General features: G+C 36.6%; 36 protein-coding genes, 2 riboswitches and 1 other annotated feature. Of the genes, 22 read left to right on the top strand and 14 right to left on the bottom strand.

Translation table 11 applies throughout. The features are described from left to right. Nucleotides 1-340: citrate/2-methylcitrate synthase (locus HLX49_RS09480; protein WP_296361512.1), on the top strand; the 340-nt coding region annotated here is incomplete at its 5' end. A gap of 106 nt (nt 341-446) precedes the next feature. Then, complete coding sequence (locus HLX49_RS09475) at nt 447-1,208, top strand: sulfite exporter TauE/SafE family protein (RefSeq protein WP_101933493.1); 762 nt, start codon at nt 447-449, stop codon at nt 1,206-1,208. Nucleotides 1,209-1,590: 382 nt separating this feature from the next. Here HLX49_RS09475 and hag read toward each other — a convergent pair whose 3' ends face one another. Next, the gene (hag, locus tag HLX49_RS09470) at nt 1,591-2,412 is read right to left on the bottom strand and encodes a flagellin Hag (RefSeq protein ID WP_101933494.1); all 822 of its coding nucleotides are present in this window, start codon (nt 2,410-2,412) and stop codon (nt 1,591-1,593) included. A 1,243-nt stretch (nt 2,413-3,655) separates the two neighbouring features. Here hag and HLX49_RS09465 point away from each other — a divergent pair. From HLX49_RS09465 to HLX49_RS09450, 4 genes are all read left to right on the top strand, one after another. Continuing rightward, nucleotides 3,656-4,615: a tRNA dihydrouridine synthase gene (locus HLX49_RS09465; protein WP_296361511.1), complete on the top strand. Its 960-nt coding sequence runs from the start codon at nt 3,656-3,658 to the stop codon at nt 4,613-4,615. 200 nt (nt 4,616-4,815) lie between these two features. Next, nucleotides 4,816-4,980 carry a hypothetical protein gene (locus tag HLX49_RS09460; protein ID WP_296361510.1) on the top strand — a complete coding sequence of 55 codons (165 nt, stop codon included), beginning with the start codon at nt 4,816-4,818 and terminating at the stop codon, nt 4,978-4,980. Between the two features lie 194 nt (nt 4,981-5,174). Then, nucleotides 5,175-5,651, top strand: a complete 477-nt coding sequence (locus HLX49_RS09455) for a DUF2975 domain-containing protein (RefSeq protein ID WP_296361509.1) — start codon at nt 5,175-5,177, stop codon at nt 5,649-5,651. A gap of 9 nt (nt 5,652-5,660) precedes the next feature. Further along, nucleotides 5,661-5,909: a helix-turn-helix domain-containing protein gene (locus tag HLX49_RS09450; protein ID WP_296361508.1), complete on the top strand. Its 249-nt coding sequence runs from the start codon at nt 5,661-5,663 to the stop codon at nt 5,907-5,909. Between the two features lie 161 nt (nt 5,910-6,070). Here the strand turns inward: HLX49_RS09450 and HLX49_RS09445 are convergent, their stop codons facing one another. Then, nucleotides 6,071-6,256, bottom strand: a complete 186-nt coding sequence (locus HLX49_RS09445) for a hypothetical protein (RefSeq protein ID WP_296361506.1) — start codon at nt 6,254-6,256, stop codon at nt 6,071-6,073. Nucleotides 6,257-6,270: 14 nt separating this feature from the next. After that, complete coding sequence (locus tag HLX49_RS09440; protein WP_296361504.1) at nt 6,271-6,573, bottom strand: YolC/YozM family protein; 303 nt, start codon at nt 6,571-6,573, stop codon at nt 6,271-6,273. Nucleotides 6,574-6,760: 187 nt separating this feature from the next. On the opposite strand from HLX49_RS09440, the gene HLX49_RS09435 reads away from it, so the two are divergent. The 12 genes from HLX49_RS09435 to HLX49_RS17100 all read left to right on the top strand — a co-directional run bounded on the left by HLX49_RS09435 (nt 6,761) and on the right by HLX49_RS17100 (nt 21,630). After that, nucleotides 6,761-7,420, top strand: a complete 660-nt coding sequence (locus HLX49_RS09435; protein WP_296361502.1) for an SDR family oxidoreductase — start codon at nt 6,761-6,763, stop codon at nt 7,418-7,420. Nucleotides 7,421-8,225: 805 nt separating this feature from the next. Next, nucleotides 8,226-9,659: a tyrosine-tyramine antiporter gene (tyrP, locus tag HLX49_RS09430; protein WP_077702649.1), complete on the top strand. Its 1,434-nt coding sequence runs from the start codon at nt 8,226-8,228 to the stop codon at nt 9,657-9,659. Nucleotides 9,660-9,703: 44 nt separating this feature from the next. Beyond that, nucleotides 9,704-11,566, top strand: a complete 1,863-nt coding sequence (tdc, locus tag HLX49_RS09425) for a tyrosine decarboxylase (RefSeq protein WP_296361499.1) — start codon at nt 9,704-9,706, stop codon at nt 11,564-11,566. A gap of 905 nt (nt 11,567-12,471) precedes the next feature. Further along, nucleotides 12,472-13,290: a pyridoxine/pyridoxal/pyridoxamine kinase gene (pdxK, locus tag HLX49_RS09420; protein ID WP_101933499.1), complete on the top strand. Its 819-nt coding sequence runs from the start codon at nt 12,472-12,474 to the stop codon at nt 13,288-13,290. Between the two features lie 501 nt (nt 13,291-13,791). Next, on the top strand, nt 13,792-15,165 hold the full coding sequence (gene nhaC / locus HLX49_RS09415) for a Na+/H+ antiporter NhaC (protein ID WP_296361497.1): 1,374 nt from the start codon (nt 13,792-13,794) through the stop codon (nt 15,163-15,165). A 634-nt stretch (nt 15,166-15,799) separates the two neighbouring features. Then, complete coding sequence (locus HLX49_RS09410) at nt 15,800-16,102, top strand: YerC/YecD family TrpR-related protein (protein WP_077702653.1); 303 nt, start codon at nt 15,800-15,802, stop codon at nt 16,100-16,102. Between the two features lie 377 nt (nt 16,103-16,479). After that, nucleotides 16,480-16,702: a binding site (T-box leader), on the top strand. A 70-nt stretch (nt 16,703-16,772) separates the two neighbouring features. Then, on the top strand, nt 16,773-18,029 hold the full coding sequence (gene tyrS / locus HLX49_RS09405; protein ID WP_077702654.1) for a tyrosine--tRNA ligase: 1,257 nt from the start codon (nt 16,773-16,775) through the stop codon (nt 18,027-18,029). A 237-nt stretch (nt 18,030-18,266) separates the two neighbouring features. Beyond that, complete coding sequence (locus tag HLX49_RS09400; protein ID WP_296361493.1) at nt 18,267-18,959, top strand: protein rep; 693 nt, start codon at nt 18,267-18,269, stop codon at nt 18,957-18,959. 447 nt (nt 18,960-19,406) lie between these two features. Continuing rightward, nucleotides 19,407-19,769: a PadR family transcriptional regulator gene (locus tag HLX49_RS09395; protein ID WP_077702656.1), complete on the top strand. Its 363-nt coding sequence runs from the start codon at nt 19,407-19,409 to the stop codon at nt 19,767-19,769. Continuing rightward, nucleotides 19,730-20,500, top strand: coding sequence for a VanZ family protein (locus HLX49_RS09390; RefSeq protein WP_296361491.1), 771 nt, complete (start codon nt 19,730-19,732; stop codon nt 20,498-20,500). Before HLX49_RS09395 ends, HLX49_RS09390 begins: the two co-directional genes overlap by 40 nt. 22 nt (nt 20,501-20,522) lie before the next feature. Next, entirely contained in the window at nt 20,523-21,029 is a 507-nt protein-coding gene (locus HLX49_RS09385; protein WP_254843937.1) for a VanZ family protein, read from the top strand. Nucleotides 21,030-21,411: 382 nt separating this feature from the next. Beyond that, nucleotides 21,412-21,630 carry a DUF4177 domain-containing protein gene (locus HLX49_RS17100; protein WP_367112741.1) on the top strand — a complete coding sequence of 73 codons (219 nt, stop codon included), beginning with the start codon at nt 21,412-21,414 and terminating at the stop codon, nt 21,628-21,630. Between the two features lie 133 nt (nt 21,631-21,763). Here the strand turns inward: HLX49_RS17100 and HLX49_RS09380 are convergent, their stop codons facing one another. The 5 genes from HLX49_RS09380 to HLX49_RS09360 all read right to left on the bottom strand — a co-directional run bounded on the left by HLX49_RS09380 (nt 21,764) and on the right by HLX49_RS09360 (nt 27,543). Further along, nucleotides 21,764-22,813 carry a homocysteine S-methyltransferase family protein gene (locus HLX49_RS09380; protein ID WP_077702659.1) on the bottom strand — a complete coding sequence of 350 codons (1,050 nt, stop codon included), beginning with the start codon at nt 22,811-22,813 and terminating at the stop codon, nt 21,764-21,766. Nucleotides 22,814-23,043: 230 nt separating this feature from the next. Further along, a riboswitch (SAM riboswitch) is annotated at nt 23,044-23,145 on the bottom strand. 263 nt (nt 23,146-23,408) lie between these two features. Then, nucleotides 23,409-24,509 (bottom strand): methionine biosynthesis PLP-dependent protein, encoded by a 1,101-nt coding sequence (locus HLX49_RS09375; protein ID WP_296361487.1) that lies wholly within the window; start codon nt 24,507-24,509, stop codon nt 23,409-23,411. 95 nt (nt 24,510-24,604) lie between these two features. Further along, nucleotides 24,605-24,706, bottom strand: a riboswitch (SAM riboswitch). 271 nt (nt 24,707-24,977) lie between these two features. Next, nucleotides 24,978-25,874, bottom strand: coding sequence for a manganese catalase family protein (locus tag HLX49_RS09370; RefSeq protein ID WP_077702661.1), 897 nt, complete (start codon nt 25,872-25,874; stop codon nt 24,978-24,980). Between the two features lie 15 nt (nt 25,875-25,889). Continuing rightward, nucleotides 25,890-26,108 carry a YuzF family protein gene (locus HLX49_RS09365; RefSeq protein WP_073012803.1) on the bottom strand — a complete coding sequence of 73 codons (219 nt, stop codon included), beginning with the start codon at nt 26,106-26,108 and terminating at the stop codon, nt 25,890-25,892. A gap of 550 nt (nt 26,109-26,658) precedes the next feature. Next, nucleotides 26,659-27,543 (bottom strand): LysR family transcriptional regulator, encoded by an 885-nt coding sequence (locus HLX49_RS09360; RefSeq protein ID WP_296361483.1) that lies wholly within the window; start codon nt 27,541-27,543, stop codon nt 26,659-26,661. Nucleotides 27,544-27,697: 154 nt separating this feature from the next. Here HLX49_RS09360 and HLX49_RS09355 point away from each other — a divergent pair, with 154 nt between their 5' ends. Beyond that, nucleotides 27,698-29,878 (top strand): malate synthase G, encoded by a 2,181-nt coding sequence (locus HLX49_RS09355; protein ID WP_101933504.1) that lies wholly within the window; start codon nt 27,698-27,700, stop codon nt 29,876-29,878. Nucleotides 29,879-30,228: 350 nt separating this feature from the next. Here the strand turns inward: HLX49_RS09355 and HLX49_RS09350 are convergent, their stop codons facing one another. The 6 genes from HLX49_RS09350 to HLX49_RS09325 all read right to left on the bottom strand — a co-directional run bounded on the left by HLX49_RS09350 (nt 30,229) and on the right by HLX49_RS09325 (nt 36,652). Next, entirely contained in the window at nt 30,229-30,801 is a 573-nt protein-coding gene (locus HLX49_RS09350) for a CBO0543 family protein (protein WP_296361481.1), read from the bottom strand. A 125-nt stretch (nt 30,802-30,926) separates the two neighbouring features. Beyond that, nucleotides 30,927-32,147, bottom strand: a complete 1,221-nt coding sequence (locus HLX49_RS09345; RefSeq protein ID WP_077702665.1) for an MFS transporter — start codon at nt 32,145-32,147, stop codon at nt 30,927-30,929. Nucleotides 32,148-32,605: 458 nt separating this feature from the next. Then, on the bottom strand, nt 32,606-33,163 hold the full coding sequence (locus tag HLX49_RS09340) for an O-acetyl-ADP-ribose deacetylase (protein WP_296361478.1): 558 nt from the start codon (nt 33,161-33,163) through the stop codon (nt 32,606-32,608). 184 nt (nt 33,164-33,347) lie between these two features. Beyond that, complete coding sequence (locus HLX49_RS09335) at nt 33,348-34,691, bottom strand: gluconate:H+ symporter (RefSeq protein ID WP_077702667.1); 1,344 nt, start codon at nt 34,689-34,691, stop codon at nt 33,348-33,350. 52 nt (nt 34,692-34,743) lie between these two features. Next, entirely contained in the window at nt 34,744-35,427 is a 684-nt protein-coding gene (locus HLX49_RS09330; RefSeq protein ID WP_296361474.1) for a GntR family transcriptional regulator, read from the bottom strand. Nucleotides 35,428-35,782: 355 nt separating this feature from the next. Beyond that, nucleotides 35,783-36,652, bottom strand: a complete 870-nt coding sequence (locus tag HLX49_RS09325) for a LysR family transcriptional regulator (protein WP_296361472.1) — start codon at nt 36,650-36,652, stop codon at nt 35,783-35,785. A gap of 149 nt (nt 36,653-36,801) precedes the next feature. Here HLX49_RS09325 and mmgD point away from each other — a divergent pair, with 149 nt between their 5' ends. From mmgD to prpB, 3 genes are read left to right on the top strand one after another with little or no spacing between them, the layout of a single operon-like run. Next, a complete protein-coding gene (gene mmgD, locus HLX49_RS09320; RefSeq protein ID WP_077702670.1) occupies nt 36,802-37,908 on the top strand; it encodes a citrate synthase in 1,107 nt (368 codons plus the stop codon). A 24-nt stretch (nt 37,909-37,932) separates the two neighbouring features. Next, nucleotides 37,933-39,369, top strand: a complete 1,437-nt coding sequence (locus tag HLX49_RS09315; RefSeq protein WP_077702671.1) for a bifunctional 2-methylcitrate dehydratase/aconitate hydratase — start codon at nt 37,933-37,935, stop codon at nt 39,367-39,369. Between the two features lie 18 nt (nt 39,370-39,387). Next, nucleotides 39,388-40,290 (top strand): methylisocitrate lyase, encoded by a 903-nt coding sequence (gene prpB / locus HLX49_RS09310; protein ID WP_296361467.1) that lies wholly within the window; start codon nt 39,388-39,390, stop codon nt 40,288-40,290. The last annotated feature ends 168 nt before the right edge of the window (nt 40,291-40,458 follow it).

Raw genomic sequence — 40,458 nt, 5'->3', positions numbered from 1 at the left:
TGGTCACCGAGTGTCTAAGTACCGGGATCCGCGAGTTTTACCATTAAAAAATATTGCAATCAAACTATCTGGAAACGACAGCAAGTTGGATTTGGCCACTCATGTTGAGGAAATGACACTACAATTGCTTAAAGAATATAAACCTAATAAACAATTTATAACCAATGTTGAATTTTATGCAGCTGCGTTGCTAAATGCTGTTGGTTTTGATAACAATTTGTTAACAGCAACTTTTGCGGTTAGCAGATCGGTTGGGTGGTGTGCACATTCAATAGAGGCTGCTAATGGTCCCTTGATTTATCCTCAATCGGTTTATTCAGGACCGCGAATTGGTTTATGATCGTAAATGTTTATGTTTTTCATTTGTCTGTCTATTTTGATTAGGCAAACTGAAGTTCTTGTATTGTTGTTTCTATTTTACCAAAGCAAATTAAGGGATGTTTATTATGTCTTTTACAGATATTTTCCTAATCCTAATTACAGGTTTTATAGCAGGTTTTATTAATACAATGGCCGCAGGGGGATCTCTTTTAACCCTACCTGTTTTAATTTTTCTTGGTTTACCATCCGCAGTTGCCAACGGAACTAATCGGGTTGCTATAGTGGTCCAAAGTATTGCTGCGACAACGAATTTTTATCGAAAAGGATACTTTGACAAAAAACTTGGTTTCTTGCTAAGCATTCCAGCTATTATAGGGTCAGTAATAGGAGCCAACCTTGCCGTCTCTATATCTGATCAATTATTTAACCGGATACTTGCTGTTATAATGGTAATTACAGTTATATTTATTATCTGGAGACCGGAAAAGAAAATTTCAGCGATTGGCAATGGAGACTATTCTATCGTTCGTAAAGTGTTGGGTATCACTACTTTCTTTTTTGTGGGGATTTACGGTGGATTTATTCAAGCAGGAGCTGGTTTTTTTATAATTGCTGGTTTAACAGCCATTTTTGGAATTAGTCTTGTTAAATCAAACAGTATTAAGGTTTTTGTCGGTGGAATTTACATTTTGGTTTCTCTTTTTGTATTCATTATTCATGGGCAAATTAATTGGTATCTTGGTTTGTCCTTGGCGGTTGGAAATGCCTTTGGAGCCTGGGCTGGAAGTCATATCGCCATATATAAGGGTGATAAATGGATTCGGGTTTTTCTTATCATCACCGTATTTTTCATGGCAGGGAAGCTTTTGGGTTTTTTTGATTTTTAGAATATTTATAAAAATCCTGGCTGAACTTTTGACGCATTGCCCTTATCTTTCTGCTATCTCGCAGCATCGTTAGTGAATCTGGACGGAGGTTTGGGTTTAATTATACAAAACAAGAACAGCTATTGGGGCAGAATGTAGTTCCAGTAGCTGTTATCTCATCTAATTCTATGATATGGTGTCCTAATAATAATTCCTAAATAATGTCTGCTGAAGCAACTGTGGCACTGAATCATCCGTTTTGGACTACATATATTTAGTTGATTTTTCATGTTTTATATGATTTTTAAAATATGATTCTGCAGTCAAAATATAGACAAGGAAAAAATATAACCCCACTTATAAGAAGTGAGGTTATATCTAAAATATATCTACCATGTACTAATTAACGAAGTAATTGAAGTACGCCTTGTGGTTGTTGGTTAGCTTGTGCAAGCATAGATTGAGCAGCTTGTGTAAGAATGTTGTCCTTCGTAAAGTTCATCATTTCTTTCGCCATATCCACATCACGGATTCGTGATTCAGCGGCTGTTAAGTTTTCAGCAGACGTACCTAGATTGTTAATGGTATGTTGCAAACGATTTTGTACTGCACCAATTTTCGAACGCTCAGCAGATACGTTGTCAATTGCTTCTTGAATAGTAGTAATTGCCTCGTCTGCTGCTTCTTGACTAGAAATATCGATGCCTCCTTCTCCTTCTGCAACACCTAATTCATCAGCACTCATTTTTCCAATTTCTAAAGTAAGGTTTTGCCCTTTATTAGCACCAACATGGAAAGTAGCTTCAAATGATCCATCAAGTAATTTTTGTGTATTAAACTCTGTGTCTTCAGAGATATCATTTAACGCTTGCGCTAACTGATCTACTTCTTTTTGTAATTCCGCACGGTCTTTATCTGTATTCGTGTCGTTAGAAGATTGTACGGCTAATTCACGCATACGTTGAAGGATAGCATGCGTTTCATTCATTGCACCTTCAGCAGTTTGGGCTAAAGAGATACCATCTTGTGCGTTTTTTTGTGCCATTTCCAATCCACGGATTTGACCACGCATTTTTTCAGAGATTGCTAGACCTGCAGCGTCATCTCCTGCTTTGTTAATTTTAAGACCTGAAGAAAGCTTCTCCAATGAGTTTTGTACAGCGCCGTTGTTGTTAGAAAGTTGACGATGAGTGTTCAACGCTGCAATGTTGTGATTAATAATCATAATTTTTCTACCTCCGTGTGTTTGATTTTTATACTAGCGGTCCTTATCCTTTTGAGTTGCTAGTATTTAATTTATAATAATCTCCTAATAGTAGGAGTTATTATCCAAGTACCCTAATAGTTCGTGCCAATTTATATCATCTTTCTTGATGATCTATTATTTATATCGACCATTGTTTTTTAATGTGAAGAGAAAAAATGATTTTTAATAAAAAAATATTAGTTTGAATCATTCTTTTGGAAGTAATTTCATGAAGCAACTGCTCCTATATTACAAATTCATGTGGGGTTATATCTTTTATAAATCTTAAGCTATAGGGAGATAATCAAGAGATTGTATTAATGAACGAAATGTTTTTATTGATGCGTTTTACATTTTGCACGAGTTATTTTGGAGTGAAGGTACTAATCGGTTTTCTGATTTATTGTATAAAGGGTAATTGTGTATTTAATGACATATAAATGCTGACTATGTTTAAAAACAAAATCTGTAAGCAATTACACAAGGATCACGATACTACGCCTCACAAATGGAATGTAAGAATCTAATTTGTGGAACCTTTTTCAACTCATAAATTTATCAACTATAGGAAACTATAAAATTTTTTGATCTAGTCAATTACAAGCTATCCACCATTGTAAGAAATGGTTCAAGAATACACATGTTACATTTTTAAAAAAACGTCTTACACTTTCCATTTATCCCGATAAAAGTGTATAATAGTCGAGGTTTATTATCATTTGATACAACCAATAAAGCATGGTATAAGTGTAACAGAAGCAAGAGTGATTTCCCTGCTGCATACGGATGTTTTACAACGCTTGTAGCAACAAAATGCAGACTTAATCTCTTAATAAGATGCTGTAAGACAGCATTTCATTAATTAGAAACTGCCAGCGCTGGGAAAGTCTAAGTGAGAGAAACAGTCAGTGGTCTTTAAGTCAACCCTTAGATTCCCAACAATCAGTGAATGATGCAGAAAATGCACCTTGTCTACCAAAGCTAGCGGTGGGAGGTAGTACCTAAATGCTCTATAACATGTTGGGCCTTAATTAGGCTATGATATAGCTAGAGCCTCTGCGGGCAAAATTTCTGGATCAATAAAGTAAGGTACAACAAATCTGGTCAGTTATCAAGGCTAGCAGAACCGCTCGCTCAAAAAATACAGGATAAAGCTTTATTTTCTTAAAATAGCAAACGAGAGATTTCTCCGTTTTTTTATAGTGAAAGGATTTGTTTGAATATGACAGATAATTTTTGGCGCAATTTACCAAAGCCGTTTTTTGTATTAGCACCGATGGAAGATGTGACGGATGTTGTATTTCGTCATGTCGTTAGTGAAGCTGGAAGACCCGATGTGTTTTTTACAGAATTTACAAACTCGGAGAGCTATTGCCATCCCGAGGGGAAATTTAGTGTGCGTGGACGCCTAACTTTCACAGAAGATGAACAGCCTATTGTAGCCCATATATGGGGAGATAAACCTGAAAACTTTCGCCAAATGAGTATTGGTATGGCGGAAGAAGGATTTAAAGGGCTTGATATTAATATGGGCTGCCCTGCGCCTAATGTTGCAGCGAACGGGAAGGGATGTGGGCTTATTCGACGTCCAGAAGTTGCTGCAGAGCTGATTCAAGCAGCAAAAGCAGGCGGACTGCCCGTAAGTGTGAAGACAAGGCTTGGCTACACCCAAGTGGAAGAGTGGCGGGATTGGTTACGTCACATCCTACAACAAGACATTGCAAATCTTTCTATTCACTTACGTACAAAAAAAGAAATGAGTAAAGTAGCTGCCCATTGGGAGCTCATTCCAGAAATAAAGAAACTTCGTGATGAGGTAGCACCAAATACTTTATTAACCATTAATGGAGATATTCCTGATCGTCAGACTGGTTTGGAACTTGCCCATCAATATGGTGTAGATGGGATTATGATTGGTCGAGGTATATTTAAGAATCCATTTGCGTTTGAAAAAGAGCCGAAAGAACATAGCAGTGAGGAATTGCTTGACCTCCTAAGATTGCATCTGGATCTTTTCGATAAGTATGCTATGTTGGAGCCTCGTCCGTTTAAGCCGCTTCGTCGCTTTTTTAAGATATACGTCCGTGACTTTCACGGGGCGAGCGAGTTAAGGAATCAATTAATGAGTACAGAAACGACAGATGAAGTACGTACATTGCTGGATAACTTTGAGCATTGCTAACAACCAGATGCCCCAATATTTAGGGGATCTGGTTGTTTGTTACCTATTGGGCAAATTTATATGACGTTTAACGAGCGTTATTTCTCGGGAAAAGCTTAGACACTTCTGCAACAAGGCTTTGTCTATAATAGAATTCTCTGGGCACTCGCAGAACAACTTAAAAAAGCAATACCAAGCCATCCTATAGGAGTTGAATGAAAATGAAATATATAAAATCTGCGAAATACGATAAAGCGCTTGTTAATGAAAACATGACGGGCCCTAATAGTATGAAAATACTCGAGGAACTAATGCAAGATGTTCCATTAAAAAGTGGTATGCGAGTATTAGACTTAGGTTGTGGGAATGGATTAACGTCTATATAGTAAGATTTGATGATAAGCCAAGCGTTTCTAAGATGTGCTACTACTTGTATTTCTAAAAGCTTACATATATTACGTATACTTATTTTTTTCTTTCATTCAAGTAATGCATTATCTATGGTATTTAATAATCATTTATTGATATTCAATAAATGAGGAATTATAATAGAGGTAATGATAATAAGTGAGGTGTTCCTATGAGACGTGTAGCAGTACAAATCTTGAAGGTTGCTATTTTTGTAATTGGCATCGTTGTATTCGGCTTATGTATTTTCGCCTTGCCTCCGTTAGCAAGCAGTTCAGCAGAAATGTTTCCGGAGTTTTCTTATTTACAATATCCTATTTTAATAGGCTTGTATGCGACAACAATCCCTTTTTTCTATGCGTTATATCAAGCGCTTAATTTATTGACTTATATGGAGAAGCAGCTTGCTTTTTCAGCGTTTGCGGTACGGTCATTAGCGCGTATTAAGTACAGCGCGATTGTCATTAGTCTGCTTTATATGATCGGAATGATTTATCTTCTAACGCAAAGTGCGCTTCATCCTAGTATTGCAATTGTAGGATTAGCGATTCTTTTTTCTGCCATCGTTATCATGTTGTTTGCCGCTGTTCTGCAAGGACTGTTGAAAAATGCAATGAAGATCCAATCAGAAAATGAGTTGACCATTTGAGGTGAGTACATGGCAATTATAGTTCATATTGATGTAATGTTAGCAAAAAGGAAAATGAGTGTAACGGAGCTTTCGGAAAAAGTAGGTATCACGATGGCGAACTTATCTATTTTAAAAAATGGCAAGGCGAAAGCAGTTCGTTTTTCTACGTTAGAAGCCATCTGTAAAGCGTTAGATTGTCAGCCAGGGGATATTTTAGAATATCAAGCTGACTTGGAGACAGAAAATAAAGAAGAGAATCATCGGCAAATGCAATAGAAATGACGTTGTACGGAGGTCGTGTTAAAGGCCGCTGCCTCCGCATATCTTATCAACCTATCCATCTCAGTTTTGTAGATGAATTGGTTGCGATGGAAGCATGGTCTTAGCAAAGTTAACGAACCGACATATTTGAAACCAAAACCACCTCATTCGTGATTTTAGTCATGATAGGCTCCATTGAATTGAAATAGTCCAAGCACTTCCTTTTCTAATTCCTCTTTAGAAATATTGGCATCCTCTGCTATGTGGAAAATGAAAGGGGATTCTTTGTTTTTTAAATCAACTTCTACATTCACACGGTCATACTCGTTCTTGTCAAATATATATAAATTTATCAGCTCCATCGCATGCTGTAATCTTAGTTCTTGCTTATTGCTCCGTTTAATGCTAAGGAAAATGTATCGGAAAGGTCATACGCTTCTAGTTTGTTTTCCATTGTTGTTACAAATTCATGTTGATTAATCTGATCATCAATATCAAAGAAAACATCTGCACTATCGATATAAGTAGTGAAAATATTATAATCATCTCGAGCATAGTCCATCAATTTCCCTATTCGCTCCTCTTTACTGATTTCAGGCTCTTTTTCTTTTAGGATGTTTACACTGAACAGCAATCCAATAGATAAAACAATAACCAAAAATAGGACGATTTTTTTCATCTTCCCCCTCTTTTCTCTTTTCCTGCTTTTGTTTACCAGCGTACGCCAATTAACTTTACTATACTATGTCATAAATATTCGTTGCAATTTTTTCAAAATGGTCATAAAGTCACTCCGAATCAGAATGGTGGACAGAGGTAAAAATTCTATTTACGATAGAAATAGAAGAAACAATAAGGATGAAAGGATGGTTATTTTGAAAATTCTTGTTGTAGGAGCAAACGGACAAATTGGTAAACATCTGGTGAAACAAATTCAAGATAGTGGGAAACACACGGCAAGAGCAATGATTCGTAAACAAGAGCAAGCGAGCTATTTTAACGAATTAGGTGCAGAGACAGTCATTGTGGATCTTGAAGATGAGGTAGCAGCGATTACAAAAGCGGCTGATGATGTTGACGCTGTCGTGTTTACAGCTGGTTCAGGACCTAAAACTGGAAAAGACAAAACATTAATGGTGGATTTAGATGGTGCAGTCAAAACGATGGAAGCAACGAAAGCAGCTGGGGTAAAGCGTTTTGTGATGGTAAGCTCATTTGACACAAGCAGGGAAGCTATCCAACGAGCGTCATCTTCTTTTGCACCATATGTTGTTGCTAAGCATTATGCAGATGAGTGGCTCAGAAGCACAAATTTAGATTATACGATTGTCCACCCTGGCTTATTAACAAATGATCCGGGAACGGGGAAAGTGCATGCAGCAACGAAAGTGGAGCGAGGAGAAATACCTCGAGAAGATGTGGCAAGCGTTATTTTCGGTTGTTTAGAAGACGACACAACCATTGGTAAAGATTTTCAAACCGTAACAGGTGAAACGGAAATGAAACAGGCATTACAGAAGTTATAAATAACTCTCCAATCAGTAAGGGAATCTGGGTACCCTTCGCTGATTGGAGTTTTTTTACATTATAGGAAAGTATAGAGTTTTAAAGATTATAGGATTAGAAAAACGACAGCGTTTTTCCGCTAGAAAGATTTGGCGGTAAGCCAAGTCTTTCTAACACTAGATGGTTTATAGTACAAGCAAACTACGGCGACAGCCAACTTTTCCTACAAAAAATACAAATTTTCTCCCTTAAACTTGGCGATAAGCCAAGTTTTTAATCTACTAATATTCCATTTAGACGAGAAAAAAGCCCCCAATGAAGGAGACTACACCATATGTTTTTTAGCAAGAACAATTTAACGCTTTTATCGATAAAAGCATTAATCGATTTATTAATAAACTAAACAATGCGTCACCTCGTTAAATAACAAGATTTTATAAATGTTAAATAAACCCTTTTAAATCAATGTTAAATTATGTATTGACAAAACAAAAAAACAGGCGTAAACTTATGATTGCAAGTTAACTTGTGAGTGCTTTCACTAAACAGCGATAGATGAGATATCTTTTTTACGTACGATAAAAAATACGTATTGGAGAGGTATGATGGATAAACTTTAATTCACGTTTTGAATTATATGTGAAACATCAAACATTTGCTGTTTCCATGTGTAGTTGTTAGTCAGAGATCACGGGGAATGATTTTGTTCATCCGTTCTCTAAGTAGAAATTCTTTCATTTTTATATGAACTTCCTAGGTATACAGTCATATGAAAATGAGATGCATCTTTAAGTAACAAGTTGAAAAAGGAAAGAAGGAAAATTTATGGCTAAAACAAAAAGCCTAACACTTTTTGGGTTGATCGGTATTACGATGGCTTTTTTTGGTACGGTACGTAGTGTGCCAACACTTTCCATAACTGGATGGACACAAATTTTTTATATGTTAATTGCGGCAGTTCTATTTGCATTGCCAATCGCTTTGATGTCTGCTGAACTCTCTACAGGCTGGCCAGAGGAAGGCGGACCTACAGTTTGGGTGAAGAACGCATTAGGTGAGAAATGGGGATTTGTTACCTCATGGTTACTATGGGTTCAAATGTTTTTTGGTATGGTCATGGTTGCGTCTACAGTAGGTGTGTTATTTGGATACGTTGTTAATGCACCAGAGCTATCTTCAAACAATTACTTTATTTTTGCAGTTATTTTAATATCTTACTGGGGCGTGACGATATTAAATCTCAAATTTGATATGGTAAAAGTGGCTGGTAACTGGGGAGCTATTATCGGTGTTTATATTCCATTCGTTATCCTAGTTGTTCTAGGTGTTATCTATATGATTAAGAATGGTATTCAACCAAATAGCTATTTAGGAGATTTTAAACCGAGCGATCTTGTTCCGAATTTTAAAGACTTAGGTAGCTTAACTTACTTATCAGGAATTATCTTTATTTTTGCAGGTGTAGAAATCTCATCTGTGCATGCAAATAATATCGAAAATCCTAAACGTAATTATCCAATTGCTGTTATAGCATCTGTTCTTTTGTTGGTTTTCTTTAATATTGTCGCTGGTTTAACTGTTTCAAACGCAGTACCAGTAGGTGAATTGGAGTTAGCTAATATTACACAACCGTACATGATTTTTTCTGAAAACTTGGGTATCCCATCCATTTTCGTTAATATCATTTCCTTAATGATTTTAATTGGGGTGTTAGTCCAATTAAGTGCATGGGTACTTGGCCCAAGTAAAGCGATGATCAAAGTTGCGGATGAAGGTAACTTGCCTAAATTCTTTCAAAAAAGAACGGAAAAAGACATTCCGATAACCTTTGTACTAATTCAAGCAATTGTTATTTCTCTAGTATCTTTCTTGTACGTAGTTGTTCCTGATGTGAATAGTGCCTTTTTAATTATTACAATTACAACAACCATTTTATATTGTATTGTGTATGCATTGATTGCTATTTCAGCAATCCGCTTACGCTATAAAATGCCAGAAGTTGTACGTCCATTTAGATTAGGAAATAAAGGAAATGGATTAATGTGGTTTGTTTCCATTCTTTCTTTAATTAGTGTAGCAATTACACTTACTGTCAGTATTATACCACCATCTATTTTACAACCTAGTCAGTACACAGGTTATATTATTTATCAAATAGCAGCTACAGTAATAATGGTAGGTATAGCTCTTTTTATTCACAAATGTAAAAAACCAGAATGGAAGAAAGAAACAACAACTAATCATAAAAAATGTAGCTAAAGAGAAAACGATAGATTTCGTGATATTAATTGGAGGATTAGAAAATGAAAACTGAATTACAAGACCACAATTTAAAAGCTTTATTCTTAGGAAGTAAAGGTGAAAATGTAGATTTATTTAAAGAACTATTACTAAAAATGATTGATGAACATGTGGGGTGGCGTCAAAACTATCAGCCGCAAGACTTACCAGTAATTACGCCACAAGATAAAAGTTCAAAAAGTTTCCAAGAAACTGCTGATCATGTACGTAGTGTATTTAATGTTTTATCTTCTAAACTTCGTACGAACTCACTTCCATGGCATACAGCAGGTCGTTTTTGGGGACATATGAATTCTGAAACATTAATGCCATCTATCATTGCTTATACAACTGCCATGTTATGGAATGGGAATAACGTAGCATATGAATCCTCACCAGGCACTTCACAAATGGAAGAAGAGGTTGGTCATGAGTTTGCTGCTCTTATGGGATATAAAAAAGGAGAAAGCTGGGGACATATTTGTGCTGATGGTTCTATTGCCAACCTTGAAGGTCTTTGGTACGCAAGAAATATGAAATCTCTTCCTTTAGCTATTAAAGAAGTTGCTCCTGAATTTGTAGCAGGTAAAACGGAATGGGAATTACTTAACATGTCTACAGAAGAAATTCTAGATATTCTAGATCAAATTCCTGAAAAAATAGACGAAGTGAAAGAGCATTCTGCACGCAGTGGGAAAAACCTGCAAAAACTAGGTAAATGGTTAATTCCTCAAACCAAACATTATTCTTGGTTAAAAGCTGCTGATATTATCGGTGTAGGACTTGACTGTGTTGAAGCTATTGATGTGGATGATCATTATCGAATGGACATTGATAAATTAGAAGCAAAAATCCGCGAATTGGCAGCTGAAGAAGTTCCAGTTCTTGGTGTGGTTGGGGTAATTGGAACAACCGAAGAAGGACAAGTCGATCGTATTGATAAAATGGTAGAATTACGAGACAAATTAGCTAAAGAAGGCATTTATTTCTATATACATGTAGACGCTGCTTACGGTGGCTATGCCCGTGCAATATTCTTGGATGAAAATAATAACTTTATAGATTACGCGAAAATGGAAGAAGTACATGAGAAATTTAACGTTTTCACAGAGAAAAACGAATGGCTTACCGAAGATATTTATCATTCTTTCAAAGCGATGAGTGAAGCGGAAACCATTACAATTGACCCGCATAAAATGGGGTATATTCCTTACTCTGCTGGTGGTATTGTAGTTAAAGATACGAGAATGCGTGACGTGATTTCTTATTTTGCCACATATGTATTTGAAAAAGGTGCAGATATTCCTGCTTTACTTGGTGCTTATATGCTAGAAGGATCGAAAGCAGGTGCTACTGCGGCTGCAGTATGGACAGCCCATCAGGTACTACCATTAAATGTAACAGGATATGGTAAATTAATCGGTGCAAGTATTGAAGGTGCTTATCGTTTCTATCATTTCTTACAAGGAAAACAATTCAAAGTTGGCGATAAAACCATTCATGTTTATCCATTAACAAAACCTGACTTTAATATGGTTGACTATGTATTTAATGAAGAAGGAAATACAGACTTAGAAAAAATGAATAAGCTTAATCATGATTTTTATGAACAAGCTTCTTACGTTAAAGGTGGATTATACAATAACGAGTTCATTACTTCACATACAGATTTTGCGATTCCAGACTATGGAAACAGTCCATTGTCATATGTTAACAGTTTAGGATTCAGTAAAGAAGAGTGGGATCGTGAAGGTAAGGTTACAATACTTCGTGCTTGTGCTTTATCACCGTATGCATATGACAAAGATGTCTTTGATGAATATGCTAGCAAGATAGAGCAAGCAATTCAAGAAAAACTTGAAAAAATTTATGCTGTTGTAAACTAATGAAGTCCTATTAAAGAATCAGTTTATTAATAGCCAATTGGTTGTTAAGGAGGCTAGAGGGGATGATTTTATCACGCTATTACAATCATCCCTCGGCTCCAATTGATTTGGAAATGTCCTTTTCTTACACTATAGGGAAATATAAAGTTATAAGGTTTATAGTATAAGAAAATCGACAGCGTTTTTCCGCCATAAAGATTTGGCGGTAATTCAATTTTTTTAATGATTATTGATGATAGTTAAAATGTAAATGTTTACCTTTAAAGTAAATGACAAGTACTAGACTACCTTCTGTAAACAAGGTAATCTCAATAATAGGAAATAATAATAGTAGTAAAAACAGCTTATGTTCTTTGACAACCAATATATATAATTTTAATACTATATGTTTATAGTATAAGAAAAGATTGGTGAGAAGCCAAGTTTTTTCTTCAAGGAATAAGAAAGTATAAAATTTGTTGCTTTTGGATACCGATTTAACGGAATAGCCACGTCCGGCTCCATCGCCCAGCAACTAGGCGACTTCACTCCATTGCCCTAAGCTAAGTCATCATCGGTTCGTGCTAAATAGGAAGGTGGACTAAAGACGGGCTTGCCGGAGGGCGCCGTTATACTCCTGTTGCAGGAGCATGATTCCTAAAAATTTTGTTGATTCGTTCCACTATACGAAAGTATAAAAGTTTAAAGGTTTATAGTATAAGAAAAACTACAACTTTCGCCATAAGACTTGGCGACAAGCCAAGTTTTTCTAAATAGGTTGTTGAAAAGTATTGTAAATAAGCCTAGTTATGTGAATCTATTTGTGAATTATTTAACAATTACATGTAACGCGTTCTAGCATATAGTAATCTTCCATGAAAAGTTACAAGATACAATATGCAGAAAGCTGTTAAGGAAGTGAAAAAATGACAATTAAAAAAGTATTAACGGTTGCAGGTTCTGATTCAAGTGGTGGTGCAGGTTTGCAAGCCGATCTGAAAACATTTCAAGAATACGGAACTTTTGGCTGTACTGCTATCACGAATCTCGTCACGATGGATCCCAAAAATAATTGGAATCATCGAGTGTATCCCGTTGATGAGACGACAGTTCGGGAACAATTGGAAACAATCTTCTCTGGTAGTCCGCTAAATGCTATGAAAACGGGGATGTTAGGCTCTACAAATATCATAAAGATTGTAAGTGAAATGATTGATCAATATGAAATGAAGAATGTTGTAATTGATCCGGTGATGGTTTGTAAAGGAGAAGATGAGCCTTTGCACCCGGAAAATGGGGTTGCTATCCGCGATTATCTTTTACCGAAAGCAACTATCGTAACGCCTAATTTATTTGAAGCTGCTCAACTATCTAGTATGTCTGCAATCCGTACAGTTGCTGATATGAAAGAAGCAGCGAAAAAGCTGATAAACCTTGGCCCAGAATATGTTGTTATTAAAGGCGGAAAAAGTTTAGATGGCAATAAAGCAATTGATTTACTTTATGATGGGTCTGCTTTCACTTTTTACGAAGTAGAGAAAATCAATACGAATTATAATCACGGTGCTGGATGTACATTTGCAGCTGCTATCACAGCAGGATTGGCAAAAGGTTTCTCTGTAAAAGAATCGGTAGCAAAAGCAAAAACATTTACCACCGAAGGTATTAAGGCTGGATTTGCCTTTAATGCTTTCATTGGACCAGTTTGGCATGGAGCATATAATAGAGCAGTTCTATCTGATTAGTTCTATGATTTTACTGAGGATTTAGAATGGGAAAGAATTTCGTCTTGCTTACTAGACTATCTCTTGCATATATCACCCTGTAGAACTGTTGTCTCTTAAGTTGAGGGTAAACGTTGCTTCCATCGGCTAAATATATGCGGAGTTGGAGGGAAATGTCCATTGACTGACACGTTGCATTATTATCCTCTTTTGTTAGGCCATGTTCTATGAACATGGCATCTATCGTTCCGTATTAGGAAATTGTGAAATTTTAGAATTTACTTAAGTAATACTACAAATTTCGGAAGACGGGACTAGAAGCGCAGTTCTATCCTGCTTATGTGATATGGGCAGCTTCCAATAGTGTAGGGAATTACTCATGGCGTAAATTCAATACTTTTTACTTTAATCAATCAACGTGCCAATGTCTTTAAATGTAAAAGAAAACAGGATTGTGCTAGTACTAATTAAATTATTAAAGTAGTAATTCTCAGATCGTTTAGGTCGTAAGGAGTTTATCATATGAAAAGAGATATAACGTTAAAAGAAAGCATCTTTCTACTAGTATTATTATTATTGATTATAGGTATTAGTATAATAGGTTTGGATTTGCCTCCGCAAATTCCGATTTTATTCGCAGTAGGAATTGTTATCCTTTTTGCTAAGATGAAAGGTGCTTCATGGGAAGTTGTTCATAAGGGAATTGAAAATGGAATTATACCTGGTCTGATCCCCATCATTATCTTTATGCTTATTGGTGTCTTAATAAGTGTTTGGATTTCAGCAGGAACCATTCCAACTATCATGGTTTATGGGTTAGGGATTTTATCAGCGAAATTTTTCTTACCTTCTGTGTTTGTTATTTGTGCACTTGTTGGTATTTTAGTAGGTAGTTCGTTCACAACCATTTCAACTATAGGTATTGCGTTTTTAGGTATGGGACAAATGATGGAATTTAATATTGCGATGACTGCTGGCGCTATAGTGTCAGGAGCTTATGTCGGGAATAATATATCTCCTTTATCCGATACAGCCAATTTGGCTTCTGCTATAGCGGAAGTGGATTTATTTGAACATATTAAAAATATGTTGCGAAAAATTGTTCCTGCTTTTGTTATTTCACTTATCTTTTTTATTATAATTGGACAAACAAAAGCGGGAGCGACGGAAAGTAATATTAATGAATTAGTAGATACATTATATTCTAATTTCAATATTTCTATGGTGTCCCTAATACCAGCACTCATTTTATTTTTTTGTGCGTGGAAGAAGATACCTGCTATTCCAACACTTCTAATGAGTATTGCGGTTACCATTGTTATTCAATATATATATTATCCACATACCAGCTTTTCTAAAATCGCTAGCCTTATGCAAGATGGATTTGTTTCGAATACAGGAACAGAAACGGTAGATGTTTTGCTTACCAGGGGTGGTATGCAAAGTATGATGTGGTCTGTTTCGCTAATTATCCTTGCTTTGACATTAGGAGGACTGTTAGTAGAATTAAAAATTGTTGAAACGTTAATATCAAAAGTTCAAGGTCTTGTTAGTACAAAAGGGAAATTAATTTTAATGGCTGGATTAAGTGCGGTAGGTATAAATATCGTTCTTGGAGAACAGTATTTATCCATTATTTTGCCAGGTAAAGCATTTAAATCGCAAGTGGAGGCAATAAATCTTGATCCCAAAAAACTCTCAGCTATTTTGGCAGATGCTGGGGCAGTAGTTAATTCACTAATTCCATGGGGAGTAAGTGGTGTGTTTATTACTGGAACATTGGGGGTTTCTACATTAGAGTATGCACCATTTGCTATCTTTTGTATAACTGCTCCAATTATAAATGTATTATTTGGTTTTTTTGAAAAAGAGAAGGGATTACCTCCTCTCTCTTAAATAGCTATGGGGCAGATTACTTACAATATTTATATTCTGCTCCATACTTAACCTATGATATCTCAAGCCCACATTTACTTCTCTCTTGTATGATAGAATGGCAAAAATGTTAGGTTTTATAGTAGAAGCAAAACAAAGGCTTTTGCCATGCCAAAAGTATCTTGAGGGGGCAAGGAGAATAAGTTTAATTCGTTAAGGTTAAATGAGAAATAAAATATAGAAAAAATTACCAGTGTGTTTTAATGCTTAAAATAAATCCAAATACCCTAAATGGTGTTATAATTAAATGTCGTTTTCTTTTATTAAATCATCATAATTGACTCTAATCTTACCTAATTAAAATGGGGGAATTTCTTTGGCTTTATTATAGGTAGCCATGATGGGTGATATGTAGTGAACTATTATTCATTTTGAAATGGTATTGTAAGCTGCTAAACTGTTGCTTTTAATCAATAGGCTGAAAGCGTGAAATGGTTTACACCATAGGAAAGAATAAACTGTTAAGCTTTATAAGTGAAACGAAGGTGTTTTTCGCCATAAAGAGTTTGACGATAAGGCAAGTTTTTTTGAAGTCATTCTTTAATCCTTTGATGTGTTAATGATATTGGTAAAGATATAAACGGAGGTAAAAAATATGCTTATAGATGAAATACGTGGAGAAGAATTAGATGATTTTTTTTGCGCGTTTTTAGAACTTCAAACAATAGAAGAATGTTATTGTTTTTTTGATGATTTATGTACAGTCAATGAAATAAAGGCAATGCTTCAACGATTTAGAGTAGCAAAAATGCTTTATAATGATAACACATATTGTCAAATTGAAGATGAAACAGGGGCAAGTACAGCAACCATCTCTCGTACGAAACGTTCATTATATCATGGGAATAATATGTATGATATTCTTTTCAGTCGGATGAAGAAAAGTATAGAGAGTTAATGAAAAGTATCCAGAATTAGCATTAAATGGTTGCCAAATGAAACGAAAATATAAATGATTATGGTATCATATTATAGACAAAGATAATTATTTATATTATGCTTAGAATGAGTTATGATGATATACTTACTTGTGAACGTATGAACAAATGTTTGTTTTTAGTTTGAAGAAGGGTTATATTATTTGTTACTTTTTTAGGAAAGTACAAGCGTTTACACGTAAAAGTATAAGAAAAACGATAATCGGCAAGTCTTGGAGTCAAGTCCAATTTTTCTGATCAAATGTAGACAATAGCGAGGTCTCTTGTACGTATGAAACAAAAACAAAAACGTTGACAAATACATTTTTATTCACTATAATATTTTTAATCTTATACGACGCATACGATGAAGGAGCCTAGTAGCAAGCTTGTCACTGTTATTTAGAAAGCTAGGGGTGATGTGACCTAGTACAAACAATCTTGTGAATTACACTTTGGAGTATCTTAGCTTAACACTAAGCGGATTAGCAAACGATATAATTGCTGAGAGTGGTATCAATAGTTACGATTATTACTATTGATGCAATTTGGGTGGTAACACGGTTAGAATCGTCCCTATGTCTTTATGACATAGGGCGTTTTTTATTTTTTAAGCTTATATAAGAAACTATACTAAAGGAGTGGAAAAGCATGAATCTTATTGATGAGTTAGAATGGCGTGGAGCTATAAATCAACAAACAGATGCTGAAGGATTAAAAGATTTAATTGAAGAGAAAAAGATTTCTTTATATTGCGGTGTTGATCCAACTGGTGATAGTATGCATATTGGTCATTTAATTCCATTCATTATGATGAAACGCTTTCAATTACACGGTCATCAACCGGTTATTTTAATTGGAGGAGCGACAGGGACTATTGGTGATCCTAGTGGACGCCAAACAGAACGGCAATTACAAACATTAGAGAAGGTACAAAATAATGTTGATAAGCTAACGAAGCAAATGAAGAAATTATTCTTCGATGGTGATAGTGAACTTAGGATCGTGAACAACTACGATTGGACACATAACTTAAGTATATTGGATTTCTTACGTGATTACGGTAAAAATTTTAGTGTCAATAATATGTTGGCAAAAGATATTGTCGCTAGCCGATTAGATAGTGGGATTTCGTTCACGGAGTTCTCTTACCAAATTTTACAATCTATGGACTTTCATCACCTATTTAAAGAAGAAAATGTACAATTACAAATTGGTGGTAGCGATCAATGGGGCAATATTACAAGCGGATTAGACCTCATACGTAAAAAAGAGGGTCAGGATGCGAAAGTCTTTGGTCTAACCATTCCACTTTTATTAAAAGCAGATGGAACAAAGTTTGGTAAAACAGCTGGTGGAGCAATTTGGTTAGACGCAGAAAAAACGACACCATACGAATTTTACCAGTTTTGGATTAACGCAGATGATAAAGACGTGATAAAATACCTGAAATTCTTTACGTTCTTAACGAAAGAAGAAATTGATGAATTAGAGAATAAAGTGAAAACAGAACCGCATAAACGTGAAGCGCAAAAAGTGTTAGCAAAAGAAATGACAAAGTTTGTTCATGGTGAAAAAGCATTAACGCAAGCATTGAAAATTACGGAAGCACTTTTTAGTGGAAATGTTAAATCATTAACAGCAGATGAAATTGAACAAGGATTTAAAGACATGCCTACTTTTCAAGCTTCCAAAGAAACAAAAAATATTGTCGACTGGTTAGTTGAGTTAGGTATCGAACCATCTAAACGCCAAGCGAGAGAAGATATTAACAATGGAGCTATTTCCATGAATGGAGAACGAATAACCGATGTTAATACAGATGTAACAGCAGAAAACGCATTCGATGGAAAGTTTATTATTATTCGTAAAGGGAAGAAAAAATACAGCTTGGTAAAATTAGCTTAATGCATTTAGAGCCTACTTCTATTGTAAAGGAAGTTTGTTGGCTAATAAAATCACTGCATATATAGATAAAAGAAGAAACATCTTCCCAAAACTCTAAACAGGTTCTAGGGAAGATGTTTCTATATCATCGCTCAATAAAACGGAACATTTTGAAAGATGACAAACTTAATAGGATGATTTCATTTATTATATTTTGTTAAGTAAAGGAATTCAGATGGATGAAAGGGATGTTTCAGGATGCCTTCTTCTTGGAAAAGATCATTAGAACTAGCATATACAAATCATTACATTATTACGAAGGTGAATGAACAGAAACCAGTTAATTGGTTATTACTAGATGTAGGTTTAGAAAATGTGGCAGAAGAGCATATTAACCAATCCTTAGATAATTTGCTTATTGGATTTAATCGATTGTTTAAGTATAAAAGTGTAAAGCAAGCTACATTAGGTTATTTTCGTATGCTGGATATAGTTAAACAAAATGATAGGTTCCATCCAAAAATTCATGTCTTGCTGCCAACGATGAAAAGCTATTTTCAAGGAAGATACTATATTAAACGTGATAAATGGTTAGAAATGTGGGCTAAAGCTTTAGGGGTTACTAATGATCTATATGTAAATGTAAAAGTGATCCAACCTGAGGATAATAGTCGACGAATGGTAGAAAAAATGGAACAAGGTTTAGCAGTACTTTTGGATGTACCAGAAGCAAACAGACCTAAAAAAGATAAGAAAATTATTGAGACACGAAGGTTAATTGGGTACAGCAGGTTATTAAAAAAGGAAGCAGATCAACTACCTCCTGATTCAGACTTTTACCTAGATATAGCTCATTTACGTACAGACGATAGGATTGCAAATGTTGCTTTTGACAACATGCTCACTTGGCACCCTGGCTTAAGAACAGAAAAAGAAAATCCTTTTATCTGAAGGTAATGTCATAAGGGTAGCAGTTGCCTTCAATCTTGCTTGCGCTATGAAGAAGGCATGAAATTTTACGGTTTATTTTGGATATAAGGTGCTGTAAGACTAGTCACTTTTGGGAGATGCAAACTGTACAAGCCTTAGTGATAGATAACAGCACCTAAAACCTCGATTTGTTAACTTACAATTAGTGAAGAAAGAGTTGAAGTGGGTGAAATGACACCGCACTACCTTCCAACTTACTAAATCATCCTTCCATATTGGAACATAATGTACCCTTGAAAATAATAAATTAGTAAAGTATGAATACAAAGTAATAAAAGATTGGTAGGGCAATTCCCAATGTTTTAATGCCATCACCTAGGGATGGATAACTTTACCTATATACCTTGTATTACGATGTACTATGTGTTACATTATTTTAGAAAATAACAAAAAAGAGAAGGTGCTGAAATGGATAAAGAAATAATGAAAGGAAGTATTGATATTCTGCTATTGTCTCTCCTCCAGAATCGTGATATGTACGGCTATGAGATGGTTAAGGCGTTAAAAAAAAATAGTAATGAACTGTATAACATGAGTGAGGGTACTTTGTATCCTGCTTTAAAGCGACTTGAAAATAAAGGCTGGGTCCAATCTTATTGGGGAGATTCGGAAAGTGGAGGCAGACGGAAATATTATCAAATTACCCAGCAGGGAAAAAACGAGCTAGCTAACAAACTGCAAGAATGGAATCAAATTAGCCATTTAATTAAGGTATGTTCGGAGGGATTAGGTTGGAGTCAACAATCGAAGCCTACATTCACAAAATTGTAAGTGAGCTACACTGTGGGGAAGAAGAAAAAAAAGACATGACAGATGAAATGAAAGATCATTTGTATTTGTTGATACAAGAATATAAGGAAGGTGGGTTTTCAAATGAAGTAGCCGTAAATAAAGCGTTAGAAACGTTTGGCGAACAAAAGCAATTAGCAAGCGGCTTACAAACATCTATTTCTCCTTTTCACAAATTATGCAAAATAACGACAGGCATTTTTTTCGGATTATATGTTCTTATCCTATTTTTTAAGTTCTTTTTGGAGCGCATGATTTTAACAGCGACTATAGTTAAAAGTGGTGACTTTTTTAACCCACATGTGGCTATTCCGGAAAATTTTACAGGTGCATTTGATGTTGAATACATTCATTTAAATGCCAATTTTTTGCCCTTTAAAACGACGCTACAATATATCTTAAATGCAGATTCATATAACGTATCCATTATTATTGAAAACACCATAGGGAATGCCCTTGTATTTTTGCCGCTAGGAATCTTTCTGCCGCTATTATTCCCAAAGTGCCATTCACTATTAAAAGTTTCTATAACTGTAACGATCATTATCTCGGCGATTGAAAGCTTGCAATTGTTGTTATGCGTTGGTCAATTTGATGTGGATGACATTATCTTAGGAACGATTGGCAGTGGCATAGGATTTTTATGTTTCCTATTTTTCCGGCGCTTAAAGAATGAAATAACTGCAATACGACGTATAGAAAAAGAATTATAATATAAAGAATAGTGAGTTGTAGATGATGAAAGCCATTATAAAAATAGGTTTATTTCTAGTGTTATGTGTGTACGTACTCATATTATCAAAACTTGTCTTGTTTAAGTACCTTTCTTTGCATGAAATTTTAGCTCACTTTGCATTTCGTTATGAAGGGCCTACTTGGAATGAGCATAATTTAATTCCTTTTAAAACGATATTTTTCTATCTATTTTCTACAGATATCAATTTTTCTATAAGGGTTGAAAACTTGGTTGGTAATATCATTGGTTTTGCGCCTTTTGGCTTCCTTCTACCATCAATTTGGCGAAAATTTCAAAATCTAACCAACATTGTCCTTGCAACATTATGTTTAAGCTTTATGTTCGAGTTCGTGCAACTGAGTTTTAAATTTGGTAGCTTCGATGTAGATGATCTGCTGTTGAATACACTTGGAGGAGTAATTGGCTATCTACCTTTTTTACTATTTAATACGCTAATCAAGAATAAACAACAGCATAGGCTGGTGAACAGGAGAGGATTTAAATAAGACACTGAGATGCACTTTCAAAAGAGGAAAGTCCACAGTTCTTGTCGAATGATAAAAGTACTCCGTTTCTAAAAGTAATGAAGATGTCGATCTTGCTTCTGGTTAAAAGGAAATAAATAGGATAGATTAATATGCATCTGTACATCCATCATTTTTTCAACTTGTTTAAAAAAGATTATATGTTTATGCTAATGATTTTGGTAATCCTTCTATTTTCCTTCTTTATTTGGGCAGGATTTCCGATTTTTGTTGTGGGAGTAGAAATAGCAAAGATAACGAGCAATGCAATATTCATTCACTTAGCTATCTGCTATCTCTGTATCAGCTGGATTATTAATCTTTTTAGTATATATGAAAAAATAAGGATAATAAAAGCAATCTTATTTATGGAAAGGAGATTCGACGTGGGTGCTGGGAATATGCGGTAGAAACTTGGACATTAGGGATCACTTCAGCTGATCGAGAGGAATTTGAAGATAAATTAAATGAATACGGAAAACAAGGTTGGGAATTAGTAAACGTTATTCCTCAGATTGGTGGGAGTATGGGGGATATTAGTGTGAACTTTAACCAAATCATTTTTAAAAGAAAAGCGATATAAAGAACGTAAAATATAAATAGATGTTCAAATCATATTTAAAGGAACTCCCCGTCACTGCTTTGATGGGGAGTTCCTCTCTAAATCAAAACTTGTCAGCGGATGATATTTTTAAAAATGCTTATCCAGCAACCCTCTAAGCCTTAGTTCGGTATTCTAAATTATGTTTTTTCAACGTTTTGTCAGTACCAAATAAAAAGTGTTTTTCCATATTTGGCGAGTATTTGGAATTAATCGTTTCTTTACCGACAGCTTCTGCAACAGCACGTAACATTGCAGGCGACGCGCCACAGCATAAGCCAATATAGTTCACACCGATGTCTTTTGCTTCTTTCGCCCAAGCGGCTAATTCGTAGCGGTTGTGATAAAGCGGATCAAGTGCCGTTGGGAATGTCGTTTCTGTAGGTAAATGGCAACTGCAACCTCCATCCGGCAAGTTGAAAAAGGTTGGGTGCGCCTCTGTTGTTCGATAAGGTATTGGTAATGCCCCAACATAACCTTTGACTGTATCTCTTATTTTAGCTACAAAGGGCTGGATGGTATCAGGGCCACGGAAGCAATTCATTCCGACGACGAGCGCTCCTTTTTCAGATAATAATTGGCAAGCTTCCTCTACGGTATACCCGTCCCTTAGAATGTTTTCTCCCATAAGACCAAAAGTGATAACGGCTGGGAGTTCTTGTTTCGTAATTTCTTCTAAAGCGATTAGAGCTTCTTCATAATAATAAAATGTTTCTCCATTTACGAAATCAACACCTTCTTCTTTACACCATTGCACCATCTCGGCAAAAATGCTCCTTACTTGCTCTTTGGAAGCTGGGTCATTCGGATCGAAAATATTCGTGTTAGAAATGTTTCCAGCAACGAGTGCTTCTTCTACAGGATGTTCTTTGGCGACTTCTTTTGCTAGTTGAATGGCATTTCTGTTCAACGGCTCGAGCAATTCTTCCTTACCAATAATTCGCATCTTTTCTCTATTCCCATTGTAAGTAAACGCCAGTACGACGTCTGAGCCTGCATTCATAAAATCGCGATAAGCTTGTTTCAGAGCTTGTGGATTATCTAATGCGACTTCCGGTACAAAAGAACCTGCTTGTAAATACCCCCTGCGTTCTAATTCAAATAAATAACCTTCTCCCACAATAACCGTACCTTCCTGCAATCTTTGTTGTAAGCTGCGTTTCATCTTAAACTCCTCCTTTTATTTTGAAACCTTTGCTTTGTAAAAAATGTGGCACGAAGTATGTAGCAAGAGCTACGACTTCCGGATTTAATTCATGGAAAAATTACGCCCACCTTTCATTAAAAAATCGTTTTCTTAGTTGCTTCACCTATGTGAGCTTCCATCGTGAATTATTGGAACATAAAAACCCCCTTCTTATGAATAAGAAGAGGGTAGCTTCCAAATGTTGTCTCTTCTTATCTTCAAGCGTTACGCTTCTGGAATTAGCACAGTGCAAAAGATGCCTGTTGCTGAGGTATCATAGGGGCCAGTCCCTCCACCTCTCTGGATAAGATAAATCCTATAAAGTTGTGGAATAATAAAGATTTACAGTTGGCGATGTTTAAAAACGCCATTAAATTCACAGTGTGTAAAATCTTATCATTCAGAATATGAACTATACTATATACGAAAAAAATAAATGTCAACCTATTTCGAAAATATTTTATAGATTAGAAACTTCTGCGTCTAGTAGTGGATGAGAGCCAACATTTCATTTTCTATGATGTTTTTTTCATAAAAATACAACTTTTATTATAAAGTTCCGGCAAGCCCAAATTTAAAATGCCTGTAATGCGTTCTGCAAATCATGTTTTAAATCATTCACATGCTCTATTCCGACCGAAAAGCGTAATAAACAGTCATCAATGCCACGCTTGGTACGTTCATTAAGGGGAATATCCGCATGTGTTTGTGTCGCTGGATACGTGATAAAGCTTTCCACACCGCCTAGACTTTCGGCGAAGGTAATCAGTTGCATTTGCTGTAAAAAAGGGTCTACCCACTTGCTATCGTGTAAACGAAAAGATAACATACCACCTTTGCCAGGATAAAGCACCTCTTTTATTGCTTGGTGGTTGCTTAAAAAATGGGCTAATTCTCGGGCATTTGTTTCATGCTTTTCCATACGCAAGGAAAGCGTTTTTAACCCTCTAATTAACAGCCAACAATCAAATGGAGAAAGCACTGCCCCAGATGCATTATGCATCATAGCGAGTTGTTCACAAATCGGTTCATTGTTAGCAACTACTATGCCAGCCAATACATCATTGTGCCCGCCGATATACTTTGTTGCACTATGTAGAATAATATTAGCGCCAAGTTCTAAAGGGCGTTGCAAATATGGCGTAAGGAAGGTGTTGTCAACAATAAGTAATAGATTATATTTTTTAGTAAGGTGAGCGATGGAGGCAATATCTATTTCCTGCATTAAAGGGTTTGTCGGTGTTTCAATAAATATTGCTTTTGTTTTGTTAGATATGTTTGCTTCCGTTTCTTTGAAGTTGGTAAAAGGATCATAGCAGATCTTGAAATGGTATGCTTTGTTGTACTGTTCCAACAAACGATACGTTCCCCCGTAAATATCTGCTGAAGCAATGATTTCATCACCAGCTTGAAAAAGGGAAAGTACAAGCTGGATAGCCGCCATGCCTGAACTACAAGCAAAGGCTTGCTTACCAGATTCTAAATGCGCAACACCTTCCTCTAACAGGCATCGGGTAGGGTTTTTTGTACGGCTATAATCATACCCGGTTGACTGCCCTATCCCATCATGTTTGAATGCAGTTGATAAATAAATAGGGGGATTAACTGCGCCAGTGCGAGCATCACTTCGATTTCCTAGTTGCACCATGTTTGTTTCACGCGTTTGTTGTAACATTTTATCATCTCCTTAAAAATGGTTACAAGGAGAGGATGCAAAAAACCTCTCCTTGAAATAAGAAGAGGTTTCCTAATATGTCGAAAAGGAGCTTCTTCTTATCTTCAAGCGCTATGCTTCTGGAATTGGCACAGTACCGCATGCGGTCTGTTGCCGAGGTATCAAAGGGCCAGTCCCTCCACCTCTCTGGATAAGAAAATGTCTATTGAATTTTAAAAGTTTGAATATTAGAATACAAGGAAAATGAATAAAAGTCAAGGGGATTTTTTAATCGATTTAGGCTTCCGATAAAATTTTTTTTTGCACTATAGGAAGGTATAAATTTTTTGGTTTATCGTATACGAAAAACAAAGGCTTTCGAAAGGCTTGGTGACAAGCCAAGTTTTCTAAGAACTACTATCAGTTAAATGTGGTTTCTACATAAATATTCCATGATGAACTCCGTGGTGTTCAAGGAGTTCATCATACTTACATGTTTTCCATTAACCGTTTAGCGATTTTTTGATAATCATCTTTATCAATGCCAGGTGCAAATTGTTCAGGAAGGTCTTCTAAATTAGGAACAGGGCCTCCTTTTGGTGTTCCTTCCTTGACGATTAGCTTCTCCCCATTCTCTGGATTGTCTCCTTTCCAAATTTGTCGGATATCGTTATAATCTCCCACATCATTCCACGTGTATAAAACATTTGCCAATCCTTGTTCTTCAAATTTTCGAGCATAATCAAACTTCGTGTTCGATAAATCAGGAATCGGGATAAGCTTTTTAACGTCAACGCCTGTTGCGATTTCTAATGCTTTCGCATAGGCTAGCACATGTGTACCTCCACGAACTAATAAGTAACCAATCATTTCTCTTGCTGTTTCATGTTCTGTCATTTCGTAAACGCGCATTTTATGTGTACGAGCGCCGACTTCAAGAAAGAAATTGTGTAGTAAATCTAAGACAAGATTGCCGCTACTAAAGACATTATCTCCTGTCCATGCTCGACCCATGGAGTCACCTACAAGTGCTGTTTGAGCAGTAGCGATAAATTGATACGTATTTCGACTGTCTTTTCCTTCGCGTAACGGGGTTACATCTGGGTTTCCCGTGTAAAAGGTGTTTCCTTTTGAAAGTAGATTAATTGTGTTCGTCACAAGTTCAACATGGCCGAACTCTTCAGCTGTTATACTTGCTACAAGATCGTAAAATGGTTTAAGCTTATCTTTTTGGCGGAAATTGAACGATTGAAACATATAATTATTTAATGTAGACATCTCGCCAAATTTCCCACCTAATAATTCTTGGACCGCTGCTGCAGCATTAGGATCGCCGTGTTCAGGAACAGGCAGTTCAATTAACATGCGGTTTTCACGCTTAAACATGAGAAGCCTCCTTCTTTAGCTTTTCGGAATCACCCAAACAATTTGTTGAATACGAATATAGAATGAAGATCCGCCCGATTCTAAAACGATATGGTCAGGCATTACTGTTTTTAAGCTACCTGTCACTGTTCCTTGTGTTGTTTGTACAATGAGCGTGGCACCTGTTATTGACTGTAAAGTTTGGTATACGTAAGGGTCAAAAGCACTTGTAAATGATGGGGTTTGTGCGTTCATTTTTCAGCCTCCCTTTATGATGGATACTCACTACAACTAGGCTATGACGGCAAAAAGCAGGTTATTCGTTGGACAAGTTGAAAATAAATGCTTATCTCGTATTTTATAGAATTCTTCATAATTGAAAAGTCGCTGAAGTTCACAATTATCCACGAGTTGCTACACCCTAAGCCAATAAAAAAAACAGTAGCGTTTTATAATTGCTACTGTTTTTTTATTGATTTGGTCTGCACTATAAGAAAGTATAAAATGAGGTGCTTGGATCGGCGTCTGGCTCCAGGGCTCAGCAACTAGGCGTCTTCACGAATCGCCCTACGATAAGTCATCATTGGTTCGTGGCTAAGAGGATGGACGACTAAAACAGGGCTTGCCGCTCGACATCGGCATACCCCTGTTTTAGTGGCATAATACCTTTATCTCCGTTGCTAAACGGGAACTTGCTTCTTTGTTCCACTATAGGAAAGCATAGAATTACTATTGATTATAGTATAAGAAAAATTAAGGCTTTCTCTAAAAGGCTTGGCGGTAAGCCAAGTTTTTCTAAATGAACTTAATTTGTAAAATTTTTTGCCATAGTGACAAATTCACGCACGGCATACGGCAAATATTTATCTTTTTTCCAAATAAGTGCCAACTCAAGATGAACCCTTGGGTGTTTGAAAGGAATAGCTTGAACATCGTGATGGAGCAGTTGTTGGCAAATTTTACTAGGGAAAAGAGCGATGCCTAAGTTTGCCTCCACCATTTCTATCATAAAGTCTCGCTGCGAACTTTTACATACTGCATTTGGTGAAAAATCGTAATATTGACAGGCTTCTACAATCCGGTCATGTAAAGAGAAATCTTGCTGATATAAAATAAATGGTTCATCCTGTAAATCTGGCAATGCAACAGATTTTTCAGAAGCAAGAGGGTGATTGTTTTGGACAACGACCATTAAAGGGTCTTTTAACAGGTTTATTGTAGAAAAGTGGTGTTTTTCTACTGGTAGATTACAAATGAGGCCAACATCTAACTCTCCTTCTTTTACCCCATGTTGAATTAAATTACTACCCACTTCGTTTAGTTCAATATGAAAGGAGGGATGCGCTGCTTTGTATTGACTAATTAATTTTGAAAAAAAAGTAGCGCCAATAATGGGAGGGATGCCAATTTTTATTTGTCCTTTTTTTAATTGCACCACGTCATACATTTCCGTTGTTAGATTTTCATAAGCTTCGATAAATTGTTTGGCGTTCCCTAAAAACGCAGCGCCCGCATCTGTCAGTTCAATCTTTTTTCCACCTCGATAAAATAAAGTAACACCGAGCTGATTTTCTAAATTTTTAATTGCTTTACTTAAGGAAGGCTGGGAGATGTGAAGCGTGGAGGCAGCTTTGGTGAAATTTTGTTTATTGGCTACAGCAATGAAATACTCAACTTGACGAATGTCCATATAATCCGACCTTCCGTTTGTTAAATTCCTGTTTTTCATTATTATACTAAAATCAATAGCTAAAAGGAATAACACTTATGCAAAACGGATATTTCAATTTTATGATTTTTAACATTACAATAGAGTAAATAAAGGATTACAGAGGGGGATAACATTGACAGCGTATATAACGAAAGGCAATCTGCAAATTGCTACAGAACTTTATGAATTTGTTAACAAGGAAGCATTACCAGGCACGGGATTGAATCAAGAGAAGTTTTGGCAAGATTTTGATGAACTCGTTACCGATTTGGCACCTAAGAACAAAGCATTATTAGTTGAAAGAGAGAAAATGCAACAAAGAATAAATGACTGGCTTCAAACAAATGATTTTGAAGATCAAGAAGCGTATACGTCATTTTTAAAGGAGATTGGCTATCTAGAGCCAGAAGTGGATGATTTTACGATTACAACCGAAAATGTGGATGATACGATTACAAAGCAAGCAGGGCCGCAATTAGTTGTCCCTATTGATAATGAACGTTATGCGCTAAATGCTGCCAATGCGAGATGGGGGTCGCTTTACGACGCATTGTACGGTTCAGATGTGATCTCTGAAGAAGATGGCGCGGAAAAGGGGGCGTCATATAATCCCATTCGTGGGCAATGGGTAATAGAATTTGGAAAAAAATTTTTAAACGATCATTTCCCACTGCAAACAGGGTCTCATGCCGAAGTGACTCGGTATTTTGTAAGTGATGGGAATTTGCATATTAGCTTAGAAAATGGTGCAACAACGGCATTAAAACATACGGCGCAATTTGTTGGTTATCAAGGTGATGTAGCATTGCCAACAGCTATTCTTTTCGTTCATAACGGTTTACACGTTGAAGTGCAAATAGATCCGTCGCATCCAATAGGTAAAACGGATGTTGCTGGGGTAAAAGATATTGTATTAGAAGCAGCGACAACGACAATTATGGACTGTGAGGATTCTGTAGCTGCTGTGGATGCAGAAGATAAAACGCTTGTTTACCGAAATTGGTTAGGGTTAAATAAAGGTAACTTATCCGCTACATTCACCAAAGATGAAAAAGAAATCACCAGAACGTTGCATGCTGATCGTACGTATAAAGGTCCAAATGGAGAAGCGATTACATTGTCTGGACGAGTGCTGATGTTTGTGCGAAATGTAGGGCACTTAATGACAACGAATGTGATTCTCACGAAAAACGGAGAGGAAATTCCTGAGGGGATCATGGATGGTGTGTTCACTTCACTTATGGCAAAACACGATTTATTAGGAAGCGGGCGTTATCGAAATTCACAAGAAGGCTCGATTTATATTGTAAAGCCAAAAATGCATGGCTCAAAAGAAGTTGCATTTGCGAATGAATTGTTTCATCGAATTGAAGATATGTTAGATTTAGAACGATATACGATTAAAATCGGGGTTATGGATGAAGAACGAAGAACATCATTAAATTTAAAAAACTGTATTTATCAAGTAAAAGAACGCGTCGTATTTATTAATACGGGATTTTTAGATCGAACAGGTGATGAAATTCATACATCTATGGAAGCCGGTCCAATGATTCGTAAAGGGGAAATGAAGACATCGGCTTGGTTACAGGCATACGAAAAAAATAATGTGCAAACAGGGCTGCAAGCAGGGTTACAAGGGAAGGCGCAAATTGGTAAAGGAATGTGGGCGATGCCAGATTTAATGGCTGATATGCTTAAACAAAAAATTAGTCACCTTACAGCAGGTGGGAATACGGCTTGGGTACCGTCGCCAACAGCAGCGACATTACATGCATTGCATTATCATGAAGTGGACGTAAAAGCAGTTCAAGATCAGCTTGCCAAAGAGAAGCAAAGTTATCAGACTGATATGTTGCAAGTGCCAATTGCTAAGCAACCAAATTGGTCGCATGAGGAAATACAAAATGAGTTAGATAATAGCTGTCAAACATTGCTTGGCTATGTCGTTCGTTGGGTGGACCAAGGCGTAGGATGCTCGAAAGTTCCTGATATTCACCATATTGGTTTAATGGAGGATAGAGCAACGTTACGAATTTCCAGTCAAATGTTAGCTAATTGGTTGTATCATGGTGTTTGCACAGAAGAACAAATGATGGATTCCTTAAAAAGAATGGCAAAAATGGTAGATAAACAAAACGAAGGTGATAAAAATTATCGTTCGATGGCCCAGAATTTCGATCGTTCGATTGCCTTTCAAGCAGCTTGTGACCTTATATTTAAAGGAAAAGAACAGCCTAATGGATACACCGAGCCTATTTTGCACCGCAGACGTCTTGAAGTGAAACAAAACGAATTACTATCAAAACAATAAAGAAAAGGTTTTCATAAAGGGAGGAAAGGTGAATTTTTATCTTTCCTTTTTTCATGGTCTAGGAAATTATAAAATTTTGCAGCTGTGGATAAACTTACTAAGTTATTTAGCCACGTCCGGCTCCAGCGCCCAGCAACTAGGCGACTTCACGAATCGCCCTACGATAAGTCATCATTGGTTCGTGCAACACCGTCTCACCATGATTCCTAAAACTTTAGTTGCTTCGTTCCACTCGCTACGTTGCTAACCGGGCGCCCCGAGCCTTTGTTCCTATTTTACGGTTTATCGTATAAGTAAAAGCATCCCCTTTTCTAACTATAGAAAATTGGCTGGGAATGAAAGAACTGCATCTACGTATTTTTTCTTGCAGCAATTTTTTCGTAGCCTTGAATATGGAATAACCAATAAGAGGCAAAGAATAGAAATAGAAAGATAAAAAAGTCATAAAATGTGGACCAGTTTTTTGGATTGTAAAAATCTAATGCGTTGAAAAGGTTCATTCCTCCAAAAGCCGCAATAGCCGCAAAGATACTCCCTTTAATAAGGGCATTCGCTTTTGGTTTGATTTGCAACACAAACATAACAGCAACAGGAGCTAAAGCTAAATGATAAGGGAGAAAAAGAATCGGTGAGACGGGTGAAAATTTCATAGGATAAGACCATAATCCATAAGATAATGAGACTAAATCAATTATTAAAGATAGCGCAATGGTTAGAAAGGCGCAACCTAATAAACGTCCTGTGCTATGTTTAGTTCTAAATATAACCCAAAGTATCCAGGGAACGACAAATAAAATAATGCCTAGCCACCACTGCCATGAGAATAGAAAAGCTTGGAACACGGCATCTGTAATTATTCGATTAATTTCAATTAATTTTGCTGCTGCTGCATCTGATTGTACTAAACCCTCTTTGACTGTCATAGAATGCTCCTTATCATTTAAGCTGTTTTTATTATTTGTTTATAGAAAAAAAATATGTATGGGGAAGGAGAAGAGTCTCTTTTAATCAAGACTCCCAACTATCTCCAGCTGATTAAAGATTCGTTTTATCCGCTTTCTGCAATAATAGCTTCTTCTCCACGAATAAAAAACCATACAAAAAAAACCAACAAAAAACTAACGATACCCATGGTTATATAACTGAAATGAATATAGTGGCGCATTGCTAAAGATATAACTGGGGGACCTAAAGCGACACCGATAAAACGTGAAGAACTATAGAAAGCCGTGATCGTTCCTCGTTCTTCTTTATCAATTCCTTGGGTAATCAGTGCGTCTAATGTAGGCAGTACAGCGCCAATAGCAATTCCTAAAATAGAAGAAACACTTAACAATAGATACAAGTTATTACTTGAAAAGCCAATGAACACGACAGTTACTGCGACAATAGGCAAACTAATTAATAACACACGTTTCATCGTTGCTAAATCACCCTTTATTTTCCGACCAGTAATAAACGATGCGAGGCAAAGTCCAAACAATGGAATAGCTAATACCAACCCTTTTGTCACTCCAAATAGCTGATGCTGTTTTTCAAAGATATCAGAGAGAAAAAACAAAACACCGAATAGTATAAGCATGAAATGAATTCCAATTAAAAAAACGGTATATAGCCATTTACCTTCTGTTTTAAAGGTGTTTTTTGTTCTCTGGATAAATTTTCGCAGAGGTTCTACTTCGTCTGCTTGTTTTGGTACTTTAATAAAAAAATAAATGAGCACAGTAGAAATAATACTAAAAACAGAAATAGAGAAAAAAGGTATATACCATAAAAAAGCGGCAAATAGTGCGCCGAGTATAGGGCTTAGTACTTTTCCGAGCGTGTTAGATGTTTCAACAATACCTAAGCAAGCGCTTGTTTTCTCATCATCGCCTTTAAATAAATCTCCTACTAAAGGCAGTACAATAGGGAAGGCCCCGGCTGCTCCTATGCCTTGGAGAATACGACCAATAATAATCCATGTGAAAGGTTCTGTTAGTTTCCACGAGGCAAAACCGGCAATTAAACCACCAATAAAAGCGAAAATTAAGCTGATTAAAATAACGATTTTTCTACTGTAGCGATCCGATAAATAGCCTGCTACTGGAATAAGAAAAATGGCAGCTATCGAGTAGCTTGTTATGACCATACTTGATTGAAAGGAGGTAATACCTACTTCTTTTTCAAAAATTGGCAGTACAGGGATAAGCATTGAATTTCCTAGTGTCATTACAAGTGGTATGGAGGCAATGCTAATAATACTCCATGTTTTAGGTTGGTTTGTCATGATTACATGCTCCATTCATTGCACTTTTTCTCTTATCATGCCAAAAGCAAATTTTCTTATACAGAAAATACGTTGGAGCATATAGGTTATAAATCTTTCTAGAAATTGTTTCTAAAGTTGATGAAGTATAGAGAAGAGGGAGGAGAGTAAATAATTGTAGAGGCTTTTATCCCAAAAACAATGAATGGAATAAAAGCCTGTTGTCTAGAAAATTAGAAAAAAGTCACTTCCGGCCCCATTATCCAGCAACTAGGCGGAATCACGAAATCGCTCTACGATAAGTCATCATCGGTTCGTCGCTAAGAGGAAGGCTGACTAAAAACGGGCTTTCCCCCTGATGTCGGCATCCCCCTATTTTAGTGGCATGATTCCATTAAATTCGTTGATTCGTTCCAGTCGCTACGTTGCTAAACGGGCTCCCTGTGCCCTTTGTTCATACTTAGCTTATGCTCGAATAGCTAAAGGGAATCAGTTATATTTTTCAAAGCAGATTGATAAACACGAAAGTCAGCTTCGGAAAAGAGAACCATTTTAACTTGACCAAATGTAGCTGTCTGCAAATAGTTCGTAATTGCTCTTATAGCTATTTCTGCTGCTGCTTTAATAGGAAAACGAAATACACCAGTAGAAATAGATGGAAATGCAATGCTTGATAGATCAAGTTCTTTAGCAAGTTTGAGTGCTTGCCGGTAGCAGCTTGCTAACTGCTTGTCTTGATTTGGATGATGGGCATTCCAAATGGGTCCTACCGTATGGATTACATAGCTTGCAGGTAAATTATACCCAGCAGTTATGACAGCTTCTCCAGTTCCTAAAGGCTCGCCTTTTAGCTGTTCTTTACGGATCTTTCGACAAGCTTGCAATAATTCTGGTCCTGCTGCTTGATGAATTGCTCCATCAACACCACCGCCACCCATCAGCGAGCCATTTGCTGCATTAACGATTGCTTCTGTTTCTTCTTTCGTTATATCTCCAATGGTTAGCTCCAACCTATTTTCACCGATTATGATGTGCAACCCAACTCCCTCCTTTAAATAGAGAACTTCCACTTTTATTTTGGTTGAAAAAGACGGTATTGTCACCTAAGTGATCGCTTCATTTACATGATAAGTAAGTATAAGTAGATGAAGGCGTTTTATCGCCATAGCGACTTCGCGATGGCCATAGTTTTTCAAATTATAAAGCGTTGACAATAAACTATTACACGAAAATGTTTAATAGTAAGATGAAGATAAGACCACTTATAGAGATAACAGTTTCTAACATCGTCCACGTTAAAAATGTTTCTTTTATTGTTAAACCAAAGGACTCTTTAATAATCCAAAAGCCAGTATCATTGACATGTGATGCGATAAGACTACCAGCTCCTGTAGCTAATACCATTAGTGCCAAATTAACATCTGACCCTGCCATTAAAGGAATAACTAGCCCTGCTGTCGTTAATGCTGCGACGGTAGCTGACCCCTGAGCAATTCTTAAGACTGCTGCAATTAACCAAGCTAAAATAATAGGCGAGATGGAACTACCGTCAAATAAAACAGCAACATAATCGCCAACGCCACCATCAATTAAAACTTGTTTTAGAGCTCCACCTGCACCAATAATTAATAGCATCATCGCAATAGAGCGTATAGAACTTTCTGCAGCGCTCATTAGCTCTTTCATGGGAATATTACGTGCTAATCCCATCGTATAGATGGCTAATAAGACAGACAAAAGCATCACGGTCGTCGGCGAACCAAGCATTGAGAAAAAATCAAATATAAAACCTGATTTATCGCCTTGAAATAAAGAGATTATGGTAGATAGCATCATTAATAAAACTGGAAATAAAGCTGTAAATGCGCTAATACCAAACCCTGGTGTTTCTTCTAATTTAAATTGCTTCGCTTCTCCAATTTCTGCTAGGCTACCGCTTTCTAATTTATCAAAAGCAGAAGGAGCCCATTTTTTTGCAAATCTAGCAAAAAACGGTCCGGAAATGAATGTAGTTGGTATAGCGACAATGATTCCATAAAGTAAAACCATGCCTATATTTGCATTATATTCTTGTGCAATGACGGTTGGTCCCGGATGTGGTGGTAAAAAACCATGTGTGACAGACAATGCTGCCACCATTGGTAGACCAAGAGATAAGAAAGAAACCTTTGTTTGCTTGGCAATTTGATACACAATCGGAATAAGCAATACTAATCCCACTTCGAAAAATAATGCTATACCAAGAATGAAAGAAGCAATAACGACTGCCCATTGAATTTGTTTTTCGCCAAATTTTTCAATGAGTGTAATAGCAATCCGTTGGGCACCGCCTGCATTGGCTATTAACTTACCAAGTATTGCGCCTAATCCAAATACAAATGCGATACTTCCTAGCGTTCCTCCCATCCCGCTTTCAATAGATGCAACAATGTTTTTAAGAGGCATTCCTAGAGATAAGGCAATCAAAAAAGCAACGATAATTAAAGAGATAAAGGTATGTATATTCCATTTCATAATCAGTATCAGTAGTACGATAATTCCTAAAGCGACAATAAATAATGGCATAGATTTCTCCTTCTTTCTAGTTTAGTATAGGTATCTTCAAGTTTGCAGGAGATTAATGATGATGTTTTCTTTCTTTTTCAAGCATATGGTGCGTGTTGAAATTGTTTTCAATGGCTTTGGAAATAGAAACTTTATCCTTATCTTGAATCGATTTCAGCATGAGTTTATGATTTTGCACAATTCTATCAGCATCCTTTGGGGCGTCTTTAAACCTTCGCCTCATTGACAATAAAATAAAGCTTTCCATAGTTGGACGCATTTTTGACCACATTAGTAATATTCTCTTATGATTGATACATCGAACGATTGTTTCATGGAAATCCAAATCGTGAGCAGTTAAACTTTCAGCATCTTTAAATTTAACTGCAATATACATCATGTCGATAATTTTAATTAACTGTTGTTCGAGAGCATCCGTATCCAACTGAATGATGCGTTCAAGCACAAATTGTTCCATCATTTTTCTTATATCATAAAGCTCTTCAATGTCTTTATCTGAAAAGTCTAAGATGACAGCCCCCATCTTTTCAAGTTGAGTGAAACCTTCAGAAGCGAGAATTTTTAGAGCTTCTCGTACAGGAGACCGGCTCGTATCAAATTGTTTAGCAAGCTTATTTTCAGAAATTATGGTATCGCTTTCAATTTTCTTGGAAATAATTTGCATGCGAACTTCGGCGGCTATTTTCTCTCCCGTTGACAAGTTATGTAACCATTGCTCTGGATAAAGCGCATTCATTTTCATCCTCCTTATACGCGTTTGATAGTATACTTGTATACAAGTATACTATCAAACGTGCTCTGTATATGTAAAGGCTTTAATATCGTATTCTTAAAGAGACAGGATCATTTGTAACGATTAATCAATTCCAACACAAAAAAGTAATCCACCCTGCCGGCCAAGTAGGAAGTAGATTACTTTTTACTTCACACTATAAAAAAGTACAGAATTTTTAGGGCTTATATAGTGTCTCATCGCTGTGTGGGGTTTTGCATGCAAAATCCACTTTGTATCTAAGACGTTTTTAAAGCTTTCACACGTTCTAATTCTAAATCATGTTCTTTGTGTTTTTAACCCCCGATTCAACTAGTTTCTATAATGCTTTCACATCAAGCGTTTCAATAAACTGGACGAATGCTTTTACAATGTTTAGCTTTAACGTTTCTTCATGATAGTACATCCAAGTTTTTCTGGTCACGGATTCACCCGACGGTAAATGAATTGGTTTAATGAATAAATCGGTGTGCGGACGAACGACAAGATTGGCTATAACGGCATAACCAAGTCCATTAATGACCATTTCTTTACATGTTTCAACTTGATTGACTTGAATATTAATATTTGGATTTTGTTTATAGGTGCTATACCACCATTGATCGACAATACTTCTCATTTTCTCATCTGTATGGTAATCAATACGAGGTAAATGAGGAAGGTCCTCCCATTGGAAATCCCACGGAGAAGCAATACAAATCTCTTCTTCATATAGTAAATGTTTATTTTCATTCCACATATAATCACCTTTGATAAATCCAATATGTACATCATGATTTAAAATAAGGCGGTGCATTTCACTACTCCATCCTGTGACTACCTGAAATTCTACATCTGGGTAACTTTGCTTAAATAAACGTAATAATTTCGGCATTTTATTCAATGCGAAAAAATTTGATACGCCGACTCGAATCGTGCCAGCAAACTGATCTTTCATATTATGAAGCTGTTCTTCAATCCTTCTTTGTTCATACAGCATTTTTTGTGCGTGAAGAGCCAACTGTTCTCCTTCTGGTGTAAACGTAATCCCTCTCTGTTTACGTATGATAAGCTGGACATCATAATATGTTTCCATTTTTTTTAAACGAGATGTTAAGGTTGGTTGAGATAAAAACAGCCGTTGTGCAGCTTGTGTAATATTTTCCGTCCGATATAATTCCGCCAACATTTCCCAATCTTCCGTTCTCATTAAAAAACACCCCGTTTTCTTGTGTTTTGATATTGAAAAAATTTATGTCTAGTAATTAAAATTATATATTTTCCTAATCTTCAATTCAATTCTATAATATAAATAGAGAAAATAAAGAAAATTAACGAATAATTTTAAGGAGGATGTTTATGAGTACGAATCAGCAGTTTGTCCCTGGTTTAGATGGCGTTATTGCAGCAGAGACGGCTATATCATTTCTTGACACAGAACAAGAAAAAATCATTATTCGCGGGCATGAATTAATCGATTTGTCGCAAAATAATGACTATATTGATGTTGTGCATCTTTTGTTAGATGGTAAATTACCAACTGCTTCTAAAAAAACGGCTCTTGAAAAGAAGTTAACCTCTAATTACGATATACCAGATCAAGTGATGCAAATTTTATCTCTATTGCCAAAGCAAACACACCCGATGGATGGATTGCGGACAGGATTGTCAGCGCTTTCTGGATATGATGGAGATATAGATAATCGCTCTTTAGAAGCGAATAAAAGTAGAGCATATAAGCTATTAGGCAAGTTGCCAGCTATTACGGTAAATAGCTTTCGTCTAATTAATGGGCAAGAGGTTGTCAAACCGGATCCAACACTTTCTTACAGTGCAAATTTTTTATACATGATTACAGGGGAGAAACCAACAGCGTTTGAAGCGGAAATATTTGATCGTACATTACTACTTTATAGTGAGCACGAAATGCCAAATTCAACATTTACTGCTAGAGTTATCGCTTCGACAAATTCCGACCTTTATGGAGCCTTGACAGGGGGAGTTGCCTCCTTAAAAGGAAATTTACATGGTGGTGCGAATGAAGCGGTAATGTATATGTTAAATGAAGTGAAAACTGCCGCTGCTTTTGAAGAATTAATTCAAAGAAAGCTTATCAATAAAGAAAAAGTAATGGGCTTTGGGCACAGAGTGTACATGAAGAAGATGGATCCAAGAGCGTTAGTGCTGAAAGACGCTTTAAAGCAACTATGTGAGAAAAAAGGGGACTACACATTATTAGAAATGTGTGAAGCTGGAGAAAAAGTAATGCGAGAGGAAAAAGGTTTATATCCTAATCTCGATTATTATGCAGCACCTGTGTATTGGATGCTTGGCATTCCAATCGGTCTTTATACGCCGATTTTCTTTAGTGCACGTACAGCGGGATTAGTTGCACACGTCATAGAACAGCATAACAACAATCGCATTTTTCGTCCGCGTGTTCATTACATTGGAGAAAGTTATTAATCTAGATTGAAGGAGTGATCATGAATGGTACAAGTGAAAGATGAAAGAAAGACAGATCAACTATTAGAAGAAATAGCAGACTATGTATTAAATAAAGAAGTTACTAGTGAAGAAGCTTTTTCCACCGCACATTATGTGTTAATCGATACATTAGGTTGTGGGATATTAGCTCTTAATTATCCAGAATGTACGAAACATCTTGGGCCGATTGTACCCGGAACAGTAGTACCAAATGGCGTGCGCGTTCCTGGGACTTCCCATGTACTAGACCCTGTGCAAGGAGCGTTTAGTATTGGAGCGATGATTCGTTGGCTCGATTATAATGATACATGGCTTGCTGCAGAGTGGGGGCATCCATCTGATAATCTTGGGTCTATTTTAGCAGTGGCTGATTTTATTAGCCGCCGGAATATAGCGAACGGAAAAGAGCCGCTTAAGGTGAAAGATGTATTAGAGATGACAATTAAGGCACATGAAATTCAAGGAATTCTTGCTTTAGAGAACAGCTTGAATCGTGTCGGACTTGATCATGTTTTATTTGTGAAAATCGCCTCAACGGCTGTCGTAACGAAAATGCTTGGTGGTACGAAAGAAGAGATTATTCATGCATTATCCAATGCTTGGATTGATAATTCTAGTTTACGAACGTATCGTCATGCACCGAATACAGGATCTCGTAAATCTTGGGCTGCTGGTGATGCAACGAGCCGAGCTGTTCGATTAGCGTTAATGGCTTTAAAAGGGGAAATGGGTTACGCGACGGCGTTAAGTGCTCCAGGTTGGGGTTTTCAAGATGTGTTATTTAATAAACAAGAGCTTGTATTAAAACAGCCTTTAGATAGTTATGTCATGGAAAATGTACTTTTTAAAGTATCTTATCCTGCTGAATTCCATGCCCAAACAGCAGCAGAAGCGGCGATCGAGCTTCATCCTGAGATAAAGGACCGCTTAGATGAAATTGATCACATTACGATTTCTACCCATGAATCAGCAATTCGCATTATTGATAAAAAAGGACCGTTGTATAATCCAGCTGACCGTGATCATTGTTTGCAATATATAACAGCTATCGGTTTATTAAAAGGAAATATTGTGGCAGAAGATTATGAGGATGATGTTGCTGCTGACCCAAGAGTGGATATGTTGCGGGATAAAATGGTTGTTACAGAAAATAAAGCATACACAGAGGATTATTTAGATCCAAATAAACGTTCCATTGCAAATGCCGTTCAAGTTCATTTCAAAGATGGCACGCAAACAGCAGCAATTGAACGTGAATATCCATTAGGGCATCGTTTTCGCAGAGAAGAAGCAATTCCAAAGATATTAGACAAGTACGCAGCTAATTTGGCGACACAATTTGCTAGCAAACAGTTGCAGGAAATTGAAGCCATTAGTTATGATTATGGTAAGTTAGCGGAGATGGATGTAAACGAATTTATGGAATTATTTGCGAAGTAACGAGGAGGACATCAAAAGATGGCATGGATTGTCGATGAACCGAAAACACAAAAAGAGTTAGCAGAACAATTCAAAGAGCTCATATACGCAGAGGTGATTTTACAAATTCCTGGAGCCCATGACGCAATGGCAGCGCTCGTTGCTAAACAAACAGGTTTCAATGCGCTGTATCTATCTGGGGGGGCGTATACTGCTAGTAAAGGCTTACCAGATTTAGGAATGGTAACATCAACAGAAGTAGCTGACAGGGCTAGAGACTTAGTTCGGGCTACGAACTTACCAGCTTTAGTAGATATTGACACGGGTTTTGGCGGTGTGTTAAATGTAGCTCGGACAGCCCAGGAGATGTTTGAAGCGAATGTTGCTGCTGTACAAATAGAAGATCAGCAGCTACCAAAGAAATGCGGTCATTTGAACGGGAAACAGCTCGTCACAAAAGATGAGATGGAACAAAAGATTCAAGCAATTAAAAAAGTAGCTCCTTCGCTAGTAGTCGTTGCTCGGACGGATGCCCGAGCAAATGAAGGGTTAGACGCTGCCATTGAACGAGCGAATGCGTATGTAGCTGCTGGAGCAGAAGCGATTTTTCCCGAAGCGTTACAAACGGATGAAGAGTTCCAAGTGTTTGCTCAGAAGGTCAATGCGCCACTTTTAGCAAATATGACTGAATTTGGAAAAACACCCTATATCACTGCTGAAGAATTTCAGCGTATGGGCTTTAAAATGGTGATTTATCCAGTAACTTCTTTACGTGTTGCAGCTAAAGCATATGAACGAATCTTCAAGCTGATTAAAGAAGAAGGTACACAAAAAAATGGTGTTACAGATATGCAAACGAGAAAAGAACTATATGAAACCATTTCATATGATGACTTTGAAGCGTTAGATAAAAATATTGCGAAAACTGTGCTAGGAGAATAATTGAGAACAGGCTTTACTGTGTTAACAGTAGAGTCTGTTTTAGGTGCGCCCTGCATGGACGAAAACTTGGTGGTGAAAGTCCACTACAGGCTTGGCAGTAGGAACTGTTAGCGAAAGACAAGGTGGCTATCGCGAGGTAGTGGCTGAAGGAAGTCGGACGCAAACTCC

Origin of the sequence: Virgibacillus sp., assembly GCF_013393565.1 — a bacterium.
In the GTDB taxonomy this organism is placed as follows: Bacteria; Bacillota; Bacilli; order Bacillales; family Amphibacillaceae; genus Virgibacillus; species Virgibacillus dokdonensis.
This window is presented reverse-complemented; position numbering and strand designations above follow the sequence as displayed.

Coding starts and splice junctions, on each gene's coding strand:
- HLX49_RS09475 (WP_101933493.1), top strand. CDS start 447: ATGTCTTTTACAGATATTTTCCTAATCCTAATTACAGGTTTTATAGCA.
- hag (WP_101933494.1), bottom strand. CDS start 2,412: ATGATTATTAATCACAACATTGCAGCGTTGAACACTCATCGTCAACTT.
- HLX49_RS09465 (WP_296361511.1), top strand. CDS start 3,656: ATGACAGATAATTTTTGGCGCAATTTACCAAAGCCGTTTTTTGTATTA.
- HLX49_RS09460 (WP_296361510.1), top strand. CDS start 4,816: ATGAAATATATAAAATCTGCGAAATACGATAAAGCGCTTGTTAATGAA.
- HLX49_RS09455 (WP_296361509.1), top strand. CDS start 5,175: ATGAGACGTGTAGCAGTACAAATCTTGAAGGTTGCTATTTTTGTAATT.
- HLX49_RS09450 (WP_296361508.1), top strand. CDS start 5,661: ATGGCAATTATAGTTCATATTGATGTAATGTTAGCAAAAAGGAAAATG.
- HLX49_RS09445 (WP_296361506.1), bottom strand. CDS start 6,256: ATGGAGCTGATAAATTTATATATATTTGACAAGAACGAGTATGACCGT.
- HLX49_RS09440 (WP_296361504.1), bottom strand. CDS start 6,573: ATGAAAAAAATCGTCCTATTTTTGGTTATTGTTTTATCTATTGGATTG.
- HLX49_RS09435 (WP_296361502.1), top strand. CDS start 6,761: ATGGTTATTTTGAAAATTCTTGTTGTAGGAGCAAACGGACAAATTGGT.
- tyrP (WP_077702649.1), top strand. CDS start 8,226: ATGGCTAAAACAAAAAGCCTAACACTTTTTGGGTTGATCGGTATTACG.
- tdc (WP_296361499.1), top strand. CDS start 9,704: ATGAAAACTGAATTACAAGACCACAATTTAAAAGCTTTATTCTTAGGA.
- pdxK (WP_101933499.1), top strand. CDS start 12,472: ATGACAATTAAAAAAGTATTAACGGTTGCAGGTTCTGATTCAAGTGGT.
- nhaC (WP_296361497.1), top strand. CDS start 13,792: ATGAAAAGAGATATAACGTTAAAAGAAAGCATCTTTCTACTAGTATTA.
- HLX49_RS09410 (WP_077702653.1), top strand. CDS start 15,800: ATGCTTATAGATGAAATACGTGGAGAAGAATTAGATGATTTTTTTTGC.
- tyrS (WP_077702654.1), top strand. CDS start 16,773: ATGAATCTTATTGATGAGTTAGAATGGCGTGGAGCTATAAATCAACAA.
- HLX49_RS09400 (WP_296361493.1), top strand. CDS start 18,267: ATGCCTTCTTCTTGGAAAAGATCATTAGAACTAGCATATACAAATCAT.
- HLX49_RS09395 (WP_077702656.1), top strand. CDS start 19,407: ATGGATAAAGAAATAATGAAAGGAAGTATTGATATTCTGCTATTGTCT.
- HLX49_RS09385 (WP_254843937.1), top strand. CDS start 20,523: ATGATGAAAGCCATTATAAAAATAGGTTTATTTCTAGTGTTATGTGTG.
- HLX49_RS09380 (WP_077702659.1), bottom strand. CDS start 22,813: ATGAAACGCAGCTTACAACAAAGATTGCAGGAAGGTACGGTTATTGTG.
- HLX49_RS09375 (WP_296361487.1), bottom strand. CDS start 24,509: ATGTTACAACAAACGCGTGAAACAAACATGGTGCAACTAGGAAATCGA.
- HLX49_RS09370 (WP_077702661.1), bottom strand. CDS start 25,874: ATGTTTAAGCGTGAAAACCGCATGTTAATTGAACTGCCTGTTCCTGAA.
- HLX49_RS09365 (WP_073012803.1), bottom strand. CDS start 26,108: ATGAACGCACAAACCCCATCATTTACAAGTGCTTTTGACCCTTACGTA.
- HLX49_RS09360 (WP_296361483.1), bottom strand. CDS start 27,543: ATGGACATTCGTCAAGTTGAGTATTTCATTGCTGTAGCCAATAAACAA.
- HLX49_RS09350 (WP_296361481.1), bottom strand. CDS start 30,801: ATGACAGTCAAAGAGGGTTTAGTACAATCAGATGCAGCAGCAGCAAAA.
- HLX49_RS09345 (WP_077702665.1), bottom strand. CDS start 32,147: ATGACAAACCAACCTAAAACATGGAGTATTATTAGCATTGCCTCCATA.
- HLX49_RS09335 (WP_077702667.1), bottom strand. CDS start 34,691: ATGCCATTATTTATTGTCGCTTTAGGAATTATCGTACTACTGATACTG.
- HLX49_RS09330 (WP_296361474.1), bottom strand. CDS start 35,427: ATGAATGCGCTTTATCCAGAGCAATGGTTACATAACTTGTCAACGGGA.
- HLX49_RS09325 (WP_296361472.1), bottom strand. CDS start 36,652: ATGAGAACGGAAGATTGGGAAATGTTGGCGGAATTATATCGGACGGAA.
- mmgD (WP_077702670.1), top strand. CDS start 36,802: ATGAGTACGAATCAGCAGTTTGTCCCTGGTTTAGATGGCGTTATTGCA.
- HLX49_RS09315 (WP_077702671.1), top strand. CDS start 37,933: ATGGTACAAGTGAAAGATGAAAGAAAGACAGATCAACTATTAGAAGAA.
- prpB (WP_296361467.1), top strand. CDS start 39,388: ATGGCATGGATTGTCGATGAACCGAAAACACAAAAAGAGTTAGCAGAA.